General features: G+C 64.5%; 52 protein-coding genes (1 of these 52 running past the window's edge). 19 read left to right on the top strand and 33 right to left on the bottom strand.

Going from position 1 to position 57,092, the window contains the following annotated elements:
- A protein-coding gene (locus ABIB35_RS12750; RefSeq protein WP_354181930.1) for a MarR family winged helix-turn-helix transcriptional regulator crosses the window boundary here: on the top strand, positions 1–138 show its 3' end. Its footprint begins 369 nt before the window's first position; the window shows 138 of its 507 coding nt (coding positions 370–507); the start codon falls outside the window, past its left edge; its stop codon occupies positions 136–138.
- A 41-nt stretch (positions 139–179) separates the two neighbouring features.
- On the opposite strand, the gene solA is transcribed toward ABIB35_RS12750, so the two are convergent.
- Entirely contained in the window at positions 180–1,355 is a 1,176-nt protein-coding gene (gene solA, locus ABIB35_RS12745) for an N-methyl-L-tryptophan oxidase (protein ID WP_354181929.1), read from the bottom strand.
- A 524-nt stretch (positions 1,356–1,879) separates the two neighbouring features.
- On the opposite strand from solA, the gene ABIB35_RS12740 reads away from it, so the two are divergent.
- Both ABIB35_RS12740 and ABIB35_RS12735 read left to right on the top strand, forming a co-directional pair.
- Positions 1,880–2,509: a DUF3000 domain-containing protein gene (locus ABIB35_RS12740; RefSeq protein ID WP_354182049.1), complete on the top strand. Its 630-nt coding sequence runs from the start codon at positions 1,880–1,882 to the stop codon at positions 2,507–2,509.
- Positions 2,510–2,616: 107 nt separating this feature from the next.
- Positions 2,617–3,912 carry an HRDC domain-containing protein gene (locus ABIB35_RS12735; RefSeq protein ID WP_502915788.1) on the top strand — a complete coding sequence of 432 codons (1,296 nt, stop codon included), beginning with the start codon at positions 2,617–2,619 and terminating at the stop codon, positions 3,910–3,912.
- 91 nt (positions 3,913–4,003) lie between these two features.
- Here ABIB35_RS12735 and ABIB35_RS12730 read toward each other — a convergent pair whose 3' ends face one another.
- Both ABIB35_RS12730 and ABIB35_RS12725 read right to left on the bottom strand, forming a co-directional pair.
- Positions 4,004–4,462: a DUF3592 domain-containing protein gene (locus ABIB35_RS12730; protein WP_354181928.1), complete on the bottom strand. Its 459-nt coding sequence runs from the start codon at positions 4,460–4,462 to the stop codon at positions 4,004–4,006.
- A gap of 329 nt (positions 4,463–4,791) precedes the next feature.
- Complete coding sequence (locus ABIB35_RS12725) at positions 4,792–6,591, bottom strand: immune inhibitor A domain-containing protein (RefSeq protein WP_354181927.1); 1,800 nt, start codon at positions 6,589–6,591, stop codon at positions 4,792–4,794.
- A gap of 229 nt (positions 6,592–6,820) precedes the next feature.
- On the opposite strand from ABIB35_RS12725, the gene ABIB35_RS12720 reads away from it, so the two are divergent.
- The 3 genes from ABIB35_RS12720 to ABIB35_RS12710 all read left to right on the top strand — a co-directional run bounded on the left by ABIB35_RS12720 (position 6,821) and on the right by ABIB35_RS12710 (position 8,548).
- Entirely contained in the window at positions 6,821–7,252 is a 432-nt protein-coding gene (locus tag ABIB35_RS12720) for a GNAT family N-acetyltransferase (RefSeq protein WP_354181926.1), read from the top strand.
- Positions 7,249–7,779 carry a hypothetical protein gene (locus ABIB35_RS12715; protein ID WP_354181925.1) on the top strand — a complete coding sequence of 177 codons (531 nt, stop codon included), beginning with the start codon at positions 7,249–7,251 and terminating at the stop codon, positions 7,777–7,779. Before ABIB35_RS12720 ends, ABIB35_RS12715 begins: the two co-directional genes overlap by 4 nt.
- Positions 7,780–8,113: 334 nt before the next feature.
- Complete coding sequence (locus ABIB35_RS12710) at positions 8,114–8,548, top strand: SRPBCC domain-containing protein (RefSeq protein WP_354181924.1); 435 nt, start codon at positions 8,114–8,116, stop codon at positions 8,546–8,548.
- A 20-nt stretch (positions 8,549–8,568) separates the two neighbouring features.
- Here the strand turns inward: ABIB35_RS12710 and ABIB35_RS12705 are convergent, their stop codons facing one another.
- The 5 genes from ABIB35_RS12705 to ABIB35_RS12685 all read right to left on the bottom strand — a co-directional run bounded on the left by ABIB35_RS12705 (position 8,569) and on the right by ABIB35_RS12685 (position 11,782).
- Complete coding sequence (locus ABIB35_RS12705) at positions 8,569–9,615, bottom strand: 5'-nucleotidase C-terminal domain-containing protein (protein WP_354181922.1); 1,047 nt, start codon at positions 9,613–9,615, stop codon at positions 8,569–8,571.
- 48 nt (positions 9,616–9,663) lie between these two features.
- The gene (locus tag ABIB35_RS12700) at positions 9,664–9,816 is read right to left on the bottom strand and encodes a hypothetical protein (protein WP_354181920.1); all 153 of its coding nucleotides are present in this window, start codon (positions 9,814–9,816) and stop codon (positions 9,664–9,666) included.
- Positions 9,788–10,465: a metallophosphoesterase family protein gene (locus ABIB35_RS12695; RefSeq protein WP_354181918.1), complete on the bottom strand. Its 678-nt coding sequence runs from the start codon at positions 10,463–10,465 to the stop codon at positions 9,788–9,790. Before ABIB35_RS12695 ends, ABIB35_RS12700 begins: the two co-directional genes overlap by 29 nt.
- Positions 10,466–10,670: 205 nt before the next feature.
- Positions 10,671–11,219, bottom strand: coding sequence for a GNAT family N-acetyltransferase (locus ABIB35_RS12690; RefSeq protein ID WP_354181916.1), 549 nt, complete (start codon positions 11,217–11,219; stop codon positions 10,671–10,673).
- Positions 11,216–11,782 (bottom strand): GNAT family N-acetyltransferase, encoded by a 567-nt coding sequence (locus ABIB35_RS12685; protein WP_502915787.1) that lies wholly within the window; start codon positions 11,780–11,782, stop codon positions 11,216–11,218. The genes ABIB35_RS12690 and ABIB35_RS12685 overlap by 4 nt, the downstream gene beginning before the upstream one ends.
- 93 nt (positions 11,783–11,875) lie before the next feature.
- Here ABIB35_RS12685 and ABIB35_RS12680 point away from each other — a divergent pair, with 93 nt between their 5' ends.
- Positions 11,876–12,160, top strand: coding sequence for a hypothetical protein (locus ABIB35_RS12680; RefSeq protein ID WP_354181914.1), 285 nt, complete (start codon positions 11,876–11,878; stop codon positions 12,158–12,160).
- Between the two features lie 64 nt (positions 12,161–12,224).
- Here ABIB35_RS12680 and uvrA read toward each other — a convergent pair whose 3' ends face one another.
- From uvrA to ABIB35_RS12645, 7 genes are all read right to left on the bottom strand, one after another.
- Complete coding sequence (uvrA, locus tag ABIB35_RS12675; RefSeq protein WP_354181912.1) at positions 12,225–14,780, bottom strand: excinuclease ABC subunit UvrA; 2,556 nt, start codon at positions 14,778–14,780, stop codon at positions 12,225–12,227.
- A 211-nt stretch (positions 14,781–14,991) separates the two neighbouring features.
- Positions 14,992–15,609 (bottom strand): hypothetical protein, encoded by a 618-nt coding sequence (locus ABIB35_RS12670; protein ID WP_354181910.1) that lies wholly within the window; start codon positions 15,607–15,609, stop codon positions 14,992–14,994.
- Positions 15,610–15,908: 299 nt separating this feature from the next.
- The gene (locus tag ABIB35_RS12665) at positions 15,909–16,688 is read right to left on the bottom strand and encodes a class I SAM-dependent methyltransferase (protein ID WP_354181908.1); all 780 of its coding nucleotides are present in this window, start codon (positions 16,686–16,688) and stop codon (positions 15,909–15,911) included.
- Positions 16,689–17,151: 463 nt separating this feature from the next.
- Positions 17,152–18,192 carry a hemolysin family protein gene (locus ABIB35_RS12660; RefSeq protein ID WP_354181906.1) on the bottom strand — a complete coding sequence of 347 codons (1,041 nt, stop codon included), beginning with the start codon at positions 18,190–18,192 and terminating at the stop codon, positions 17,152–17,154.
- A complete protein-coding gene (locus ABIB35_RS12655; RefSeq protein WP_354181904.1) occupies positions 18,189–19,538 on the bottom strand; it encodes a hemolysin family protein in 1,350 nt (449 codons plus the stop codon). Before ABIB35_RS12655 ends, ABIB35_RS12660 begins: the two co-directional genes overlap by 4 nt.
- A 165-nt stretch (positions 19,539–19,703) precedes the next feature.
- Positions 19,704–20,822, bottom strand: a complete 1,119-nt coding sequence (locus tag ABIB35_RS12650; protein WP_354181902.1) for a magnesium and cobalt transport protein CorA — start codon at positions 20,820–20,822, stop codon at positions 19,704–19,706.
- A gap of 119 nt (positions 20,823–20,941) precedes the next feature.
- Positions 20,942–22,693, bottom strand: a complete 1,752-nt coding sequence (locus ABIB35_RS12645; protein ID WP_354181900.1) for a CocE/NonD family hydrolase — start codon at positions 22,691–22,693, stop codon at positions 20,942–20,944.
- 119 nt (positions 22,694–22,812) lie between these two features.
- On the opposite strand from ABIB35_RS12645, the gene ABIB35_RS12640 reads away from it, so the two are divergent.
- The 5 genes from ABIB35_RS12640 to ABIB35_RS12620 all read left to right on the top strand — a co-directional run bounded on the left by ABIB35_RS12640 (position 22,813) and on the right by ABIB35_RS12620 (position 28,703).
- Positions 22,813–23,445 (top strand): TetR/AcrR family transcriptional regulator, encoded by a 633-nt coding sequence (locus ABIB35_RS12640; RefSeq protein WP_354181898.1) that lies wholly within the window; start codon positions 22,813–22,815, stop codon positions 23,443–23,445.
- A gap of 237 nt (positions 23,446–23,682) precedes the next feature.
- Complete coding sequence (locus ABIB35_RS12635) at positions 23,683–24,930, top strand: thiolase family protein (RefSeq protein WP_354181896.1); 1,248 nt, start codon at positions 23,683–23,685, stop codon at positions 24,928–24,930.
- Complete coding sequence (locus ABIB35_RS12630) at positions 24,930–27,071, top strand: 3-hydroxyacyl-CoA dehydrogenase NAD-binding domain-containing protein (RefSeq protein ID WP_354181894.1); 2,142 nt, start codon at positions 24,930–24,932, stop codon at positions 27,069–27,071. The genes ABIB35_RS12635 and ABIB35_RS12630 overlap by 1 nt, the downstream gene beginning before the upstream one ends.
- Before the next feature lie 151 nt (positions 27,072–27,222).
- Entirely contained in the window at positions 27,223–28,011 is a 789-nt protein-coding gene (locus tag ABIB35_RS12625; RefSeq protein ID WP_354181892.1) for a helix-turn-helix domain-containing protein, read from the top strand.
- Positions 28,012–28,088: 77 nt separating this feature from the next.
- On the top strand, positions 28,089–28,703 hold the full coding sequence (locus tag ABIB35_RS12620; RefSeq protein ID WP_354181890.1) for a LysE family translocator: 615 nt from the start codon (positions 28,089–28,091) through the stop codon (positions 28,701–28,703).
- On the opposite strand, the gene ABIB35_RS12615 is transcribed toward ABIB35_RS12620, so the two are convergent.
- From ABIB35_RS12615 to ABIB35_RS12605, 3 genes are all read right to left on the bottom strand, one after another.
- On the bottom strand, positions 28,675–29,937 hold the full coding sequence (locus tag ABIB35_RS12615; RefSeq protein ID WP_354181888.1) for an MFS transporter: 1,263 nt from the start codon (positions 29,935–29,937) through the stop codon (positions 28,675–28,677). The genes ABIB35_RS12620 and ABIB35_RS12615 overlap by 29 nt on opposite strands.
- Before the next feature lie 292 nt (positions 29,938–30,229).
- The gene (locus ABIB35_RS12610) at positions 30,230–30,460 is read right to left on the bottom strand and encodes a hypothetical protein (RefSeq protein ID WP_354181886.1); all 231 of its coding nucleotides are present in this window, start codon (positions 30,458–30,460) and stop codon (positions 30,230–30,232) included.
- Positions 30,461–30,514: 54 nt separating this feature from the next.
- Positions 30,515–31,156, bottom strand: coding sequence for an NAD(P)-dependent oxidoreductase (locus tag ABIB35_RS12605; protein ID WP_354181884.1), 642 nt, complete (start codon positions 31,154–31,156; stop codon positions 30,515–30,517).
- 119 nt (positions 31,157–31,275) lie between these two features.
- Here ABIB35_RS12605 and ABIB35_RS12600 point away from each other — a divergent pair, with 119 nt between their 5' ends.
- Together ABIB35_RS12600 and ABIB35_RS12595 are read left to right on the top strand one after the other, a co-directional pair.
- A complete protein-coding gene (locus ABIB35_RS12600) occupies positions 31,276–31,785 on the top strand; it encodes a MarR family winged helix-turn-helix transcriptional regulator (protein WP_354181882.1) in 510 nt (169 codons plus the stop codon).
- Between the two features lie 77 nt (positions 31,786–31,862).
- Positions 31,863–32,579 carry a maleylpyruvate isomerase family mycothiol-dependent enzyme gene (locus ABIB35_RS12595; protein ID WP_354181880.1) on the top strand — a complete coding sequence of 239 codons (717 nt, stop codon included), beginning with the start codon at positions 31,863–31,865 and terminating at the stop codon, positions 32,577–32,579.
- A gap of 179 nt (positions 32,580–32,758) precedes the next feature.
- Here ABIB35_RS12595 and ABIB35_RS12590 read toward each other — a convergent pair whose 3' ends face one another.
- The 6 genes from ABIB35_RS12590 to ABIB35_RS12565 all read right to left on the bottom strand — a co-directional run bounded on the left by ABIB35_RS12590 (position 32,759) and on the right by ABIB35_RS12565 (position 41,951).
- The gene (locus ABIB35_RS12590; protein ID WP_354181878.1) at positions 32,759–33,736 is read right to left on the bottom strand and encodes an aldo/keto reductase; all 978 of its coding nucleotides are present in this window, start codon (positions 33,734–33,736) and stop codon (positions 32,759–32,761) included.
- A 307-nt stretch (positions 33,737–34,043) separates the two neighbouring features.
- Positions 34,044–34,361, bottom strand: a complete 318-nt coding sequence (locus ABIB35_RS12585; protein ID WP_354181876.1) for a hypothetical protein — start codon at positions 34,359–34,361, stop codon at positions 34,044–34,046.
- A gap of 81 nt (positions 34,362–34,442) precedes the next feature.
- On the bottom strand, positions 34,443–35,291 hold the full coding sequence (locus ABIB35_RS12580; RefSeq protein WP_354181874.1) for an SDR family oxidoreductase: 849 nt from the start codon (positions 35,289–35,291) through the stop codon (positions 34,443–34,445).
- A gap of 51 nt (positions 35,292–35,342) precedes the next feature.
- Positions 35,343–37,316 (bottom strand): 1-deoxy-D-xylulose-5-phosphate synthase, encoded by a 1,974-nt coding sequence (gene dxs, locus ABIB35_RS12575; RefSeq protein WP_354181872.1) that lies wholly within the window; start codon positions 37,314–37,316, stop codon positions 35,343–35,345.
- A gap of 184 nt (positions 37,317–37,500) precedes the next feature.
- Entirely contained in the window at positions 37,501–40,326 is a 2,826-nt protein-coding gene (locus tag ABIB35_RS12570; protein WP_354181870.1) for an aconitate hydratase, read from the bottom strand.
- Positions 40,327–40,640: 314 nt separating this feature from the next.
- A complete protein-coding gene (locus tag ABIB35_RS12565) occupies positions 40,641–41,951 on the bottom strand; it encodes a class I SAM-dependent RNA methyltransferase (protein WP_354181868.1) in 1,311 nt (436 codons plus the stop codon).
- A gap of 164 nt (positions 41,952–42,115) precedes the next feature.
- Here ABIB35_RS12565 and ABIB35_RS12560 point away from each other — a divergent pair, with 164 nt between their 5' ends.
- The gene (locus tag ABIB35_RS12560) at positions 42,116–42,790 is read left to right on the top strand and encodes a potassium channel family protein (protein ID WP_354181866.1); all 675 of its coding nucleotides are present in this window, start codon (positions 42,116–42,118) and stop codon (positions 42,788–42,790) included.
- Positions 42,787–43,452 carry a potassium channel family protein gene (locus ABIB35_RS12555; RefSeq protein ID WP_354181864.1) on the top strand — a complete coding sequence of 222 codons (666 nt, stop codon included), beginning with the start codon at positions 42,787–42,789 and terminating at the stop codon, positions 43,450–43,452. The genes ABIB35_RS12560 and ABIB35_RS12555 overlap by 4 nt, the downstream gene beginning before the upstream one ends.
- A 42-nt stretch (positions 43,453–43,494) precedes the next feature.
- Here ABIB35_RS12555 and ABIB35_RS12550 read toward each other — a convergent pair whose 3' ends face one another.
- The 4 genes from ABIB35_RS12550 to dut are packed head-to-tail and all read right to left on the bottom strand — an operon-like array spanning position 43,495 to position 45,817.
- Positions 43,495–44,217: a DUF3159 domain-containing protein gene (locus ABIB35_RS12550; RefSeq protein ID WP_354181863.1), complete on the bottom strand. Its 723-nt coding sequence runs from the start codon at positions 44,215–44,217 to the stop codon at positions 43,495–43,497.
- Positions 44,214–44,522, bottom strand: coding sequence for a hypothetical protein (locus ABIB35_RS12545; protein ID WP_354181862.1), 309 nt, complete (start codon positions 44,520–44,522; stop codon positions 44,214–44,216). The genes ABIB35_RS12550 and ABIB35_RS12545 overlap by 4 nt, the downstream gene beginning before the upstream one ends.
- 51 nt (positions 44,523–44,573) lie before the next feature.
- Entirely contained in the window at positions 44,574–45,308 is a 735-nt protein-coding gene (locus ABIB35_RS12540; protein WP_354181861.1) for a DUF3710 domain-containing protein, read from the bottom strand.
- 59 nt (positions 45,309–45,367) lie between these two features.
- Positions 45,368–45,817 (bottom strand): dUTP diphosphatase, encoded by a 450-nt coding sequence (gene dut, locus ABIB35_RS12535; RefSeq protein ID WP_354182044.1) that lies wholly within the window; start codon positions 45,815–45,817, stop codon positions 45,368–45,370.
- A 228-nt stretch (positions 45,818–46,045) separates the two neighbouring features.
- Here dut and ABIB35_RS12530 point away from each other — a divergent pair, with 228 nt between their 5' ends.
- Complete coding sequence (locus ABIB35_RS12530) at positions 46,046–46,510, top strand: DUF3093 domain-containing protein (RefSeq protein WP_354181860.1); 465 nt, start codon at positions 46,046–46,048, stop codon at positions 46,508–46,510.
- 17 nt (positions 46,511–46,527) lie between these two features.
- On the opposite strand, the gene ABIB35_RS12525 is transcribed toward ABIB35_RS12530, so the two are convergent.
- On the bottom strand, positions 46,528–46,830 hold the full coding sequence (locus ABIB35_RS12525) for a DUF4193 domain-containing protein (RefSeq protein WP_354181859.1): 303 nt from the start codon (positions 46,828–46,830) through the stop codon (positions 46,528–46,530).
- Positions 46,831–47,143: 313 nt separating this feature from the next.
- On the opposite strand from ABIB35_RS12525, the gene sepH reads away from it, so the two are divergent.
- Positions 47,144–48,592: a septation protein SepH gene (sepH, locus tag ABIB35_RS12520; RefSeq protein ID WP_354181858.1), complete on the top strand. Its 1,449-nt coding sequence runs from the start codon at positions 47,144–47,146 to the stop codon at positions 48,590–48,592.
- A 93-nt stretch (positions 48,593–48,685) separates the two neighbouring features.
- Here sepH and ABIB35_RS12515 read toward each other — a convergent pair whose 3' ends face one another.
- The 4 genes from ABIB35_RS12515 to ABIB35_RS12500 all read right to left on the bottom strand — a co-directional run bounded on the left by ABIB35_RS12515 (position 48,686) and on the right by ABIB35_RS12500 (position 54,140).
- A complete protein-coding gene (locus ABIB35_RS12515) occupies positions 48,686–49,441 on the bottom strand; it encodes a thymidine kinase (protein ID WP_354181857.1) in 756 nt (251 codons plus the stop codon).
- Between the two features lie 2 nt (positions 49,442–49,443).
- Complete coding sequence (locus ABIB35_RS12510; RefSeq protein WP_354181856.1) at positions 49,444–50,667, bottom strand: alkaline phosphatase family protein; 1,224 nt, start codon at positions 50,665–50,667, stop codon at positions 49,444–49,446.
- Positions 50,668–50,673: 6 nt separating this feature from the next.
- Complete coding sequence (locus ABIB35_RS12505) at positions 50,674–51,345, bottom strand: DUF5998 family protein (protein WP_354181855.1); 672 nt, start codon at positions 51,343–51,345, stop codon at positions 50,674–50,676.
- A gap of 98 nt (positions 51,346–51,443) precedes the next feature.
- The gene (locus ABIB35_RS12500; RefSeq protein WP_354181854.1) at positions 51,444–54,140 is read right to left on the bottom strand and encodes a bifunctional acetate--CoA ligase family protein/GNAT family N-acetyltransferase; all 2,697 of its coding nucleotides are present in this window, start codon (positions 54,138–54,140) and stop codon (positions 51,444–51,446) included.
- Between the two features lie 113 nt (positions 54,141–54,253).
- On the opposite strand from ABIB35_RS12500, the gene ABIB35_RS12495 reads away from it, so the two are divergent.
- On the top strand, positions 54,254–56,779 hold the full coding sequence (locus ABIB35_RS12495) for a DNA gyrase/topoisomerase IV subunit A (protein WP_354181852.1): 2,526 nt from the start codon (positions 54,254–54,256) through the stop codon (positions 56,777–56,779).
- Positions 56,780–57,092 lie beyond the last annotated feature (313 nt).

Below are 57,092 nucleotides of genomic sequence, written 5' to 3'. Positions count from 1 at the left end.
GCCGAAGCGGACCTGCTCTCCGGTTTCTCCGCCATCGAAGCCCAAACCCTCGGCTCCCTGATCAGCCAGCTGGCAGCGTCCGTCCATCAGGCCCAACCCGGCACTAATCCCTGTGACGCCATGGACAATGTGCCCTGATGTGCCCGGGTTATTAGACCAGAGGGGTAGGACCAGGCGGGTTAGCCCAGACGGAAAGTGCCCGCAAAACCGGGATCGGTAATGGCCGGCCGCGTGAGCTTAAAGGCATCAATACAATGCTCGGTACTGCCCTGCAGCATCAGGTCCGCCATAATCTTTCCGATCAGGCTGCTGAACTTGCCGGCATGGCCCGCACCGTTGAAGACAGCCACATGGGAGTGGCCGGGGAGCGTATCCAGAACAAAGTCGCGGTCGGCCGGCATGTCGTAAACGCACGTTTTATTGGCCAGCACCGGACCGGCGGCTTCCGGCAGGTGTGCGGTGAGGAAAGCGTGCAGAATGGCTGCTTCGCCGTCGTCGCCCGCAAAGACCCGCTCGCCGCTGGAAATGTACCGGCCGCGCATGTCACGGGCCAGCTTGGTGGCCGCTTCACCGTAGACCGGGAAGCCATAAAACGTCTGCGCATCGTGCCAGACCCAGATCGGAAACTTGTCCGGAGTGAAACGTCCCAGGTTCCGGCTGGCAAAGTAGCTCACCTGTTCCTGGGACAGGGTGAGACGGAAATTAAGGCCCAGATCGGGCATGAGTTCCCCCAGCCAGGACGCTGCGCAGACCACCAGATTGTCGGCGGTGAACGTGCCCGCGGAGGTAACGACGTCGACGTCGGACGCCCGGAGTTTGATGCCTTCCACCTTGGTGCGCGGCAGGAACTCCACGCCTGCGGCGAGAGCCAGCGAGGTATGCGCCGAAACAGCCCTGCGGATATCCAGCAGCCCGCCGTCTTCCTGGTAGATGCCGCTGACGTTTTCCTCGATGTGCCACTGCGGGTAGCGTGCCCGGATATCCGCAGCAGTCAACGTTTCATAGGGGATATTCACGGCGTCCATCGCCGCTTTGTACCCGGCGATATCCGCAGCTCCAACACTGTTGGCCGGCGCGAGATCCAATCCACCGGTCTTATAGACGAGTTTCAGTCCCGAACGTTCCTCCAGCTGATCCCAGGCCTGAAACATGGCCGGCGTCAGCGACGTGTAGTCGGTGCTGTGGTAGGCATGGCGGATGATCCGGGAGTGGTCTCCGGAAGATCCCAGCGTGTTCATCAGGTCAAACTGCTCAAGCACCAGCACCCGCTCGGCCCCATTGGCCGCCAGCCAGTAAGCAGTGGCCGAGCCGATGGCTCCGGCCCCAATCACAATGTGCGAATATCCCTTTGACACGCCTGCTCCTTCACCCATGAGACCCGGCTTCCAGACTATGTCCGGTGCCGACGCCGCCGGGAAATGTGAAGCAGCGCCGGAACGGTAAACCTGCACCGCCCGGCCCGGGTCATGAGCTACCGTGGGCTGAAACACGTCCCGCAAGTGCTCGGCGAAAGAAGGAATACGTGGCTTCTCTGCAGCTCTGGCACATAACAGTTTTTCTGATCGTTTTACTTATTGCAGCCGCCGTCATCGGGCTGGTCCACTATGTGAGAAAAAGTTCTCCGGAGCAGCGCGGCCAAGCTGGCCGCCCGCACCATAAGGACTAGCTCAGGATTTACGGCGTAACCAGCGTTCCTGCACAAAAACGGGAGAAACCGGCGTTCCCGCCGGCAGGGTACTCCGTTACAGCCGCGGCACAGGGTCACACTCTTCCCGCCTGCAGCAACCCCTCATAGGCTGGGCAGGTAACAAAAGGGACTCTTCGGCGAGCCTCATCCTTTGCCTGAGCCCTGCACCCGTAGTCTGCGAAGGTGAGTGCAATCGGTGACTTATCACAAGTACCCCCAGACTTCCTGAAAGCCCTCGGTTCCCTGCGGCGTGCGCAGTGCCGCCCTGAGCTGCACCTAAACGAGATTCCGGCACCGGCAAGGCTGGCACCCTTTGCCGTGTCCCTCGGCGCCGAGGTCCTGGCAAGCGGGCCCCTGGCACTGGACGAAGGACTTGGCCACGGCCCGTCCGGAATCGTCATTCCGGAGCAGACCGAGCTGGCGACGGGTCGCTTCATCCTGCTGCATGACCCGGAGGGGTCCGCGGTGTGGAACGGAACCTTCAGGATCGTCACGTATATACGGGCCGAGTTGGAACCGGATATGGGCAACGACGAACTCGTGGGCTCGGTCGCGTGGACCTGGCTGGTGGAGGCCCTGCAGGAACACGGCGCCGGGTACTCCTCCGCCGGCGGAACGGCCACCCGGATCCTCTCCGAAAGTTACGGAACACTCGCCGGCCGGGGGGATGCCATTGACATTGAGCTACGTGCCTCCTGGACACCGGATTCCGCCGATGTGCAGGCGCATTTGGAAGCCTGGTCGGACATGGTCTGCACGTTCGCGGGGCTGCCGCCCCTACCCGACGGCGTCACTCCCCTTCCGCGGATGCGCCGAAGCTAGCCTAAGCACATCCTTCTTCGGGCGCAACGGGCTCATTCCGGCTCCGAACCGGGCCAAGAGACCGGGTGGCACTGGGGCACCGCCGGACTCGATAGACTGGAGGTCTTATGACCGCGCAGATACCCGGCTCCCCCACGCACACCACTTCCGCTGACCCGAACGCCGAGCCGATGACGCTCCCGCTGCTGGAGGCACCAAAAGACGGGGTGCCGCTGGTCATCGACACCCACCGCGGACTGGAACGGGCGGCCAAGGCACTTGCCGCCGGTACCGGACCTGCCGGCGTTGACGCTGAACGCGCCTCCGGTTTCCGATACGGCCAGCGTGCCTTCCTGGTCCAGATCCGCCGCGAAGGTTCCGGCACCTGGCTGATCGATCCGGAACCGTTCGACAATCTGGACATCATCAACGACGCCCTGCAGGGCGTGGAGTGGATCCTGCACGCGGCCACCCAGGACCTTCCCTGCCTGTCCGAACTGGGCATGTGGCCGGACAAGCTTTTTGACACGGAGCTCGCCGCGCGCCTGGCGGGACTGCCGCGCGTGGGCCTGGCCGCCGTCATTGAGAACCTGCTGGGCTTTACCCTGGCCAAGGAACACTCCGCCGCCGACTGGTCCACCCGCCCGCTGCCCGAACCCTGGCTGCGCTACGCCGCCCTGGACGTTGAGGTGCTCGCGGAACTGCGGATTGAACTGATCAAGGTGCTCGACGACGCCGGAAAGCTCTCCTTCGCGGAACAGGAGTTCGAAGCGATCCGCACCGCCCCGCCGTCGGCCCCGCGGGTTGATCCGTGGCGCCGCACCAGCGGCATGCACCAGCTGCGTGACCGCCGCCAGCTGGCCGCCGTCCGCGAACTATGGACTGAGCGTGAGCATCTGGCGGAAAACCGCGACACCGCGCCCGGCCGGCTGATTCCGGACTCCGCCATAGTAGCCGCAGCACGGGCCATGCCCACCACGGTTCCGCAGCTGCTGGGCACCCCCGGCTTCCATGGCCGTGCCGCACAGAAGGAAGCACCGCGCTGGATGCGCTGCATCTTTGCAGCCCGTTCCACCAGCGACCTTCCGCCCCTGCACATCCCCACGCACGCTCCGCCGCCTCCGCGGGTCTGGCCCAAAAATGACCCGGAGGCAGCCGCCCGCCTGCAGACGGCAAAGCCGCGCCTGGCCGCCGTTGCCGAGCAGCTGAATCTGCCCATCGAGAATCTGCTGACCCCGGATACGCTCCGCCGGGTTGCCTGGCGTCCGCCGGCACAGATCAATCTGGAGTCCATCAGCGCCGCACTGCGGGACCTCGGCGCGCGGGAATGGCAGATTGAGCAGACGGCTGCAGTGCTCACCGTTGCCTTCCTGGATCCGGATCCGCTGGTCGAGAAGGAAAAGGACACCTCGGCCTCCCGATGACCTCGGGCTCCGACCCAGGCTCAGGCTCCGTTAACCTCAGGCTCCGTGGCCGGTGGCATGATGCCAACGGCGCGCGTGCAGGGGTTGCACCTTATTTTCTGCCTAATCCCACCACGCCTGTCCGCATAAACGAAGCCCCGAATCCAAGAGAAAGGGCTATCAGCAGATACCCTGCGGTAAATGATTCAGGGCTGCCTTCTATAACGGACTTACTCGGATCCGAGCGGTCGTAAAAAACCGTGATCTCTTTGCCCTGCAACTCATCCGACACCGCTGATTTAGAGCCTTCAGTCTTGGAGTAATAGCGTTGACGAAGACCTTTGGCATAAACACTGCTATTTTCGGCAAGAAAAGAGATCGTTAGATCTTTATATTCCGATCCCCTGCCGCCCGTGGAGAACCCGACGTTAGTGACAACGCCAACGGTCCGCACACCCCCGGAGAGTAGTTTACGGTCATTATGGGCATCAAGAACATTTCCAATACCCACAACATTTCCACCGACAAAAATCATAAGCCCTGCAACCAACCACGCCAGAGACTTGGCCATCCGGGAGTTTCCACCCTTCACTAGACGGTTATTCGTAGAACGTCTAGGCATTACGGGTCCTCCTAATGTGCTTTTATGCTTTTGCATCTTATCATCTGCTACGGCACGACTTTTTATCACCAAAGAACAGAAAGAAACGAATAGTACATCGAATCTGTGGACTCAGCGCGGCAGATGTCGGCTGGGCCGGAAGAACACGGGCAAACAGCAACAGCAGGGGCCGGAGGAGAACCTCCGGTCCCTGCCGCAGACTAAAGCAGATGCGCTGCGCGCCTGGTTGGGCTTTGCTCAGCGACCTTTGCTCGGCGACCTTTGCTCGTTGACCTTTGCTAGTTGACCTTGATGGTCATCATGCCCTTCGGGTTGCTCTGCACCACCTTGATGGTGGTCCCGGTTCCGGCCACCACTACACTGCCCTGCGGGTTGGCCGGGTCGTAGTAGGCATTCGGGTTGCCGTCATTGAAGACGGCGACACCGGGACGTGCCGGAATGTTGAGCGTGGTCATTCCGGCCGCGGTCTCGCGGTGCAGGCTGATCGGATCAGTGGCTTCCTTGCCGAATGTTGCATCAAAACTCTGGATGCGGTTGCGGGCAACAACGCCGTCGGTCCATTTCAACGCCTGCGGCCGTGCGTCTACGGGCAGGACCAGTCCGGCGCCGGGGTGCTGGCTGGTGATATTGTTGCGCTGCCCGGCATTCCAGTAGGTAACCAGCAGGCCGTTTTGGTACGGGAAGTGCTCCACCCGATCCGGTGAGCTCAGCGCCCAGCCGAAGTTGTACGGGCCGGTCTGCAGGGTGGCGTCATAGCCGGCGTATTCCCTGTTCTCGGCAAGGTAATACCGGCCGTTGCCGTTGGCATCCCTCGGCAGCGTGATAACCACCGCCTGTTGTTTCTTGGTGGCGTGGTAGGACGGGCCAAGCATATGTGTTGATTTCACGCCTGCGGATGCCACGTCGTAGTCCAGCCAACCCATCTGCAGCTTCTCCCAGGCGCCCATGTGGTTGGGCGTGGTGCCGATGGAGTCTTTGCCGCGGCCAAGCCAGGAACCGGAACTCATGAGCGTCCAGAACCCGGTTCCGTTGTCGCCGCCGGCGGTGTCATAGAGATCGGGCAGGCCCAGGTCATGGCCGTACTCGTGGGCGAAGACACCCAGCCCGCCGTTCTCGGGTTCGGTGGTGTAGTCACGGATCCAGACCTTGGAGTCGCCAATCCGGATGCCGCCAAAGAGATTGGCAGCGGGGCCCTCGGTCCCCCGGCCGGCCTGGCCTACGGACCAGCGGTGTGACCAGATGGCCGACGACGCCGCACCGGCTTCCTCGCCCTCACCGGCATGGATGGCCTGGAAGTGGTCAATGTACCCATCCGGCTCGTCAAAATTGCCGTTGTTGTTGTAGTCATAACGGTCCCACTGGTCAAAACCGGCCAGGTACGCGTCGACGTCGGCGGCCGACTTGCCGGCCGCGAGCTGGTTGTCATACCAGGCATCGGCCGCGTCCTGCACAAACCGGGTCATGTCCGTCTGGGATTCGGTTTCACCGTAGCTGGCCGTGGTGTACGGCACGGTGACCCAGTCGCTGACGTCTCCGTCCACGGTATAGCGGCCGCTCGACATCTCCTCGTAAAGGGTCTTCAGGGATTCGCCCTGCGGGTCAAAGAACATGTCCAGATAGTGCTCGCGGTCAAACTCCGGAAGCCAATAGGTGGAGTTGTCTGCGGCGCGGTTCGGCTGCGGGATCCGGTTGTGCGCCGGGCCGGGAGCTGAGGCCGGGAAACGCGGATCCACCTGATCACCAAACTCGATCAGGAAGGACAGGATCTGGTCGCTGTCCTGGAGCCCGTATTCCGCCCACTGACCCGGAGCCACCTGTACGGCCTGCGAACCGCCACGGTTCTGGACGGGAGCTTCGCCTCGCACCACCTTTTCCACCCCCTGCTGGTTCAGCGCCCGGCGTTCGTCAGCGGCGGCATCGGGACGGTCATCGGATTTTCCGGCACTGCCGTTTGCTCCGGGGGCTCCGGACACGGCAATGCGGCCCCCCGCGTCCGGCTCGGACACCGGGGCTGCAACCGCGGCCAGTGGAGAAAACAGCAAAACGCTGCTGACTGCGAGCACAGCTGCTTGCCGCACATTTCTGCGCCTATTTTTACGGGTCAAGTGATCCCCTTAGAACAAAACTTCACGAGTGGAAGTGAGATGAACCAAAAGTACTGGCGGTTTGGATTCTCAGGGAAACTACACCTGTGGTGACGAGCAATTCATTGGAAATTGCTCTGGATAGGGGCTGCGCCTCTTCATAAAAGATCCCCTGACCTGTACAAGCTCCAGTCGCACAGCCGCAGGCGGCTATTATGTCGCCATGCCTACCCTCGAATACGCCAACGGATCCGACCTGCCGCTTGACGCCGTCGTGCGCCTATACGATTCGGTGGGCTGGAGTGCCTACACCGAAGACCCGGGAAACCTGGCTGCCGCCCTCGCCGGGTCCACGCTGCTGGCAGTAGCCCGCGACGGTGCGGATCTGGTGGGCCTGGCGCGCGTCATTTCCGACGGGCATTCCATCTGCTATTTGCAGGACGTCCTTGTTGATCCGCGGTTTCAGCGGACGGGGTTGGGCAGGAGTTTGGTGGAATATGTTCTGGCACCGTATGCCCACGTGCGGCAAAAGGTTCTGCTGACGGATACCGAGCCGGGCCAGAAAGCCTTTTACCAATCCCTCGGCTATCGGCAGGCGGGAGCAAACGACGACGGCGGGCTGCCGCTGCGGGCCTTTGTCCGGTTTGATGCATGAAGCAATTGGCACTGAGGGACGCCGCCCTCATCGCGCTATGGGCGGCAGTAACGACTGTGGCCTTCATCCTGCGCAGCGATGACTTCATACCATGGGCCCTTTTTGTCAGCGGGGGTCCCCTTCTGGGGCAGTTGTACAGCCAGCGTAGGTCCAGGCGCCGTTATGCTGCACGGAATCAATGTGAGTGCCGGGTCCGGCTGCCCGCTGCTGTCGCGTCCCGCCCACGGTGGGTTCGGGGACTCGCAACCCCTTATCCGGACCGCTGGACCCTGCAGCTCCTGGCGGGAGGCGCAACGGCCGGCGATGACCCGGTGGTGGTACGGCCCTCCGACTCTACGGGCCTGCGCAAGGCCCGTCTTAACGAATTCCTGTTCCGGTTCAGCCCTACCTGGCGCATCGCCGCCTTCCCCAGCGGCGGTGACGTGGTTCTGGTGGCGGCCCCGGCTTCGTTTCTGGCAGTGCTGACCGGTCCCGCCTCGTCGCGCAGCCCGCAGGACACGCATCGAAGGCCGGAGGACAGAGCATGATCTGGGCCGTTTTCCCATGGCATGGGCAGCCGGCCTGCTGGCCATTGATAACAACTTCAGGTCCGGGCCTCGGAGCGCAGCAACAAAAGAAACATCCGGACGGGGCCTGGCGGCACGCCCATTGCCGAGCCGGTTGAGAACTTCACCGATGGCTATCTGCTGCACTAGCGGCAGCTGGTCTCGGGTAACGATCCGGCATACTGCGCTGGTGCAGCACGGAGCCCTGGCCTAGTCTCGGCGCACCAGTCCGGGCCACCGTGTTCCTGGTGCCGGTCTCCTGCTATGGATTCCTAAACTCTCCGGGGATCCTGTCCTGTTCGGAAAGGTTGCCCTCATGCCCCATGCTGCATCCACTGAAACCATATACTCCACGGCGTTGACCTGCCCGCCCGAAGATGTGTGGCGGGCGCTGACCGCCCCCAACGTTCCACGCAGCTGGATGTGGGATTCCAGCCTACGCGGCAGCATGGAGCCGGGCAGCGACTACGCCCTCTACGCCGATGGAAACAATCTCATAGTCGGAACGGTTTTGGAGGCAGACGCCCCCTACCGGTTGGTCCTGACCTTCGACGCGCGGTGGGATGACCGTGTGGCAGATGAGCCGGCAGGGGTGCTGGAGTACCTGGTCACGCCCATGGGAGAGCAGGACTGCATGTTCAGTGTCCGGCTCTCGGAGCTGACAGGTGTCACCGCGGATGCGATGGAGCAGGACACCCCTGAGCTCTACTCCCGGTTCAAGTCCTGGCTGGAAGACGCCCACGTTGGCTGAGCACAGTGCCAACGGCCGCCCTACGGCACTGACCGGCAGCGGGTCCCGCTCACCCTAACGGCGAACGGGACCCGTACACGTGCTGACGGACAAACCGCCCAGTCCAAGACCGGCGCCCCGCCGCGCACCAGGCGCCAGTTGTTCTCGGCGAAGGCCGCCGGGTCAATAGTCCCTTGGGCCACTACGTAGTCAATGAGCAGCTGGCGGATTTCCGTCTGCTGGTTGACCAGGACCGGCGCAGTGGAGATGTGCGGGAAGTTTCCGCCGCCTGACTGCCGATAATTATTCGTGGCTACGGCAAACCGCTGCGCGGGATCCACCGGGGCACCGTTGAAGCTCAGGTTGACGATGCGCTCCCCCACCGGGCGGCTGATGTCGATGTCATAATCAACGCCGGACATCATGTCGTAGTTGTAGTCCACAGTGCCGTCTGCGTTGGTCAGCGTGGCGGGATCCACCGGAGCACCCGGCGTCGTCTGGACGAAGTACTTCGCCGAGTACTCCAGGTACTCCTTGACCTGCGCACCCGTCATCTGAACGCCGAAGAGGGTGTTCGGAAAGACGTACAGCCCGGCGAGATCGCGGATGGTCACCGGACCGGCGGGAATTTCCGCGGTGCGGCTGAACGGCGCCGCCAGCGAGAGCACCGGCAAATCGGCGTTGGGGCCGCCGTCGAGTGCCCTGTCCACAGCCTGAGCCTGGACGAAATTCACGAAGTCCATAACAGCGGTGTCGCGGTAGCGGGATTCGGCGGCCGGCATGGAATCGGTGGCGTTGCCGACGGGCGTATTGACGTAGTCAATGACGCGTTGGTGCTGTTCGGCCACCAGCTGTGAGATCTTGGGATCCGCTTCAACGGTGTTGGCATTGAGCAGCGATGACGACGCCGAGGTCACGTCCCACTGGCCGCGCACCTTAGTCAGTTCAAAGTCCATGACGGACAGGCGCATCCCCCAGTTCAAGGGCTCGGTGAGCAGCACCCGGTCACCGGTGATCGTGTTGGTCACGAACCGTTCCGGGATTTCCGAATGGGCGTGCCCCACCAGGACGGCGTCGATTCCGGGCACTGTTTCGGCCAGCTGCGTGGACGCATTCTCCAGGGGCAGTTCGGGGCCTTAGGAGGAGGTTCCCGAGGTTCCGGAGTGGGCGCTGACCACCACAACGTCCGCGCCGCGGGCCTTCATTTCCGGCACGTATTTCTGTGCCTGCTCCACAATGCCCGGGAACTTGAGCTTGCCGTCAACGTTGTTTTTGTCCCAAATGGCCACCCCCGGGTTGGTGAGGCCCAGGATACCGACCTTCACGGGATTGTTTCCCTTGGTCTTCACCGTTTTTGATGATGTACGGAGTGAATGCCGGTTTGCCGGACCCGGCATCCACTGCATTTGCCCCGAGCAGCGGGAAATCCAGCTGGCTTTCAAACTTCCGCAGCATATCGAGTCCATAGTTGAATTCGTGGTTGCCCAGTGCCGCTGCGTCATAATCCATCTCGTTCATGGCCGCAGCCATGGGGTGGATTTCGCCGGTTTCTGTAATCGGTTCGGTATTGGCGAAATAATCCGTGAGCGAGGTGCCCTGGATCGTGTCGCCGGCATCAATCAGCAGCGTCGATTCCTTGCCCCGGTCCGCACGGACGGAGTCCACAAGGGTAGAGATCTTAGCCAATCCCACATCGTTGGAGCCGGCGTCGTCGTATTCGCCGTCCTTGAAATAATCCCAGTTCTCAATGTACCCGTACAAATCCGAGGTGCCCAGGACAGTGACGGTGGTTTTTTGGCCTTTGTTGCCCTGATGCCCGCCATGGTGCGGAGGCCCGGCTGCTGCCGGAGTCATTGAAACAAGTGTGAGTGTGATGGCGGCGGTGACTGCGGTGGCAGCGCCCCGTCGTCGGGCGAATGAAAACAGCAATGTAAACAACTCTTCATAGTGCGTGCATTGTCCCCCTGGGGCACCCTTGCAGGCCGACCCCCATTCCGGAAGAATCACGGCTAAAACGGCGTCACAATTACTGAAATAACTCCTAGAAAAGGACATTGCGCGTTCCCCGACAGCGATTGGCGGCTCTTCAGCCTCCTCATCGTCCAGCCGTTTCAGGGGATTCAGCGGACCCCCGCACGTTTACTCAAATTCCGTCAGCTACCAGATCGATGCCGTTGTCCCAGCGTTCCTCGCCGTCCCCGTTCAATTGACCGCTGGCCACCAACCCGATCTTCCGGGCAACGGCGGCCGAGGCATGGTTATCCGGATGAATGAAGGCGGCGATCGGGCCGTCTAAGCGTGGCCTCAGCCAGCCGAGCAGCCCACTGGCGGCTTCGGTGGCAAGGCCGCGGCCCTGGAAGGATTCGCCGACCACCCAGGCCACATACGCCGTCGGTTCCTGTCCCTGCCCCGGAACATGCAGGGCTACGGAGGCCTGCACAAACCCGACGGCCGCACCGTTTTCCCGGATGATCCAGTTCAGCCAGGCCTCCCGACCGTCCGGCGAGACACCAACGGCCTGCACGGCATATCGGCCGGTGAGCTCTTCCTCTGTTGGTGCCGCACCTCCGGTGTACCGGTACACCACTGTCCCGGACCGCACCCTGACCATTTCAGCTGCATGGCTCACGCTGAGTGGCTCGAGGATAAGCCGGGCAGTGGTGATCAGCGCTGCCCTCATCGCCCGGCTCACAAAGGATCCTCGAGGATGCGCTGGAAGAGGAGGTGGTCCTGCCATCGGCCTGCAATTTTCAGGTACTGCGGAGCGAGACCGATCTGTGCGAACCCGGATGTGTTCAGAATCCGCTGTGAAGCGGGATTGTGCAGCAGGGTCGCTGCCTGGATCCGGTGCAGGCCCAGCCGAGTGCGGGCTAGGTCGACGACGGCGTTCACGGCGGCGGTGCCAATGCCGCGACCGGCGTAGTCCCCGTCGATCCAGTAGCCGAGATTCGCGGAGAGGAACGGTCCGCGGACAATGCCGGTCAGCGTGATAGTTCCGATGATCCGTTTGCCGTCGAAGAGGACCCAGGGCATTTCGCTGCTTGCCTGATGCAGCGCCAGCTTCGCCTCGATCACTGCGCGCTGGCCTTCAACGGTGAAAAAGGTGTCCGGACGCAGCGGCTCCCAGGGAGCCAGATAGTTGCGGTTCCGCTGGTACGCGGCTGCGAGAGCGGGGACGTCGACGGGAGACACCAGGGCCAGTTGGATGCCGTGGAGCAGGGTGGTGGCAGGGAGCTCCTGCGGGTCGGTAAGCACGTCACAGCCTAACCCGGAGCACCTCAACAGCGTTCAGGTGGACAGAGCGCGGTGGACGGCTCCTGATCGAACAGTTGCTGGTAGTTTTGCCGCATGACCGACAAGAAACGGCCTCGCTGGTGGTGGCGTATGACGGACAAAATGGGACTCACCGACCCGGGCCGGCCGGCTCCGCGGATGACAGCTCGAACTGCGGCGTTCTTTGCAGTTCTGTTTTCTGCTCTGGCGATCAACTGGCTGGTGCAGGCAGGCCTGTCCGGTTCCGGCGAGAACCGGTACTTCTACCTGGGCTGCGCCGTCTTCTTCCTGGCCGTAGGCACGGGATATCTCCTGGTCTGGAAACGCGCCAGGAGGCGCCCGCCTCCGAGCGAGTCCTGACGAGCACCGCATCCCGGTGGTGCTTTCACTCGGGCACGGTGCCGCTGTTTCCTTCGACCGTGAATTACCTCAGCGTCTTCAGCGCCGCGGTCAGGTACGGCGCGGTCCGGCTGGCCTCACACGCCGCCACCTCCGCCGGTGAACCCGCGCAGATGATCCGTCCGCCGTCGTCGCCGCCGGAAGGGCCCATGTCAATGACCCAGTCCGCGGCTGCCACCACGTTCATCGAGTGCTCCACCACCACCACGGTGTTACCGGTATCCACCAGCCGGTTCAGCTGGCCCAGCAGCAGGCGCACGTCCTGCGGATGCAGGCCGGTGGTTGGCTCATCGAGCAGGTACAGGGTGTGGCCGCGGCGGGCACGCTGCAGTTCGGTGGCCAGCTTGATGCGCTGGGCCTCCCCGCCGGACAGCTCGGTGGCCGGCTGGCCCAGGCGCAGGTAGCCCAGGCCGACGTCGAGCAGGGTCTGCAGGCTCCGCGACGCTGCCGGGACATCGGCAAGGAACTCCGCGGCGGTTTCCACCCGCATGTCCAGCACATCGGCGATGTTCTTGCCGCGGTAGGTGACTTCGAGGGTCTCCTCGTTGTAGCGGGCGCCGTGGCACTGCGGGCAGGGGCCGTAGGTGCCGGGCAGGAACAGCAGCTCGACGGCGAGGAAGCCTTCGCCCTGGCAGGTGGGGCAGCGTCCGCTGGCGACGTTGAAGGAGAACCGGCCAGCGGTGTAGCCGCGGGCCCTGGCCTCGTCGGTGCCGGCGTAGAGCTTGCGGACGGCGTCGAACAGCCCGGTGTAGGTGGCCAGGTTGGAGCGGGGGGTGCGGCCGATGGGCCGCTGGTCCACCTTGACCAAGCGGTCCAGGTGCTCCAGCCCGGCAATGTCGCGCACCGTGGCGCCCGGATCGACGTCATCGTCCTCTTCGGTGTCCGGATCCTCCGCCCGGGCTGCTGCCGTCGCGGCGGACCCGTTGACGTGCACACCAACGGTCTCGGCCAGCACCTGACTGACCAGGGTCGATTTGCCTGAACCGGAGACACCTGTGACGGCAGTGAGCACGCCCAGGGGAATTTCGGCGTCGAGTCCGCGCAGGTTGTGCCGGCTGATGCCCTTGAGGTTCAGCCACCGCTCCGGTGTCCGGCCCGCCGACGCGGGTTCCTCGGCCTCGCGGAACAGGAACGGGCGGGTGGCGCTTTCGGGAATATCAGCCAGACCCGCCACGGGACCGCTGTAGAGAACGGTGCCGCCGCCGTCGCCGGCCTGCGGTCCCACGTCCACAATCCACTCGGCGCTGCGAACCACGTCCATGTTGTGCTCGACGACGAACACCGAGTTCCCGGCATCCTTCAGCTCCTGCAGCACAGCCAGCAGCGGCTCGGCGTCCGCCGGATGCAGGCCCGCGGAGGGCTCGTCCAGCACGTAAATGACTCCGAAGAGGCCCGAGCGCAGCTGGGTGGCGATACGCAGCCGCTGCATCTCGCCGGGTGAGAGGGTGGGCGTGGAGCGGGACAGGCTCAGGTAGCCCAGGCCCAGGTCGATGAGGATCTGAAGCCGGGAAAGCAGGTCGCGGGTGATGGTGACTGCAACTTCGGTGTCCTCGTTGGAGGCCGCTGCCCTGGACGCGGTGCCCGCGGCCTTGAGCTCCGCCGTCGGCCGGATGATCTCCGCGAGCTCACCCAGCGTGGCACCGTTCAGTTCAGCGATGTTCCGGCCGGCGAACGTGACGGCGAGCGCTTCGGGCCGCAGGCCGGCGCCGCCGCAGACCGGGCACGGTCCGGAGACCATGTATTCGAGGACGCGCTTGCGCATCTGCTCGCTGCCGGAGTCGGCCAGGGTGTGCATGACGTACGACTTGGCGCTCCAGAACCGCCCCTTGTAGGGCTTGGCCACGCGGTCCCGCTGCGGCGTAATCATGACCACCGGCTGTTCCTCGGTGAACAGGATCCAGTCGCGGTCCTTTTTGGGGAGCTTCTTCCACGGCACGTCGACGTCGTAGCCCAGCTGGATGAGGATGTCGCGCAGGTTCTTGCCCTGCCAGGCGCCGGGCCAGGCGGCAATGGCGCCGTCGCGGATGGTCAGGCTGGGGTCCGGAACCAGCGAGTCCTCGGTGACGGTGTGGGCGATGCCCAGACCCGAACACTCCCGGCACGCACCCGCGGCGGTGTTGGGCGAAAACGCATCCGAGTCCAGGCTGCCCGGCTCAGCATCCTCCGGATAGGTGCCCCCGCGGGAGAAGAGCATGCGCATGGAGTTGGACAGCGTAGTCAGCGTCCCCACGGTGGAGCGGGAACTGGGAGTGCCGCGGCGCTGCTGGAGCGCGACGGCGGGAGGCAGCCCCGTGATCTCCTCCACCTTGGGCGTGTGTCCCTGTGCCAGCAGGCGCCGCGCATAGGGTGCCACGGATTCAAAGTAACGGCGCTGGGCCTCGGCGTAGATGGTGCCGAAAGCGAGCGAGGACTTGCCGGATCCGGACACTCCTGTGAAAGCGACAATTGCGTCGCGCGGAATGTCGACGTCGACGTTGCGCAGGTTGTTCTCCTGCGCCCCTCGCACACGGACCAAACCGTTGGAGCTTAAGTCTGTGCTGGCAGGTCGGGTAGTTTTCGGGGAGGACTCAGCAATACTCATCATTTTCAGGTTACCGAGGAGCGCGGCGCGGGGCTAAATGGTAAGCATGCTTTCCGCCAAGAGCGTGACCGGGATGCGGGCGGGATCGCCGCTGCCGGCATGCCGGGTAACCGCAACACGGCAAAAGGGAGCTCTGCGCCTTTGGGTATCCCGGCCTCTCGGGGCAGATCCTTCGGACCAAGCAACTGGTACCAAGTACTTTTGAGTTCCGCTAAAGCGTGAGAGTGTCCGGCAGCTGAACGCCGTCAGGCAGGTCCGGGGCCTCGAACTTCTGCCGCACGCACTCATCGCGCAGCAGCGGGTACGTATCCGCGATGAGGTCCAGGATGCGGTTGCGGACCACAAGGTAGGCCTCCCCCACACCCACAACGCCCTTGAACTCCTTGAGCTCCTCCTCATAGGAGGTCTGCTTGTGCCGCAGGTAGTTTACGGTCAGCCGGTCCAGCCGTGCCTTGGACGTGTTTCGGCTGGCTGGAGACTGGCTGCGCCGGAGCCTGCTGTTGAAGTGGGAAATGGCTTTGTCCTGCATCTCCTGCCACGGTTCCGGCACAATGCTCAGCTCCAGCGCCTGAGCTGCCGCAACGGCTTCCTTCTTCTTCGCCAGAGCTCGGGTACGGGCGGCAATCTGCCGGGTCCGAGATGCCTCACGTGCCTTCTGATACTCAGGAGTTGCTTCGATGGCCTCCACCCGCTCCAGCGAGTACAGCTTCATGGGAGCGGCCTTGCGGGAAAACGGGTTACGCGCGGTCTGGTCCGGTTCCGGCAGGAAGGTTTTGATCTGCGTATCCGTCCAACCGCGGTCCTTCTTCAGGTCATTGGCGATCAGCATGCCTTCACTGTTGGCCGGTTTGGGCCGCGGCGGATGGTGTTTTCCTCGGGACAATGCAGACTCCACAATTCTTTTGGTGCGGTGCGGGGAACCCATCCATTCTAGGGAGCTGCGGTTCTCCGGCCGAAAACGGCCGACGGCGGTGGCCAGCCTCAGGGGACGAGACCCATGGCAGCCGGGCGAGGCCGGAAAACCCTCCGTTTCGGGATTTCGCTGCCGTTTTGGGCAATTACTGCCGGTACGCCATGGCAGCGATTTCCCAAAACGGTTGCGGAATCCCAAAGTGGCAGCAGAATCGTTCAGTGGAGTCGGAAGGCTGCGGTTCCCGTGCCGGCCGTTGGGTCCCGAGGCAACTTCCGGGCCACGATGATCCGCTCGGGGCTGTCCGGCGTGACCGGGGACCCGTCCCAGTTGCCCCAGGAGCGTTCAACCTCCAGGCCGGCGGCGTCGAGTCCGCCGGCGATGGTCGCGTCATCCGGAAAGCGGAGGGTTTCCCGCGTGGTGAACGTGCGAGCGCCGATGGTCCATTCGTCGATGTGAGTGGCGAGGTCACCGGTCATCGTTGTGCTCCGGCGGAGCGAACCGCCGGGAACGGGGCGGGGCTCGTCGTCGTTCCATCCTCGCCAGCCCTCGGCAGCGGCGTTGCGGATCTCGAAGACCAGCCTGCCTCCGGGCACCAAAGACTGCGCAATGTCCTGCAGAACCGCAGCCCAGGCAGCATCGTCCAGGAAATACTGGGCCACGTGTCCGGTCATGAAAATAAGGTCCAAGGCTGCGGCGGGCAAGTCGGCCGCCGTGCCGTGGATCCACTCAACCCGGTCGGCAAGCGGCTGCCGGCGGGCGACGTCGAGCATGGTTTGCTGCGGCTCCACGCCGGCGACCTTCATCCCGGCGCTGTCAGCCCGAACCAGCAGGCTGCACAACAGCCCCGTGCCGGAACCAACGTCGGCCACCGAGGAAGGGGCAAGCTCCCGAACCAGAGCCAGATAAAACGGAATATCTCTGCGGCCGTCCGCATCGGCGTCGTACCGGGCGGCGAGTTCGGGCTGTGCGTAGTAGTTTTCCTGCACCGTAACCATCCTTCTCCCAGATCCCCAGCGGGCCTTGGCGCCAGGCTGTGGGTGGAGCCTATAACGGTATCCGCCGCGGTGTTCCGCCCGTAGTCTGTGGGTCTGCGACACTCTGTTCTCCTCGGTGTGGTGCCCGGACTGCCCGGGATTGAACCGGGAACCAGCAACCGGCCGGCCAAGCAGGCACCGTGGGGCGCCAACCCGCCGGCCGTGGATCCCTGCGAGCCTCGCTGTGCCTGCTGGGGCTTCTCGTCCTCGCTGCTTACAACTGCGCCAGCTACGCAATATCCATCCACTTCGGGCCCAAGGCCATCCACCGGGGTGGGCCACCATGGTCCCGATGGGGATCATCGCCGCGGCGGTGGCTGGGGCAGTCCTGTGGCGGTGGCTGCGTCCTGTATAAACAGCGCCGCCGGCTGCCCCAGGGGCAGCCGGCGACGATCACGGGTCAGTGGGTGCAGAACCTGGGCCGCTACACCGTGGTGGCGTCCTGCACCTCACCGACCAGTTCTTCGATGATGTCCTCCAGGAACAATACGCCGGTGGTGTTGCCCTCGGCGTCGAACACCCGGGCCACATGGGCGCCGGTGCGGCGCATGGTGGCCAGGGCGTCCTCGAGTTCGCTGCCGACAAAGGCCGAAGCCAGCCGGCGGATGCGCTTGGCCGGAACGGGCGCCGTAAACTTCGCAGGCTCGGTCAGGTCCATGACGTCCTTGAGGTGCAGGTAGCCGCTGGGCACACCGTCGTCGTCCGTGAGGATATAACGGGAGTAGCCGTGGCGGCCCACCGCTTCCTGGATGTCCGCTGGGGTGGCGGTTTGCGGCAGGAGCACCATCTTGCTGATCGGGACCTCCACATCTGCAACAGTCTTGTTGGTGAATTCGAAGGCGGCGCTGAGGGTGCCGCTGGCGTCGGCCAGCATGCCCTCACGGGTGGACTGCTCCACAATGTTGGCCACTTCGTCCATGGTGTAGGCGCTGGTCGCCTCGTCCTTGGGCTCCACTTTGAATAGGCGCAGCACCCCGTTGGCGATGCCGTTTAGGGACCAGATCACCGGCTTGAAAATGCGGGCCACCATCACCAGCGGCGGGGCGAGGATCAGGGCCGCACGGGTGGGCACCGAGAACGAGATGTTCTTGGGCACCATCTCGCCGATCACCACGTGCAGGAAGGTCACCAGCAGCAGCGCCACCACAAACGCGATGATGCCAATGGCTTCGCCGGAGAGCGAGGTCAGGCCCAGCGGGATCTCCAGCAGGTGGTGGATGGCCGGTTCGGAGACGTTCAGGATCACCAGGGAACAGACGGTGATGCCCAGCTGGCTCGTGGCGAGCATCAACGTGGCATGTTCCATTGCCCAGAGGGTGGTCTTGGCGGCCTTGGATCCGGCCTCAGCTTTGGGTTCGATCTGGGAGCGGCGGGCCGAGATGACGGCAAATTCCGCTCCCACGAAGAAGGCATTGACGATCAGGAGGACAAAAAGCCAGATGATGCCGGGAAGATATTCACTCATGCCAGGTCCTTCGTGAGCTCGTCAATGATGCGGTCGTGGGCACTCTGCGGCGCATCCGTGCTGGGGGTGTACCGCAGCCGTTCCACATGCGTGCCCACCACGCGTTCCACGCGCAGGACACCGTTGTTGACGGGCACCTCATCGCCCAGTTCCGGAATCCGGTCCAGGCGGTCGGTGACGAAACCGGCGAGCGTGTCGTACTCCTCGCCGTCGGGCACGACGACGCCGGTGCGGTCGCGCAGCTCATCCGGGCGCAGCGCGGCGTCAAAGGTGAGCGAGCGGCCGGAGCGGACGACGCCGACGCGGGCGCGGTCGTGTTCGTCCTCCAGTTCGCCAACGATTTCCTCGACGAGGTCTTCCAGCGTCACAATTCCGGCGGTTCCGCCGTGCTCGTCGGAGACAACCGCCACCTGCAGGCCCTGCTGGCGCAGCAGCCCCAGGAGCGAGTCGACACCCATGGATTCGGGCACCCGGAGGGCTTCGACCATGAGTTCCCCGGCACTTATGCCGCTGCGCTCCGGGAGGGCGACGGCGAACGCCTGCTTCACGTGCAGCACGCCCAGGATGTCATCCGAGTCCCGGCCGATCACCGGAAACCGGGAGTATCCGGTGGAGATGGCCAGCTCAATGACCTGCTCCGCCGAGTCCGTCGCGGCCACCGACCGCATCCGGACCCGGGGGGTCATGACGTCCGCGGCCGTGTGGTCAGAGAACCGCAGGGTGCGGCTGAGCAGCTGCGCGTGATCCAGGTCCAGGACGCCTTCCAGCGCGGACCGGCGGACCAGCGAGCTGAGTTCCTCTGCGCTGCGGGCACCGGAGAGTTCTTCCTTGGGCTCAATGCCGAAGGACCGGATGATCGCATTGGCGGTGTTGTTGAACAGCAAGATGACAGGCTTGAAGACCGTGGTGAACAGGGTCTGGAAAGGGATGACCACTTTGGCGGTGGCCAGCGGAAGAGCCAGAGCGAAGTTCTTCGGCACCAGTTCTCCGATGATCATCGAGAACACCGTGGCCAGGAAGATACCGATCACGGCGCCTGCCCCGCCAACAAAAGCTTCGGGGATTCCCAGCGCCAGCATTGGCTCACGCAGCAGGGAGCTGATGGCCGGTTCAAAGGTGTAGCCCGTCAGCAGCGTGGTGAGCGTAATGCCCAGCTGCGCACTCGAAAGGTGAGTGGACGTAATCTTCAGGGCTTTGATGGTGGGGCCCAGGCGTTTTTCGCCTTGGGCCTGCCGTGCCTCAAGGTCATTGCGGTCTAGGTTGACCAGTGCAAATTCCGAGGCAACGAACAAGCCGGTGCCGACCGTTAGAACGAGGCCGACCGCGAGCATTATCAGTTCATACATTTGGGCGCCCCTCTCTGGTTGTGGCCGGAAGTCCGGTCAGAGCGTGGAGGGGCAAGGGTTTATGTGAGGGAGGGTCATCCATAGTCCGACTATTGTACGGGATCCGACTGCCAGCTGCAGCCAGGAACACCCTCTCGGAGGATCGGCTAATGGCGGGGCGGCCCGCTACATCCACTTTTTGAATTTGAAGACACCGTAAAGCACGACGGCAAAAGCCACCATCGAGCCCACGGCCAGCGGGTAACCGAACGCCCAGTGCAGCTCGGGCATGTGGTCAAAGTTCATGCCGTAAATCGCTCCGATCAGGGTGGGTGCAAAAAGGATAGCTGCCCAACCGGAGATCTTTTTCATGTCCTCGTTTTGCCGCTGGGCAACCAGGGTCGAGTTAACCCCCAGGATCTGCGACAACGCATCCCGCAGTTCAGTGACCCGGATGCCAGCCTGCGTGAGATGGTCAGCCACGTCCTGAAGGTAGGCCTGGAGCGGTTCGGGAACCTCATGGCGGTCGAATCCCTGCCGCAGCGACACCAGGACGTCCGCCATGGAGGACGTTGTGTGCTGCAGATCGATGACCTCCTGACTCAGACGATAGATGCGTTCGGCAACGGCAGCGTCCCCGCTGAAGACCTGGCGCTCAATCTGCTCCTTATCAATGGCCAGGCCTCGCAGCACCGGCGTGTATCCGTCCACGATGGCGTCGAGGAGCCGGTAGGCGACGGCTTCGGGCCCGAGACCCAGGAGATACTCGTCGTCGAGCAGTGTCCGCCCGTCGGGATCAGCGATGTCGGAGGGATCGCCGGCCATAGTGGCTTCATCGGTTCCGTCGATCCACCGTTTGTCCTGGCAAAGGACGGCAATCGCCTGCGGACGGACCAGGACATGGAACTCGGAAAAGTCAACGCCCTCGGCAGCGTCGTCATACCGCGCGGACCGTACGACCATAAAGAGGACATCCCCGTAGCGTTCCAGCTTTGGGCGCTGGCCGCCGTGTCGAAGATCTTCGATCAGCAGCGGGTGGAGGTCCCAGGCCGCGGCGAGTTCGTCGACGTCCTGTGGTGTTGGTGCCGGAAAGAGGCACAGCGCCATCCGTCGGGGCGCGCTTTCTGCGAAGTGAAGCGCATCGGCCACGGATACGTGCTCAGGGGCCGGACTGAGGTGACCGTCAATGACGTATCGGGTCCGCTGGGAAGAGCCTGCGGGGTCATGCGGTTGCTCGTGGCTCGATTTCCGGTGGAAGAGTGCGCTTCGCCGCCGTGAGGACTCGTCGCTGTAACGCTGGGGCATATGGTGCTCCTCTTGTGGTTGCCCGGGCGGGCTCGTGCCGGCGAAGGGAAAAGACCGGCGCGCACCCCGCCGCATCACGGCCGGGTGCGCATCCGCGCTTTCCTGGTGGTAGAACCAACCTAACCCGCTGCTTGGCCGGCCTGGATCGGGAGCTGCACATAAGAGGCATGGTTGCCGCCGGTATGGATAACGTGCTGCCCGCTGTTGGCGGGTACATACGGTGCTGCTCCGGGCATCATCGGCCCCAGAAGGCTGCGGCCGCTGACGATAAAGCGGATCTGCTCCCCCGGATGAAAGACCAGCCCGATTGGGAGCAGGTCCATTTCAATGTCAACAACTTGCCCGGGTGCAAGCTTCTCGATCCGATCGAAACTATGGGCGGGAATGTCGGGAGTCGACGCTGCTTCATCCACGTTCCGGAGCGAGACACGCAGCCGGCCGTCGGAACCCTTGTAGCGAAGGATCGAAGCGCCGCGTTCGGTGACATCGTGGATCATTCCGCTCTGGTTGGGAACAGTGAACTGCTGCAGCGGCGTGCCGAACGCGTCCAGTTTCTGCACCAGGACAAACAGGTCCAGGTCGTCGGATCCCCTGGCTTCGACCCACAAGTGGGCCTTGGGGTAACCGACCATCACTGTCTCGTGATCAAAACGAGCCACGAAGGAGACAGTGTCCGGGTTGGCTCCGACGGTGTAGACGGCCATGGCACCGTCCGCGGGCACCTTCGTGGCCATGGTCCGCGCTCGGCCATCCAGGTAGAACTTGGTGGCGGCAACATCCGACGGCGGGAATGACCCCGCGCCGATATTGACGTGGTCGCCGCCCTGAAGATCAAGCAGGGCGTAGCGTACGGGCGGAGTCCGCTCCCATCCGTTGTCCTCATTCCTGAGGAAGTGATCAAAGAAGCGGCGCAAGTCCTCGACGTTGCTCTGGTCGTAGTAGTCCGGCCATTCCTGGCTGTTGTGGATTCGAAGCCATTTCTGTTCAGAGGCCATCCGGCGCCAGGCACGGAACGTCCCTGCGGTGTGAAGGGTGTTCGAATAGCTGGCCACCACATAGGCCGGCACGGTAATCCGGTCAAAGGCGGGAATCTTGTCCTCCCACAGTTCTGCCATCAGCGGGTACTGCTCAGCTTCGGCCAGGATGTCTTCCTTCCGGTTCCTGCCCCAAAAGCTGTTGTTCTGCAGGGTGGCTGCGAATCCGCTGTCGGGTATTCCACCGCGCAGCACCAGGTCGCGATAGACATCGCTGACGCCCTCCCAGGGGTTAATCGCGGCGAGATGGGGAGGTTGCTCGGCCGCAGTAAACCACTGCGAGACCGCGAGGTAGGAAGTCCCGCTCATGCCCACCTTCCCGGAACACCATTCCTGCTCAGCCAGCCACTCGATCAGGTCGTAGCAATCCCTGCCTTCCTGCCGGTCCCACAGGACACTGTCGCCGTCGGAATCGACAACGCCCCGGATATCCGGATTGCAGATGGCATATCCCTGCCCGCACCAGTACGCCGGGTCGGGGCCTTCGAACTTTTCCAGTCCGGAGACAATGCCGTTGTCCAGCCCGACCAGCCCGAAGACGCCCATAACGCTGGCCGAGGTGCCCTGGCCCTTGCCGTACGGGCTCCAGGCAACGATCACCGGGACCGGATCCGTCCCCACAGGGCGGAAGATATCGACGTGGATCGTCACGCCGTCCCGCAGGACCACGGGAACGTCCTTCTCCAACACGATGTCAACCGGTAGGGCGCGGAACTGCGGAGCGGCTTGGAAGCCAGCCGCCAGGGTGCGGGTGCCCGGCTGGAAAGCAGTCAGTATTCCGGTGCGGTCAGCCGGCAGCGGATGGGACGGTACGTACATTTTCTGGTCAATGCTCATAACGAGCTCCTCGGGTCTCTCGAGCGGGACGCGGAGTGGTGCGCCAGAGCCAGCGTACGGCGGACTCCACTTAAACTCAACACGCGTTTATATTCGTTCCGCGCAGGTAGGCTGGTCTCATGAATGCGCAGGAAACGACGTCGTCCGGCCGGCCCCGCGGGCGTCGCCCGGGGACCCAGAGCACCCGGAAAGCTGTCCTCGATGCGGCCCGAAAACGGTTTGCCGCCGATGGTTTTACTGCCACCACCATCCGGAGAATCGCCTCCGATGCCAACGTTGACGCCTCCCAGGTGATGCAGTTCTTCCGCTCAAAGGACGAACTTTTCGCGGCGGTTATGTCCATTCCGCCTTCAGTGCTGGGCCTCTTTGACACTGCTTTTGACGGACCGGACAACGGCCTCGGAGAACGTGTTGTCCGCGCCTACCTGCAGGCATGGGAAGGAGCCCCGGAGGATTCGGAACCACTCATGGCCATGCTGCGCGGAGCAATCGTGAACAACAACGCCAGCACGCAGCTGGCAGACTTTATCCAATCCAGGCTGCTCGACGGGACAAGGGGCCGCGCAGCCGATGATTCCGACACCGCTCTCCGGGCAGGCCTTGCCTCGTCCATGCTGGTAGGCCTCGTGATCAGCCGGCGCGTCATCGGGGTCCCCCTGCTCAGCAGAGCCGACACCGCGGCGATAGTCCGCATTGCGGCGCCGGCGATTCAGGAAATCCTCGCCCCTCCCGCCAACAACCGGACTTCATAGCGCAACCCCGCGCTTCCCCCCGCCCCGCACGTCCATCAATGCTCACGTATCCGGTCCCCGCACCGGACGTTGGCTAGACTGGGCGTCCCGCCGGGATTTCGCCCGCCAGGCACCCGCACAGCCAGACAAACACCGGGCGCGTCCAACAATTACCCGACTGCTTGCAGCCTATGTTACTCACGGGTAACATCGGTGTCCGGACAGTGTTCCGTTTCATATCTCAAAGAGGAGTTGCACGTGAGCCCACAAAGCCGAGCACGGCAGATCAGGGACGTAGTTTTCGTCGACGGAGTGCGGACTCCCTTCGGAAAAGCCGGCGAAAAAGGCATGTACGCCGGCGTGCGTGCCGATGACCTGGTGGTCAAGTGCATCCGCGAGCTGATGCGCCGCAACCCCTCGCTTCCGCCGGAACGGATCGACGAAGTGGCCATCGCCGCCACCACCCAGACCGGTGACCAGGGACTGACCATCGGCCGTACCGCAGCGCTGCTGGCCGGACTGCCGCAGTCCGTTCCCGGGTTCGCCATTGACCGCATGTGCGCCGGCGCCCTGACTGCTGTGACCACCACGGCCTCGGGCATCGGCTTCGGCGCGTACGACGTCGTCATCGCCGGCGGCGTGGAACACATGGGCAACCACCCAATGGGCCAGGACGCCGACCCCAACCCGCGCTTCGTCACCGAACGGATTGTGGACCCGGCCGCCCTGAATATGGGCAACACGGCCGAAAACCTGCACGACCGCTTCCCGGACATCACCAAGGAACGCACCGACGCGTACGCCGCAGCCAGCCAGGAAAAGCTCGCCAAGGCCTACGCCAATAACTCCATCCAGCCGGACCTGGTGCCGGTTGCCTCCAAGAAGCCCGGCACAGGCTGGACACTGAACACCGTTGACGAGGGACCGCGTCCCGGCACCACGGTTCAGGACCTCGCCGAGCTGCGCACCCCCTTCCGCGCCCACGGCCGCGTCACCGCCGGCAACGCCTCGGGCCTGAACGACGGCGCCACCACCGCGCTGCTCGCGTCCGCCGACGCTGCGCAGGAGCTTGGCCTGCCCGTTCGGATGCGCCTGGTCGGCTACGCCTTTGCCGGCGTGGAACCGGAGGTCATGGGCTACGGCCCCGTGCCGGCCACCGAGAAGGCCCTTAAGCAGACCGGCCTGTCCATCGAGGACATCGGGCTCTTCGAGATCAACGAGGCCTTCGCGGTGCAGGTGCTGTCCTTCCTGGACTTCTACGGCATCGCGGACGACGACCCCCGCGTCAACCGCTACGGCGGGGCAATCGCCGTCGGGCATCCGCTGGCCTCCTCGGGCGTACGCCTGATGAACCAGCTGGCCCGGCAGTTCGAAGAAGATCCCACCGTGCGCTACGGCATGACCACCATGTGCATCGGCCTGGGAATGGGCGGCACCATCATCTGGGAGAACCCGTTCCACCCCGACTACAACACCGACACCGAGTCCACGGAGGCCACAAAGTAATGACTGCAAGCGATTACCAGCGGCTGGCCGGCCTCTTCCCCACCGAGGTCATCACCCACTCCTACGTTTCGGACATCGCGCTGCCCGGCGGCGTCGGCACCTTTGCGCTGATCACCCTGGACAACGACGTCGACCACACCCGCCCCACCACGCTGGGACCGAACACCCTGCTGGAGCTGGACAGCGTCCTGGATACCCTGAAGGCGCGCGCGGAAGCCGGCGAGATCGTCGGCGTTGGCGTCACCGGCAAGCCGCACTACCTGGTGGCCGGCGCTGATCTGTCCGCCACGCAGAAGCTGGCCTCCTACGACGACGGGCTGGCCATGGCCCGCCTGGGCCACGAGGTCTACGCCAAGCTGCACACCCTGGGCGTGCCCAGCTTCGCGTTCATCAACGGCGTGGCGCTGGGCGGCGGGCTGGAAATCGCCCTGCAGTCCCAGTACCGCACCGTCTCCACCGGCGCCGGCGCACTGGCCCTGCCGGAAGCCTTCATCGGCCTGGTGCCGGGCTGGGGCGGCGTCTACATCCTGCCGCGCCTGATCGGCCCCGAGAACGCCGTCAAGGTCATGATCGAAAACCCGCTGAGCAACAACCGCACCCTCTCCGGCCCGGCAGCGTTCAAGCTTGGCATCGCCGATGCCCTGTTTGAACCGGCCGACTTCGTGGAGCAGTCCCTCGCCTGGGCCGCCCGCGTCATCACCGGCGAGGAAACCGTCTCCCGGCCGAACGCCGCCGATCCTGCCGTCTCCCCCGAAGCCTGGGACGCCGCCGTCGCGCACGGCCGTGCCGTGGTGGAGGCCCGCACCTCCAACGCTGCCCCGGCACCCGCGAAGGTGCTGGACCTGCTGGAGGCCGGCAGGAACTGGACGGCCGAGCAGTCCCGCGACGCCGAGTGCGAGGCGCTGGCTGAGCTGATGCAGACCCCGCAGTTCCACTCCACCGTGTATGCGTTCCTGGACCTGGTCCAGAAGCGCGGCAAGCGCCCCGCCGGCGCGCCGGATAAGAAGCTGGCCCGCCCGGTGTCCAAGGTGGGCGTGGTGGGTGCCGGCCTGATGGCCAGCCAGCTCGCGCTGCTGTTCGCACGCCAGCTGAAGGTACCCGTGGTGATGACGGACATTGACCAGGCGCGGGTGGACAAGGGCGTGGGCTACGTGCACGCCGAGGTGGACAAACTGCTGGCCAAGAAGCGGATCTCCCCCGACGCCGCCAACCGCACCAAGGCACTGGTCTCCGGCTCGGTCTCCAAGGAAGCCTTCTCCGACGCCGACTTCGTGATCGAGGCCGTGTTCGAGGAACTATCGGTCAAGAAGCAGGTGTTCGCCGAGGTGGAGGCCGTGGTCTCCCCCGAGTGCATCCTGGCCACCAACACCTCCTCGCTGTCCGTCACGGAGATGGCCGCGGACCTGCAGCACCCCGAGCGTGTGGTGGGCTTCCACTTCTTCAACCCGGTGGCCGTCATGCCGCTGCTGGAAATTGTGCGCGCACCGAAGACCGACGACGCCGTGCTGGCCACCGCGTTTGTCCTCGCCAAGACGCTCAAGAAGACCGCGGTGCTGGTCAAGGATGACGCCGCGTTTGTGGTCAACCGCATCCTGGGCCGCATGTTCGGTGAAATCACCGCCGTCTTCGACGAGGGCACCGACGCCGCAACAGCGGACAACGCGCTGCGCCCCATGGGCCTGCCGATGTCTCCGTTCACCCTGCTGGCCCTGGTGGGCCTGCCGGTGGGCCAGCATGTGCAGGAATCACTGCACGCTGCCTTCGGAGAGCGGTTCTGGCTGTCGAAGAACTCGCAGAAGATCATCGACGCCGGCATCACGTCGCTGTGGCAGAAGGACGAGGACGGGAAGCCCTACATCCCGGCCGAAACCCTGGCGCTGCTGGACTTCGGCAACACACCGTCCACCTCCGAGGACGTGCTGCGCCGCACGCAGGATGCCCTGGCCGATGAGATTGGCCGAATGCTGGACGAAGGCGTGGTTGCCGGTCCCGAGGACATTGACCTGTGCATGATCCTGGGCGCCGGCTGGCCGATGCATCTGGGCGGCATCACGCCGTACCTGGACCGTGTCGGCGCCTCGGAACGGGTTCTCGGCAAGACGTTCCACGAGGCGAAGGAACCGGCACAGGCCGCTTCCTAGCTCATTACCACGGAAGGCTCCCGCCCTTGGGCGGGAGCCTTCCGGCTTGCTTCGCTCCGGCTGCACCTGGCCCGGCGGGACGCAAGCATTGAACGAGCCGTGTGCTGATCCCGGACCACGGCGGAAAACTTTGGAGTGAGGCGCTACCGCGATGACGGAATTCTGGCACAGCAGGCACCTGCCGCATGTGGAATCGCGCCGCTCCTGCCAGGAGATCGCCTGCTACCGTCCGCACGCACACGACCGGTTCTCGATCGGTGTGATCGACTCAGGAACCACAGTGTTCACCGGCGCTGCGAAGAACCCCGTCCAGTTGGCGGCCGGCGACGTTATTCTCATTCCGGCAGGGCACGTCCACGCCTGCAATCCGGACGCAGGCCGCTGGGAGTACCAGATGATCCAAGCGGACCAGAGCTGGATCACCAACCTCCTGCCGCAGAAGGCGGCACCTCTTTTATCCGGCGTCAGCGTATACCGGCATCCCGACGTCTATCGCGGGTTCACCGCCCTGAACGACATTTTGTTCAGGGGTGCCGGACCGAGCCAGATTGAAACCGCGTTCCGGGCCGGGCTGGAGAGCTGCGCGGAGCTGGAACCGGCCTACAAAGGGACTGCCAACCCCGCCGATGCACAACTCCTCCGCCGCCTGGACCCGGTACTCGTCCGGCTGCGACAGGATGAAAAAAACCCTTCGCTCGAGGATTTGGCAGCCCTGGCGGGCATGGATAAATATCAACTCATCCGGGCCGTGAAACGCCTGACCGGGTTGGCGCCGCTGGCGTGGCGACAAAACGAACGCGTCATTGCGTCGCGGAGGATGCTGCGCGCAGGACAGCCCCTGGCCGAGACCGCCTATGCGCTGGGGTTTGTCGATCAAAGCCATTTCCACAGGGTTTTCCGTGCGCATGTGGCAACGTCCCCGGGGACTTACCGCGGCTGAGCGCAATTTCGTACAAGACTGCCCCACGGCCCTTCCCGCATCCTGAACGAGGTTAGTCGTCGAGGTAGTGGAGTCAGATGGAGCAGTTCTTTGCTGTGGCAGCAGCACATTTTTTGGCCCTGCTGATCCCTGGAGTGGACTTTTTCCTGATCGCCCGCAGTACGGTGTCCAGCGGATGGAGGACGGCCAGCGGCGCCTGTCTTGGCATCGCCCTTGCCAACGGTATCTTTATCGCTGCAGCGTTCTCCGGGTTATCACTCATTTCCCATCCAACGCTGCTGGGGCTGATTCAGGCCGCCGGCGGCTTGTTTCTGACCTATATTGGCGCGGTGTTTCTCCGTTCCAGCGCCCGGATCAGTGTTATTAATCAACCCGCACCGCCCGGCAATAACTGGGGAAAGAACCTGGGACTTGGATTTGCTTCGGGCCTGCTCAACCCGAAAAACGCCCTGTTCTACGTTGCCCTCGCCACCGGGCTTTCGAGCGCGGATACGGGGGCGTTGGTCCTCTACGGCGCCTGGATGTTCGCTGTTGTCCTGGTGTGGGATCTGTTCGTTGCCGTCGCGTTGGGATCTGACCGGGCTCTCGCCAAACTGTCCCGTTTCCTGCCATGGATCACCAAGGCGGCCGGCGGTTTTCTCGTGCTGTTGGGGGTGGGAATGATCATGACCCTCGCCCACGACCTGCTCTAGGCGCCGCCTCCTGCAGCAAGAGATTGGCTAGGACCGGCTCTGTCGCACGGAACAGGACGACGGCGGCGACAGCGCACACCATGAATAACAGACCGCCGGCCACCACGGGCAGGGCCATGTGCACCTGGGCCAGCACGCCGCCAAGGGCGGACCCGAGCGCGAGCCCGAGGAGCCCCAGCACCCGCGACGCCGCGTTCACCCTTCCCCGAAGTTCATCCGGCACCAGACGCTGGCGGAGCGATGTTGCGCAGATTCCCCACACAACGGCATGGTGGATGTAGACCGCCAGCAGGAGTGCGGCCACCACACTGTTCTCAGTGGCCGCCAGTGCAAGAAGGGACGCAGCACCCGTGAGGAGGCTTGCGGCGATGGTCCACCGGTATCCGATTCTCGAGCGGATCCGGGGTGCGGTAAAGGATCCAACCAGCCCGCCCAGTGCAGAGACTGCGAGGATCAGACCGTATCCGGCGGCGTCGACGGCGAGCCGCTGCTGCGCGAAGAGCACAAGAATCGAGAAGGGCAGCATGTAGCCGACGCTAGCCAGTGCGCCAATGAGCGCGAGACTGCCGACCACACGGTTTCCGCGCAGCCAGCGGGCACCGACGCCCGCATCCGCCCACACACTAGCGCGCCGCTGCCCCGGTCCCGCGGTGGATGAGGCTGTGGCTGTGAACCGCTTCGGCAGTGCCAGCACCAGGAAGCCGGCTCCTGCCCAAAGCCCGCCCATGGCGAAGATCGGGACCGCAGCAGCACCTGCGAAGAGCAGTCCCCCCAGCGGCGGGCCGGCGAATTCGTCGGCAATGATCTGGGTTGCCGAGATGCGGCTGTTGGCACGGTCCAGGTCCCGGTCAGGGACGAGGCCGGGAATCAGCGAGACGGAGGCGTTGTCGGCGGCGCTTTCCAGCGTTCCGATGAGGGCAAACGCAATATAGAGCAGAAGCAGGCTGCCAACCCCGAGCTGGATGCACAGTGCGAGGGCCAGGACCGCGCCGCCGCGCAGAACATTGGCGACCGCGAGCAGCGTGCGGCGATCCGCTCGATCAATCCACACTCCAACGGGCAGCGCCACCAGCAAGCGCACCAACGCGTATACCGACGCGAGTCCGGCCACCCACCGCGGGTCATCGGTCAGCGATGCCGCCAGCAGCGGCATGGAAACAAACGCCAGCCCGTCGGCGAGGTTCGATGCGGCGTTAGCACCCCAGAGAAGAGTGAATCCACGGCCCAGAGACATCCGTTGAGCGTACACGCCAGCCGGAATCATTGCCGCTCTCAAGCTGCAGCCAGCGGCCAGCATTGGCCCGTGAATGAAAACCCAACGCGAATAACCGGCGGTCCATGCGCCAAACTGGTAGCTCTCGGGGCGGCAAGGGCTGCAGGCGCAACTGAACTCACGCACATTGTTGCCGTGGGCAACACGCACTCTTCACCCCGGGCGGGGCCGGCATGTATTGCTGCCCGCGAACTGCTGCCTCTGGGCTTCGACACCCAGGCCGAGCAAGGCTGAGCACGATGTGCGGCCCGGCTCAGCGGGGTGTCTCGTCATTTGCCGCCGCTTCAATCCAGTCAATCGCCGCATCGGGCATAAATGATCCGAATGTTCCTTCTTCTGATCTCCACCACACGCTCCCGGACGCAGGCCCGCCTGCTTGCTCAATCCGATCACGGATGCGCTCCGGTATGGCGCTGCCGTTGTTGGCGATCAGCCAGTCCCGGGTTTCCTGCGCCAGCCTGGCCCACCACGTTTGAATTGACATGCCTGCCAGTTTTGCACGGAAGGATGAGCAGTAAAACGTCTTGGGTTGCGGAGGTCAGTAGGCGACGGTGAAACGCTGACGCCGATGCACGTTATTCTCAACCTCATCAATGACTGCCGCACCGAAGTCTGCGCCGGAAATATCAGAGATCCCGTGCTCGTCCTTGACGAGGACGTCACCGCCAATGCGGTATGAACCGTGCCGCCGGCCGGGGTTGTACGCTCCAAAGTTCTCTGCCGGGCTGATGTAGAACCAGTCGACATCTTCTGTGGTCCGTCGGAGCCCGTCAAGGACTCCGGTGAGAATCACGGAGTAGGACTTGAACAGCTCGGGCATCGCCTCAGATTCGTCCAGCCTCATCCCGCCCGGCGAATCCATGAGGGATCCGGCTCCACCAATGACACCAACCCGAACTCCGGCGGTACCCGCCTCGCGGGCGAACGAAAGGACCGCATCTTCCATGGTTTCCGCCATGTCGCCCACCGGAGACAGTGCAATGACAACCACGTCAGCGCCACTCAATACCGACTGGCGGTCAGCCGGAATGCGGACATCCGCCGCAACATAGGACACGCCTTCCAGCGGATGTTCCGGAGCATTGCGACTGATGGATGTGACGGCATGGCCCCGGGCGACAGCCTCGGCAACGATATTCGAGCCGGCGTAACCGGTTCCTCCAAAGACGGTGATGCGCATTATTTCTCCTGATGACGGCGCGCCTGCGCCGAGCTAAATTAGTTTATGCGTGAACTGTTGTTGCGTAAACCTATCACTCAATATGGTTGTCGCGAAAAGCATTGGAGTAGAGTCGACGTATGGAAGAGCCGAACTGCCACGTTCCAGGACTGAACGCAGAGGAGAGCCAGGCGTGGCGCGGATTAATCCGCACCATGCAGCTGCTGCCGCCGGTGCTTGACGCCCAGTTACAGCGCGACGACGGCCTGACCCACTTTGAGTTCATGGTTCTGATCATGCTGGAGCTGGAGCCGGGCACCACCATGCGCATGACGGTATTGGCCACACGCACGAACGCGACTCTCCCCCGGCTGTCCAATGTGTGTGCGCGGATGGAGGACCGAGGTTTGATCATTCGGTCCGTCTGTCCAAATGATCGCCGTGCCACCAACGTTGCGCTAACCGGGGCAGGGGAAGCTGTGCTCTCCTCCGCAAAGGGGCGCCACATCGAACTGGTACGCAAGGTGGTCATCGATGCCCTCACGCCGCAACAGATCACGGCCCTGGCAGAAATCTCTGATTCCATTGACGCCGCCCTCGACCGGCATGCCGCGAATGGGCCGATGGTTGGGACTGCCGGAAAGAAGTAGGGCCCTTTTGCGACAAGATTCTCCGGACTGCAGCCCCTGCCGCGGAAACGGAGCGATTTCGGGTTAGAGTCCTGGGCATGAACCTTCCTGAGTTCCGTGGTGCCCGGTCAGTGCCCATTCGCCGCAGACCTGTGAACCCTCATCCGCCCAGGACGTCACGGTCGGGTTCCGTCATCTGGCCGGTGGTGCAGGAGGAGCGCCGCGCTCTCATTCAAGACCTGGAGCCGTTGCAGCCCCAACAGTGGCAGACGCCCTCACTTTGTTCAGGCTGGAGCATTCACGACGTACTTGCCCACCTTGTTGACACAGCCAAGGCAACCAGATCGAGCTTTGTGCATCGCATGATCACTGCCCGGTTCGACTTCGACCATGTCAACGCTTTGGGTCTCACTCGTGAACGCACAGATGATCCGCGTGCCACGCTTGCAGAGTTTAGGGCAGTCCTCAGGAGAAGAACCGGGCCGCCCGTAGCGCTTCCCACCCGATTGGTTGAATCGTTCGTCCATGGTGAGGATATCCGGCGGCCGTTGAAAATCGCCCGCACGTATCCAGGTACCCACATCGTCACTGCGCTGAACTATCAGCTAAAAACGTCCGTCAAAATCGGCGGCGGTAAGGAAATTGCCGAGGGCTGGCGATTGGTGTCCACGGACGAAGAATTCGCGCACGGTGCCGGTTCCGAGGTCAGGGGGCCGGCCATCGCGTTGCTGCTTGCGGTGTCCGGACGCCAGGTTTACCCCGAGGAACTGTCCGGCCCCGGAGCCGCAGCCTTCCTTTCCGCCACTGCGAAGTAACCTGGCCGCGGACCGGGATCAACCGGGTCTGGGTTAGGCGAGGGACCGATTGCAGCCGGAAGGTCCGGGTTAGGCGGCTTTAATAATTTCTGCGAGCTCTGCGAGCAGGAATTTTCGTTGCCGCCGTTCCGGACCCTCCAGCGCACTCAAGGCGACCAACAGTCACCTGAAAAGACACCCTAGAAGAGCGCGACCTTCGGCGTCTGCGGGAAGATCCGGTCGAGTTCGTCCAGATCCTTCACTGAAGGCTCCCAGGAAGCGGCTTCGGCGTTCTGCTGCACCTGCTCCACCTTGGTTGCCCCGGCGATCACCGAAGCCACGGACGGCTGTGCGGCCAGCCAGGAGAAGGCCACCTGAACCTCCGTGAGTCCGCGCTCCTTGGCAAATTCACCGAACTCGGCCAGCTGGCCCAGGTCCGCCTTTTCCAACAGGTTCTGCCGTGAGTGGGTCAGCCGGCTGCCCTCGGGTGCCTTGCCGCTGCTGTACTTGCCGGTGAGCAGACCGTTCGCCAGCGGGAAGTATGGCAGCACGCCCAAACCGTAGGCTTCCGCAGCCGGAGTCACTTCAAGTTCGGCTCGGCGGTCCAGCAGGTTGTAGTGGTTTTGCGCCGAGATGAACGGTGCGTAGCCGCCCATCCGTGCGGTGAATTCGGCTTCCGCGATCTGCCAGCCGGTGCGGTTGGAATGGCCGATGTAGCGCACCTTGCCGCTGGTGACCAGATCGTCCAGGGCCGCGAGGGTTTCCTCGATCGGAGTCAGCGGATCCGGAACATGGAACTGGTAAAGATCAATCCAGTCGGTTCCGAGGCGGCGCAACGAAGCCTCCGCGGCCTTGACGATGTATCGGCGGGAACCGCGGGCATCGAAGTCGCGTCCGTTGGTGCCCTTCATGTCCATCCCAAACTTGGTAGCCAGCACAATGTCCTCGCGCCGGCCCCCCAGGGCCTTACCCAGCATTTCCTCGCTGAGGCCCGGCACCGCGCCGTAGGTGTCAGCGACGTCGAACAGGGTGATCCCGGCATCGATAGCCGCGTTAACGACGGCGTCGGTCCCCTCCTGCACTTCGGTGGGGGTTCCGGGGCGTCCCAGGTTGTTGCAGCCCAGTCCTACCGTGGAAACGGTAAGGCCGGAGTTTCCGAGTCTGTTGTAAGAAGTCATGGTGCCCACGCTACCGAATTCCGGGACTGGATGTGACCCGCAGCACGCCGTCCGCCTCAGCATGATGTGCTGGGAACGATGACTGCGCCCAGGAAACCGGCTCCACCGCGCATGTCGGCCGACAGTCAGGGGGCAAGTGTCGCGGTCAGGCGGCTTGACCGCATCGAAAGTAGGCGACATGTTGCTTTCCCCGGCGCTGAGCGTCATCGCTGCGACAGTAGACGCAGGAACGGTGGACACGGGGAACAGTCGACACCGGGGAACAGTCGACACCGGGGAACGCCGGACGCTCAGCGAGGGCGGGTCCCTATCGGCTGAAGGGAAACGGGTTGGTGTTGGGTCCGGGCGCCTTATCCGTCTCCATGATGTATTGGATGGGAATGGGACCGGTTGGCTGCACACCCTCGTAGACGCGTTCGGACCGGCGGATCACCTCGGGAACACCTGAATCCCGGACGGCTCCATAGAAGTGCTGCACGGAGGCGGGCTCCCTGCCCGCGTTCTCGCACCAGATCATATACATGCCGTACAGGTCGGCGGCAGCGACGGATTCGGTCTCGTCAAGCCCGGCGAGGGTACATTCGTCGAGGAACAGGAGGACGTGGTCAAGGTTCTGTTCAGGCATATTTTGAGCCTAAGCAAAACTGCCCCGCACCGGAAGCCGCAGCGCTCCAAATGCTGATGATCCGCAGCCGCGGTTCGGCACTTAGCCCTGCATCAGGTACTCTTCCAGACCGATCGGGGCAACGCCGGTCAGCTCCTGCACATCGGTGCTGACCCGGCTCATCTGGCCGGCGGAGATGGCGGTGTAGGTGCTGACCCACGCCTCGATCTGCCACGGTTCCACGCCGCTGACCCGGCGAGATTCCAGCGCTTCCTCCATGGTCTCGTTGTGGTAGCTGATCCTGGAACCGGTCACCCGGGTGAGGACCTCGGTGATCTCCTCGAAGGACAGCGCCTGCGGCCCGGTCAGAGTGTAAACCGCACCGGCATGGGGCTGCGGATCCGCGAGGATGAGGGCCGCCGTCCGGGCTACATCCGCCCGTGCCACTGCCGCCACCCGACCGCTGCCCGCCGGACCCCGCAGCACGCCGTCGCGCCCCACAAAGGACGGCAGGCTGTCCTGATACATGCAGTCCCGCAGGAAGGTGTAGTCCATCCCCTTGGACTTGATGTACTCCTCAGTGTCCCAGTGGTCCCGGGCGAGCGTGAACACTGCATCCGGTGCCGCCCCCATGAAGGAGGTGTAGACAACGTGCTGCACACCCGCGTCGACGGCGGCATCCACGAAGGTTCGCTGGTCCCGGCGTCGATACGGGCTTTCCGCCGCGGAGACCATGAAGAGGGTATGCACCCCTTCCAGTGCGCGGGCGGCGTGCTCCCGGTCCGAGTAGGTGAAGGCATACGACGGCGTTCCAGGCAGCTCCGGGAGCCGCGCCGTGTGCCGGGCCAGCAGGCGCTGACGAATCCCGGCTTCGGCCAGCAGCCGGGCGACGGCACCGCCCAGGGCTCCCGTGGCTCCGGTGACAGCCACATCCGGTTGTTCCTCTGCCATGGTGTTCGCTCCTTGCGGTTGCCGGCGCAGCCACCCGTTTGTCTGCGGCGCCTACTGGATTTTCGGAATTTGCCCGGTGGGCATTTCCTGTCCGGGAAGGGGGCGGGCAAACGGCACCTTAGTCCCTAAGACCTGCGCGACGACGTCGTTGGCCACCTGCCGTGCTGTCAGGCCCACCCGCTCAAGAACCTCGGCACGGGTGCCGTGGTCCAGGAACTCCACCGGCAGTCCAACTTCGTTCAGCGCGGTGTCCACACCGGCCGCACGCATTTCCTGCCGGATCCGGGAACCCACGCCGCCTGCGCGCACACCGTCTTCGATGACGATCACAATGCGGTGCTCGGCGGCCATGCGGATAATCGAGCGCGGCACGGGCAACACCCAGCGCGGATCCACCACCGTGGAACTGATGCCCTGGGCGCCCAGGCGGTTGGCCACCTGCAGTGCCATCTCGGCCATGGCTCCCACGCTGACGATCAGCACGTCATTGGACTTTTCCCCGGTGGGACGCCGGGCCAGAATGTCCACGCCGTCGGAGGTGCGTTCCAGGGCTTCGATGTCGGGGCCAACGGTGCCCTTGGAGAACCGGACCACGCTGGGCGCGTCGGAAATGGCGACTGCCTCGCGCAGTTCCTCCTTCAGACGCGTGGCATCGCGCGGAGCGGACAGGTGCAGTCCCGGCACGATCTGCAGCATCGACATGTCCCACATGCCGTGGTGGCTGGCGCCGTCGGGCCCGGTAACGCCGGCGCGGTCCAGCACAATGGTGACACCGGCTTTGTGCAGGGCAACGTCCATGAGCAACTGGTCAAAGGCCCGGTTCAGGAACGTAGCGTAAAGCGCGACGACGGGGTGCAGCCCGCCGAAGGCCATCCCCGCAGCTGAGGTCAGGGCGTGCTGTTCGGCGATGCCGACGTCGAACACCCGGTCGGGGTGCTTTTCGGCGAACCGGTGCAGGCCAACGGGAATCAGCATGGCGCCAGTGATGCCAACAACGTCCTCGCGTTCATCAGCTATGTTCGCAATTTCCGTGGCGAAGACCGAAGTCCAGGACTCCTTGCTGCCCGGCTCAACGGCCTTGCCGGTCTCCGGATCGATGATGCCCACGGCGTGGAACTGGTCCGCTTCGTTGGCGCGGGCCGGCGCGTAGCCGCGGCCCTTCTCGGTCATGGCGTGGACCAGCACCGGGCCGTTGTAGTTCCGTGCCTTGGTAAGTGCCCGCTCCACGGCAGCCATGTCGTGCCCGTCGATGGGGCCGATGTACTTCATGCCGAGGTCCTCAAACAGGCCCTGCGGAGCCCACCAGTCCTTGATGCCGCGCTTGGCCGCGTGCAGGCTGTGATAGGTGAATTTTCCAAGAGGGCCGCCGTGCTGCAGCCGGTCCTTCCACCAGCCCAAGGTGTTTTCGTAGACCCGGTGCGTGCGCACGGCATCGAGTGTGGGGCGCAGCGACGCGAGATAATCGGCCACGCCGCCGATGGTGGGCGCGTAGGAGCGTCCGTTGTCATTGACCACAATCACGACCCGGCGCCGCTGGTCCGCCGCAATGTTGTTCAATGCTTCCCAGGCCATGCCGCCGGTCAGGGCGCCGTCGCCCACCATCACCACGGTATAGCGGTCACCTTCGCCGGTGAGCTGCCGGGCACGGGAGATCCCGTCCGCCCAGGACAGGGAGGAGGAGGCATGGGAGGATTCCACGATGTCATGCACGGACTCGGCGCGGGAGGGGTAGCCGGACAACCCGCCCTGCTGTCGAAGAGTGGAGAAATCCTGCCGGCCGGTGAGCATCTTATGCACATAGGACTGGTGCCCGGTGTCAAAGACAATGCTGTCCCTGGGCGAGTCGAAGACCCGGTGGATTCCCACCGTCAACTCCACCACACCCAGGTTGGGGCCCAGATGACCGCCCGTTTGGGCAACGTTGCTGATCAGGAATGACCGAATTTCCGCGGACAGCCGTTCCAGCTGCTCCGTGGAGAGTCTGCTCAGGTCCCGAGGATCACGGATGGTTTCCAGAAGTCCCAACGGGCATCTCCCTTGCTTTCAGGCAACGGCACTGCACACCGTCACAACCGTTTAACTCTAACGCTTGACGAAGCACCACCGGTTCCACGGCAGGCAAAGAGCCCCGCCTGCTGAGTTCAAAAACTCGGCAGGCGGGGCTCCGTGGTCTTCCAAACCGCGTTAGCGGCTTGGAAGCCGCTGCGTGTTACTTAGCGGTGATCTGGCGCAGTACGTACTGCAGGATTCCGCCGTTGCGGTAGTAATCCGCTTCACCGGGAGTATCAATGCGCAGGACCGCGTCAAAGGTGATGGCCTCGCCGTTTTCAGGCGTTGCGGTGACCTTGACGGTCTTGGGCGTGGTGCCGTTGTTCAGTTCGGTCACGCCGGAGACTGCAAAGGTTTCCGTGCCGGTCAGGCCCAGGGACTCGGCGTTGACGCCGGCCGGGTACTGCAGCGGCAGCACGCCCATGCCAATGAGGTTGGAGCGGTGGATACGCTCGTAGCTCTCGGCAACAACCGCCTTGACGCCCAGCAGTGCGGTGCCCTTGGCGGCCCAGTCACGCGAGGAACCGGAACCGTATTCCTTGCCCGCCAGGACAACCAGCGGAATGCCGGCGGCCTGGTAGTTGACCGAAGCATCGTAGACAGCTGCCTGCGGTGCATCGGCCTGGCTGAAGTCGCGGGTGAAACCGCCTTCAACGCCGTCCAGCAGCTGGTTCTTGATGCGGATGTTCGCGAAGGTACCGCGGATCATCACTTCGTGGTTGCCTCGGCGGGAGCCGTAGGAGTTGAAGTCCTTGCGCTCTACACCGTGCTCCAGCAGGTAACGGCCTGCCGGGGTGTCGGACTTGAAGGAACCGGCCGGGGAGATGTGGTCGGTGGTGACCGAGTCGCCGAGCTTCAGCAGGACGCGGGCGCCCTCGATGTCGGTGACGGGCTCCGGCTGGGCTTTCATGCCCTCGAAGTACGGGGGCTTCCGGACGTATGTGGACTCCGCATCCCACTCAAAGGTTGCACCTTCGGGGGTGGGCAGCGACTTCCAGCGGTCGTCGCCTTCGAAGATGGTGTTGTAGCTGTTGCTGAACATCTCCTTGTTGATGGAGGCGTCGATGATTTCCTGGACCTCAACCGGGTTCGGCCAGATGTCCTTCAGGAAAATGTCATTGCCGGCTTCGTCCTGGCCCAGCGGGTCATTTTCGAAGTCGAAGTCCATGGTGCCGGCCAGTGCGTAGGCGACTACCAGCGGCGGGGAGGCCAGGTAGTTCATCTTCACGTCCGGGTTGATCCGGCCTTCGAAGTTGCGGTTACCGGAGAGGACCGCGGTGACGGCGAGGTCGGCTTCCTGGATGGCCGTGGAGATTTCCTCTTCCAGGGGGCCGGAGTTGCCGATGCAGGTGGCGCAGCCGTAGCCAACCACGAAGAAGCCGAGCTTCTCCAGGTACGGGATGAGGCCGGACTTCTCGTAGTAGTCGGTGACTACCTTGGAGCCCGGGGCCACGGAGGTTTTGACCCACGGCTTGGACATAAGGCCCTTTTCGACGGCGTTGCGGGCCAGCACTGCTGCTGCCATCATCACCGACGGGTTGGACGTGTTGGTGCAGGAGGTGATCGAGGCGATCGACACTGCGCCGTGGTCCAGCTCGAAGCTGCGGCCGTCGGCCATGGTGACCGGTACGGCGTTGGAGGCGCGCTCCGCCGGTGCATCCTGGGTGGAGACAAGGTCGTGTTCCGTGTCCTTGATCGTGGTGCTGCCAGCGGCGAAGGAGGGAGAATCCGAAGCCGGGAAGGACTCTTCCAGGGCCTCGTCAACGGTGCCGTCTTCAGCCGCAACGCTCTCGTGGACGTAGTTCTTCAGGTCCTTGCGGAACTGTTCCTTGGCGTTGGTCAGTTCCACGCGGTCCTGCGGGCGCTTCGGTCCGGCGATGGAGGAAACGACGGTGGACAGGTCCAGCTCGAGGTACTCGGAGTACTGGATCTCGATGGACGGGTCGTGCCAGAGGCCCTGTTCCTTCGCGTAGGCCTCGACGAGGGCAACGCTCTCGTCGGAGCGGCCGGTCAGGCGCAGGTAATCCAGGGTCACGTCATCGATCGGGAAGATCGCGGCAGTGGAGCCGAATTCCGGGCTCATGTTACCGATTGTGGCGCGGTTGGCCAGCGGAACGGCTCCGACGCCTTCTCCGTAGAACTCCACGAACTTGCCGACCACACCGTGCTTGCGCAGCATTTCGGTGATGGTCAGCACGACGTCGGTGGCGGTGGCGCCGGCCGGGATCTCGCCGGTGAGCTTGAAGCCGACGACGCGCGGGATCAGCATGGAGACGGGCTGGCCCAGCATGGCGGCTTCGGCTTCGATGCCGCCGACGCCCCAGCCGAGTACGCCCAGGCCGTTGACCATGGTGGTGTGGGAGTCGGTGCCGACGCAGGTGTCGGGGTAGGCGCGCAGAACGCCGTCAACCTCGCGGGTCATGACGGTGCGGGCCAAGTACTCAATGTTGACCTGGTGGACAATGCCCATTCCCGGGGGAACAACCTTGAAGTCGTCAAAGGCCGTCTGACCCCAGCGAAGGAACTGGTACCGCTCACCGTTGCGCTGGTATTCGATTTCCATGTTGCGCTCAAGGGCGCCGGCGTTACCGAAGGCATCAATCTGCACGGAGTGGTCAATAACCATTTCCGCCGGAGCCAGCGGGTTGACCCGCTTGGGGTCTCCGCCCAGCTCAGCCACTGCTTCACGCATGGTCGCCAGGTCCACAATGCAGGGAACACCGGTGAAGTCCTGCATGATCACGCGGGCCGGAGTGAACTGGATTTCGGTGCTGGGCTCCGCGTTTGCATCCCACTGTGCGAGTGCACGTACGTGATCCGCGGTGATATTGGCACCATCTTCGGTGCGCAGCAGGTTCTCCAGCAGGACCTTGAGGCTGAACGGAAGGCTCTTTGCACCTTCGACGGAATTCAACCGGAAAATTTCATATTCGTTTCCGCTGACGTTTAGTACGCCTTTGGATCCGAAGCTGTCCACATTAGTCATAATAGGACTCCTCTCGCCACCGTTTTATCTTTGTCCAGCGGTCCGCGGCATGCCAGTTAGGACTCCCTAACCGGCAGCCACGAGGGACAGCAGGGAAAATGGTGGACTATTTCACTGCCGGAAAGCCCCCTGCCGGAGGAAAAACCTTCCCCGCATAAGCAGGCGAAGCTCCCCAACACGGCGCGGATCTGCACAACTGCTCTTATACTATCCGTTACACGCCCCTGTGACCCGGACGATAGTCACGAGGCGTCCGACACGTTGCGCCCGCCGCCCCGCGACCGGTGCCGCTCCCCTGCAGCAGGTTGACCCCGCTACGGGCGGGTCAGTACCGCGAAGGACTCCATGTGGTGCGTGTGCGGATACAGGTCGAAGACCCGCAGCGAGTTCAGCTGCCAGCCCAGGTCCTTGAAGTAGCCCAGGTCGCGGGCAAACGACGCCGGGTCGCAGGAAACATAGCCGACGGCGCGGGGGGCTGCGGCGTCGATCCGGGCTGCTACGTCTTTACCGGCACCCACGCGCGGCGGATCCAGGAGCACGACGTCGAGCCGGCCCTCGTAGGCGGCCAGCGACTTATCCACGCGCCCCTGCAGGATTTCCACCTGCGGTGCGGCGAAGAGGTTTTTGCGCGCGTCGCGGCTGGCCCCGGGGGAACCCTCCACGGACAGCACGCGCCCTGTTTCGCCGACGGCGTCGGCCAGCGGCGCGGTGAACAGGCCGGCTCCGGCGTACAGGTCGGCAACCTGTTCCCCCGGCTGGAGCCGGAGTCCGTCCAGAACCGCTCCGGCCAGGGTCTGCGGTGCACTGCGGTGGATCTGCCAGAAACCGGCGCCGGTGACGCGGTAGTCGTGTCCCAGGACGCTCTCGGAGACCCAGGTGCGTCCGCGGAGCCGGTTCAGGGTGGCGGTTTCGGGCTCCCAGGAGGCAATGGAGGTTCCCTCGGGAAGGGCGGAGGCGATCCGGCCCAGGGCCTTGGGATGCGCACCGTCGGCCGGGATCAGCAGCACCAGAGGTGCATCGGAGGAGGGAACGGCAACTTCAACCCGGGAGACGCCGCTGAAGTCAACGTCCCACAGCTGCAGGGCATTAACGGCGTCCACGGCCAGCGGCATGCGCTGGACCGGAATCAGCTCGTCGGAGCGGTGCGCGTGCATTGCCAGTCTGCCGCCCGGAGCTACCGAGAAGCTGGCCCGGGTACGCCAGTGCAGGCCGTCCTCACGCTCATCCAGGGCCGGTTCCACCGTCACGGTTCGGTCTTCCTTAGCCAGCCGGCTCAGCTGCTCGGCAAAAATCTGGGCCTTGAGCTCGCGCTGGACGGAGAGCTCAATGTGGCCAAACTCGGCTCCGCCCACCGGCAGCCGGCCGCGGGAGGCCGCACGCAGCGCATCTGCTTCGGGCCAGAAGTGTTCCACCCGCCCCGGAGCCGCTTCCAGCACTTCGGTGACGTCGGCACGCCAGAACTTGGCGCCGTCGCCCGCTTCCGTCAGGCGGGCACGGACACGTTCGCCCGGCAGGGCATGCCGGACAAAGACCACGCGCCCTTCGTGGCGGGCCACAAAGTGGCCGCCGTGCGCGGGTGCGCCGATGGTCAGTTCAATCTCGGATGTGGTGGTGTCGGTCGTCATAGTGCCGGATACTTCCTGATGGAGCCTAAAAGACCATCACATCATGCCCCGGCCCTGGTGCATATTCGCCGGTCCCGCACGCCTGGCCCGCGGGCCCGCGCTGGCGGGTCTATGCTGGCGGTTTGGGTTTTTTCGAAGTCGATCATCAGGAACCGAGGTAGCAGGTGGCCCATTACGTCATCATGGGGTGCGGACGCGTTGGTGTGTCCCTCGCCCACACTCTGGACAATGCCGGGCACACAGTGGCCGTCATCGACCAGGATGAGAGGGCCTTTCGACGTCTGCGGCACACCTTCACGGGCCGGAAAGTTACCGGTGTCGGCTTTGACCGCGTGACCCTGAAAGAGGCCGGGATTGAAGAGGCCTACGCTTTCGCGGCCGTTTCCTCAGGTGATAATTCCAACATCCTTGCCACCCGTGTAGCCCGCGAGACGTTCCACGTTCCGCACGTGGTGGCACGGATCTATGACCCCGGGCGCGCGGAAATCTATCAGCGTCTGGGCATCCCCACTGTGGCGGCCGTCCGGTGGAGCGCTGACCAGGTGCTCCGGCGCATCCTGCCGGAACAGAGCATCAACGGAGATTTCCGTGAGTCCTCCGGCCGGCTGATCCTGGGCGAGCTGTCCCTGCATGAGGGCTGGCTGGGTACGACGCTGAGCGGGGTTGAGCAGGCTGCGGCAGTGCGCATCGCCTATGTCACCCGCTTTGGCGAGGGAGTGCTCCCCCGCTCCGACACCAGCTACCAGCAGGGCGACGTTCTGCACGCCATGATGAATGTGGACCGCACCAGTGAAATCAGCCGAATCCTCTCGGTTGCCCCCGTCAAGGAGACCCCGTGAAAGTTGTTATTGCCGGTGCCGGGAGTGTGGGGTCTTCGATAGCCAAGGAACTGCTGTCCCACGGCCATGAGGTGCTTCTCATCGATGAGAAGCCGGAGGTGGTGGGACGAAGCGGCCTGCTGGGCGCGCACTGGCTGATCGGCGACGCGTGCGAGCTGACCACCCTCAAGGACGCCCGGCTGGAGGAAGCCGATGTCATGGTCTCCGCCACCGGCGATGACAAGGTCAACCTGGTGGTCTCGCTGCTGGCCAAAAGCGAGTTCGGCGTGGCGCGGACCGTGGGCCGGGTGAACAACCCCAAGAACGACTGGATGTTCGATGATTCCTGGGGCGTGGATGTGGCGGTGAATACGCCGCGCCTGATGACCGCCCTCGTGGAAGAGGCCGTGGAGGTGGGCGACCTGGTTCGGCTGCTCACCCTGCAGACCGGCGTCGCATCGATGGTGGAGTTCACCGTTCCGTCCGATTCGCCGCTGACCGGCAAGACACTCGGATCCATTGACTGGCCCATGGATGCCACCGTCACGGCCATCCTGCGCGACGACGCACCCATCACCCCCAGCAACGACGACGTCATTGAGCCCGGTGACGAGCTGTTCTTTATCTGCACCATTGCAGCCGAAGACCAGCTGCGGGCGGTTCTGCTTCCCGAGCGGACCTGATCTTCTCTTCGGGTCGGCCCCGTTCTTTTTTTCCTGTTTTTCCTAGGCGGATTGCTGCGGCAGCGGACGGGAAACCATCCATGCCAGCCACAGTCCCAGTGCGTAGAGGGGCACACCCATGGCCAGGCGCATGGTGCCCAGCGCCCCCACATTGTCCGCCAGGTAGAGCGGAAGCTGAACTCCCAGGCGCAGGGCAAAAACGGCAATGATGATCCAGGTGGCCAGGGCGTAGGCCCTGGTCCGCTTCCGGTTGGCGCGCCATTCCAGGTTCTCGCCCCGGATGAAACCGAACAGCAGCCCGGCCACCGGCCAACGGACCGCAATGGACACGGCAAACACCAGGATGTAAGCGGCGTTGAGGTAGAAGCCGGGCAGGAAGAACTCGGTGCCGCTTCCGCTGCGCAACGCAACGAAGGCGCAGATAGCGACGCCGATGACCCCGGTCAGGGACTGCATCAGGGGCCGCTTCTGGACCAGGTTGGCCACGGAAAAGGCCGCTGCCGACACCACGGCGGCACCCAGGGACAGATAGAGCTCGGACGTCAGAGTGAAGATCAGGGTAAAGAGCAAGCCGGGAACAATGGCTTCGGCCAGTCCGCGCACTCCGCCCACGGACTTCAGGACATCAATCTGACCGTCATCCCCGCGCTCCACGCCTGCCCGCGCCGCGTAGGCTCCGGCCACGTCGCCGAAGGTGGGCTGCTCTGCGCTGGCGCCGTTGCCCCGTTCGGGGTCAGGCAGCTCGCTGCCGGTTCGCTCACTCATGTCTCGTTCTCCGGACGTCCGATGATTTCATAACGGGGGTTGTAAATAGTGGAGTAGCCGTCAACCGTGCTGACCATACCCTCGAACACCAGACGGGTTCCGGCGTCGACGCCCGGCACGCGCCGCTGTCCCAGCCAGATCAGGCGCACGCGGGCGCGGGGCCGCCGGGAGGAGGGGTCACGATACGTCGCATCAAGGTCCTCCACCATGGCGGTAAACCGGGGTGGCTCGGTAGCCGGGACCACCGTGATGGACTCGACGTAGCCGCCGCTGTAGACCCGGCCGCGCATCGGAAGGGCGCTCACAGGCACCGGAGATCCGTTTCCCTGCGGAACAGCTTGCTTCGAGGCCACCAATTAGCCGATGGTGGTGATTTCGGGACCGCGCTCAGGGGGAGTAAGCGGGGCGCCGGCAGGCTTGGGCAACGGTGACGCGTCACGCGGCAGCCGCAGCTGCAGCAGGTCCCGCGGCGGCAACGGCTGTTCGCCCCGGACCACGACGACGCTCCGGAAGACTTCTTCCAGCGGCTTCGCAGCCTCCGGGTCCAGCGCTGCGGGGCCGCCGAACACGCCGCGCAGGAACCAGCGCGGTCCATCCACGCCCACAAACCGGGCCACGCGGAAACCCTTGGAGCCGTCCTGCGCCTGGGCCGGGACCTTGGCCAGCAGCTCGGTGCCAAAAACGCCAGCAAGTTCATCCACGGTGCCGCCCTGGGACCCCACGGACTTGCCGATCTGGTTGCGGATGTCGTCCCAGAGGGTTTCCGAGCGCGGTGCCGCAAAAGCCTGCAGCTGCAGGCTGGACCCGTCCAGGTCCAGGGTTACGGCAACTACGCGCTGAGTCTTCTCTTCGACTTCGAGGCGCAGCTGAAGTCCCTGGGCTGCGGCGATACGCAGCGCACCCAGATCCACATAGCCGTCCTCGGACGGCTTGTCGCTCACGTCCCACGGCCCGGCGGCCTGCGGGCCCCTCTCACGGGCACCGGCTCCGGACGCTGAAGAGTCAACGCCGTCGGTGTTCTCCTGTACGTCCTCGCCAAGTTCCTGCTTGTCTTGGTCCTGCTTGTTCTTCTTCAGTCGCCCAAATGCCATGGCCGGGTTCCTCTCTCTTGTAGGGAGGCCGCACGCTGCTGGCCCCCCGGACAGCCGCTCTAGGCAGGCAGTGCAGTAAAGCCGCCGGTGGAACCGAACCCGCCGGTGCCTCGGACGGAATCGGACAATTCATCAACCAGGTCAAACGCAGCCGTCTCCACCCGCTGGATCACCATCTGGGCAATCCGGTCACCCCGGTTCAGGGTGATGGACCGGGAGGAATCGGTGTTGAGCAGCGTGACGCTGATCTCACCCCGGTAACCGGCGTCAACGGTGCCGGGAGCATTAACCACAGTGAGGCCGTGTTTGGTGGCCAGGCCGGAGCGGGGATGGATAAAAGCCGCGTAGCCGAAGGGAAGGGCCAGGGCCACCCCGGTGGGAATGAGCTTCCGCTCCCCCGGTTCCAGCACAAAGTCAATGCGGGTGCGAAGGTCAGCGCCGGCATCGCCCGGATGGGCGTACGACGGCGGTTCCAACCCGTCGTCGAGCATTTTCAGCTGCACGGTCATGGTGGGGCCTGCTTCAAGCACCGGTGTCTCCGACTTCCCTCGTGTGATTCCTGCGCACGTCCCGTTCAGGTCCGCGTACGCGCTTCTCCAGCTACCCCGGAAGCTTCCCGGGAATACCGCACCTCACTTTAGCGCGTTTTCCTGACGCTTCTCCGTACGCCGCGGGACGGCATTCTGGTGCGGTGGCGCCAAGATGAAATGCTGGCCCAAAGATGCCAAGCTAAAGGTATGTCATCCCCCTCTGCGCAGACTCCCGCCAGCACCGTTCTGTATTCGGAGCGGCTTCTCCCCTCATTCTGGATTTGGGTGATGGCCCTCGGCGTCTCCGCCTCGAGCATCCTCGTGTTCGTGCCCATCAGCATGGCAACGGGAATAATTGCCGCCGTCGTCGTGGCCGTAGTCCTGACTGTCCTGCTGCTCCTGAGCACCCCGACCATCCGGGTCACCGCGGACACCCTGCAGGTGGGCAAGGCGGAAATCGAGCGGACCTATGTTGGAAGCGTTCAGGGTTACCGCGGAGATGACGCAACGTTCCAGCGCGGCCGGGGCCTGAATGCCACGTCCTACATGTGCATCCGCGGGTGGATTTCACCGGTGGTCAAGATCGAAATCACTGATCCTGCCGACCGCACGCCGTACTGGCTCACGTCCACCCGCCATCCCGAGGAACTGGTCGCCGCCCTGAACAGCTAGCCGATGAGGTCCAGCACTCAGCCCTCGCAGTCCGTGCAGTAGGCCAGCCCGTCCTTTTCCAGTGCTATCTGTGACCTGTGTCGAACCAGGAAACAGGAGGCACAGGTGAATTCGTCCGCCTGCGGAGGAAGCACCCGCACCAGGAGTTCCTCGCCGGAGAGATCCGCGCCGGGCAGCTCAAAACTGTCTGCGGCTTCGGTCTCGTCTTCATCCACGACCGCCGACTGCGTGGTGGCAGTGCGCCGTGTCTTCAGTTCCTCCAGGGATTCCTCGCTGATGTCCTCTTCTGTCTTGCGCGGCGCATCATAGTCAGTCGCCATAATTAGTACTCTCACCATCCGGTCGAGTTGTTGTGAAGGTTCATCCGGGCCGCACCTGCCGGTCCGGGATCGGCAGGCTTCTAAGGCTCTGAGGTATCAACGCAACGGGTTTCCGTTTTGTGCCCGTAAACCGGAGATTTTTGTCTTCTTGAAAGCAAAAATCCACCCTTGAGCCGCCGCACGGCCTCCGGAAGGCAACAAACTTGCTTCCGAAAGCCGCCGATCCGCGCCACGCCCCTGCAAACAGTAGGCTTTCGCCGCTGCGGGTGGCATTGTTTCCAGAAGGAATTGCTATCGGGTGGAGGATTGGTTCATGCAGGATCTACGTCTCGTGGGTGTCCATGAGGGTGGCGAGCATCTGCTGCTCAGCGGCAAGGGCGGGGAGACATTCCGGCTTCGCATGGATGAAGCGCTTCGAGTGGCGGTATCCCGCTCGGTGCACCGTTCCACTGCCGCTCCGGAACGGCCGGAAGGCCCTGCCATGACCCCCCGTGACATCCAGGCACGGATCCGCTCCGGTGCCAGCGCCGAGGACGTCGCTGAGATCTCCGGTCTGGACCTCGCCCACATCCGCCGCTATGAGGGGCCGGTCCGCGCAGAGCGCGACTACGTGGCCCGCCAGGCGCAGGCCGTGGAGGTTGCCGCGCCGCTCGCCGCCACACATGACGGCTACCGCAGCACTTTCGGAGATAGCCCCGTCAATCTCGGTGACATGGTCAGTCACCGCCTTAAGGCCTTCGGTGTTGATCCGGACAGCGTCGAGTGGGATGCCTGGCGGCGTCCCGACTCCACCTGGGACGTAGTGGCGCGCTTTGATCTGGGCAATGACGCCCAGGTGTCCGTGGGAGAAGAACCGCCTGCCCGCTGGACCTTCAGCCCGCTGCGCAAGAGCGTCTCCAATTCCAACCGCTGGGCGCAGCTGCTCAGCGAACTGGAACCCCTTGACTCCCCCGTCCCCTCACGCCGGCTCACGGCTGTTGCGGATCGGGTCTTTGACTTTGAAGCCGTGGCCGCTCCGGATGCGGACGGTGCAGCTGATGACGGCGATGAGGATACCGCTAACCTGCTGGAGGTCCTGCGGTCCCGCCGCGGGCAGCGCCTCGGTGCCGATGAAGACGGCGACGACGCCCTGGCAGCACTGCTGGCCAAGGGCAGCATCCCGGCGGCGCATCCACGGGACGGCCACACCGAGCTGGACGACGCCGGTTCCTCCCGCCCACGCACCGGGCACCTGACCCTGGCGCCGGCAAGCACTCCGGCCTCCGGCTCCGCCGACGCTCCCGACTCGCTCCGCCTGCCCAACGGCGTAAACCCGGATACCCGGGAAATCAGTGTCCTGGCCCGCCCGTTCCGCCGCCGCGGAGACGCACTTGACGGTTCCGGCACCACACCCTCCGCGGACAAACCCGCCGGGCCGGCAACCGGTTCAACGGCTGCGGTGCCAGAACACAAAGACGGAGCCAGTGCAGCATCCGGTAGCGCTGCGGGTTCCGCCCCGGCGCAGGACGATGCCGCTCCTGCTGCTACTGAGACCGGATCCGGAAACGCATCCCGGAGCAAGGCCAAATCCGGCGGCCGCAAGGGTGGCAGGACTGATTTCCCCTGGGACCGCATGGGCTCGGGCGCCAGCCGCACTGACGCCGCAGGGTCCGCGGACAACGCCTCCAAGGACGAGGACGGCGCGGACCGCCGTCCGATCAAGCCCAAGCGTTCCTCCGTGCCCAGCTGGGATGAAATCGTCTTCGGCACCAAGGGCGACTAGCGGGATACACCCGGCTCAAATCGGTTCAACCCGGTTCCCTGGCTGCTTCTGCATCCGTCCGCGGGCAGGCAAGGCCCCCGAAGCCTGAGCTGCCTAAGGAAGATGCGGATGTACGGCGCAGACGTTCAAATCCGCCGGAGAGTCAGCGGCTACGGCGGAAATTGACTCCGCCTTGTGGGCTGTCACCCGACGCATATAGTGCCGGCGGCAGAGGGTTTCATACCCCACCACGGGGGCGGTTTTCACTGCTTCAGCGGCAAAGAGCGGTTCCTCCGTGACATCGGCCGCAGCCCCGGCCGGCCCAGCTGCTGGAGCATGTTTGCCCACATCGCCCACCACCACCTGGTCACCTTCCACCACCATGACACCGTCCACGGTCCGGGCGTTGTGGGTGGCACGGCGGCCGCACCAGCACAGGGCACGGACCTGAAGCACTTCGGTCCGGTCAGCCAGTTCAATCAGGCGCTGGGAACCGGGGAAGAGACGCGTCCGGAAGTCCGAGGTGATGCCGAAGGCAAAGACATCCACGCACAGCTCATCCACCACGCGGGCCAGCTGCTCCACCTGTTCGGCCGCGTAAAACTGAGCTTCGTCGCAGATGAGGTAGTCCACGGGGAAACCCGCCCGCCGCCGGTCAGTCACTTCGTCCCAGAAATCCGTGCTGTCAGTGACTTCAACTGCGGGGGTGCGCAGTCCCAGCCGGGAGGAAATCATGGACTCCCCCGCCCGGTCGTTGCGGCTGAAGAGGATTCCGCCCCTGCCGCGGGCACTGTGGTTGTAGTCCATCTGCAGGGCCAGCGTGGATTTGCCGCAGTCCATGGTTCCGGAAAAGAAAACGAGCTCGGCCACGGTTACTTCTTTCTCCCGCCGGCCTGTGCCCCGGGATTTCGCTTGGCCGCCGGTGCAGCAAGCTGCAGCAGCGGAACTTCCCGCTCCGCGCGGGTCATGGAGCCGTGCTGGCCCACCACTTCCAGGGAGGAGGATTTCATGCGCCGGAGGTCGTACAGTGCGATGGGCTCGCGGGCCAGCACCAGCACGTCGCCGATGCGGGGCAACACTGCTCCGGTCACGACGTCGCCGAAATACCCGGCGTCAATGGCTTCCTGGCGCGTGGTGATCCAGATCTTGTTGCCGTAGGCGGTGCGCCAGGCAGCCATCAATCCGTCCCGGTCCGACTCATCCGCTCCCGGCTCCAGATAGAGGTGGACCATGCGCGGCTCGCCCGCCGTGTGCCGCACGCCGGCCACCAGGGACGGGTCTGCCGAAAAGTCGTAGCGGTGCTCCGGTGCAACATCCACCATGCCGTGATCGGCGGTGAGCAGCAGCAGCGTGTCCGCCGGCAACCGTGCAGCCAGCAGCTTGAGCGCGCTATCCAGCTCCTCGAGCTGGAAGCCCCACTGGGGAGACTGGGCGCCGTGTTTGTGTCCGGCCTTGTCCAGCTCGTTCCAGTACAGGTACATCAGCATCCGCGGCGAACCGGCCAAGGCCTGGGCTGCGGCAGCCACCCGTGCATGCGCACCGGTGGCGCCGATGAACTCGCCGCCGCGCAGGGCCGCACGGGTCATTGCGGAATCCGCGAAGCGGGGCAGACTGACCGAGGCGACCGGAACATGCTCGGCCGCACGCTCCAGCACCGTGGGGCAGGGCTGCCAGCGCTCCGGGTCCACGCCCGGATCCCAGTTGCCGAGCAGGTTGACGACCTTGTCCTGGTCCGGGTCCAGCACGTCATAGCCCACCATGCCGTGTTCGCCGGGCGGGCGCCCGGTGCCCAGGGAGGCGAGGGAGGCCGCCGTCGTCGTTGGAAATGCCGCGGTCAAAACGCGCGCCGAGGGCAGGAAGCCGCGCAGGAAGGGGGCGTGGCCACCGCGCTGCTTGAGCAGGGACCAGCCAAGACCGTCCACCATGACCACGCACACGCGTTTGGCTGCCGGCAGATTCAGGGTGTTCTCGAAGCCGGGCACGCCAAGCACGGCGGCGGAGCTGGTCAGGACATCGGCAACGCTGCTGCGTCCGTAACCGGGGGCGGGAGGCAGTGATTCACCGGAGGCGGAGCCTGTTCCGGATTCAGACTTCATGGCCCCTTACCGCTGGTGGTGGCTGCGGTTGAACCGGCTGCCGATGCCGGCTGCACGCTGGCGGGAGTCCCCGCCATCCAGGGCACGCACATTAACGGTGTCCGTGTTGACCTTGCGCAGTGCCCGGGCAAAGTCCTTGGCGTTCTGCACGGCCTGGGCTCCGTCGGCCTCGGCGCTGACCCGGAGCACAATGTCCTCCTGGGCGATGTTGCCGGTGTAGCCGTGGTCGGCGTCGCACTGCGGGTCCGCGCAGCCCGCCGGGCCCATGTCCAGCCGCTGGCCGCCGGACCAGGCGATGGCCAAGGTGAGCTCGCGGGCCTGGTCCGAGGGCTTGTAGTCCTGCGGCTGGGCGTACATGTAGCCCAGGACCACGGAACGGATCTGCGTCACCGGCACGGACTCGGTGGAAACCTGCGCCATCATCTGCTCACCGGCGTCGTCCAGCTGCTGGTCATCCACGTGGGTAATCACCAGCATGTCCTCGGTCAACACCAGGACGGTGATGTGGCGGTGCACCTCGGTGCGCTCAAAATGCGTTTCCAAATGGATGATGTGGGACAGCGGTTCACGGCCGTCCAGGGCATCGTGGACCACGTCGGCCAGAAGAGTGGGATAAAAACCGGCCCGCTCCATGGAAGCGTCCAGGCTGCGGCGTTCAGAAGAAAGTAACGGCGACATGCTTCCAGTTTCCCCCAGAGAGCGCCTCAGCACCTAAATGGCGCGCGGGCGCACATGAAGTTCGTGACGCAACTCCCTGGCCGTCCCGTATCTCCCTGTTAGTCCCGCATGGCCCGGCGTGCACTGTCGGTGCGCTGCTGCGGGTTGCCCAGGCGCACATCGGCACTCAGGACCGTCACCCCGGTGGTGGAAACCAGCACCGGGTTGATTTCCAGCAGGGCAATTTCGGGATGCTCGTCCTTGAGCAGCGCCAGCCGGGAAATCAGGTCCTCCAGGGCGGCGACATTGGCCCTGGGCAGCCCCTGGTAGCCGAAGAGCTTTCCGGAGGCGCGGGGCGCCCGCACCAGGTCCGCAACGTCCGTATCAGTCAGCGGCGGAATGCCGTGCGCCCAGTCATCCAGGAGGTTCACTGCGTCTCCGGCCAGGCCGAAGGACAGCACGGGTCCCAGCAGCGGATCTTCGATGGCCCGCACGGTGCAGCCCTGCCCGGAGGGAGCCATTCTCTGCACTTCCAGCTCAAAGCTGCCGTAGGGCTCCAGCGCCTGCTTCATCTGATCGATGTTGGACAGGAGCTCCTCGGGAGTGGAAATGTTCAGCCGCACTCCGCCCAGGTCCAGACGGTGGCGCAGATGCTCATCCATGGTCTTAATGACCACCGGCCAGCCAAGGGCGTCCGCAGCCTCCACCGCTTCCTCCCCGGTGGAGAACGGCACGGACGGCAACAGCGCCACACCGTAGAACCCCAGCAGCTGCGCGGTTTCCGCCGAGGACAGCCGCATCAGCCCGTCCCCTGTCACCCCGGACAGCAGCTTGTCCACATAGGCCTGCGCACCGTCCGGATCCACCCCGGACGGTTCCACAAAGTGGCCGTGGTCGCGGGCGGCCCATTCGGTGTACCGGACCAGGGAGGCGAGCGCCGAGACGGCTGCGCCCGGACTGGAGAAACACGGCAGGCCTGACTGCCGCCCGTCCTCCTCCCTGCCTCCGGGAATCAGCAGTCCCTCCACGTGCGCACCTGGGTCCATGATGCCGGTGAACGCGGCCACAACGGGCTTGCCGGTCTCCGCCACGCAGTCCTGCAGGCACTGCGCAATCTTCTCGATCGTCAGCCCCGGCGAAGGCAGCAGCGTCACCACGCCGGCATGCACGGCGTCGTCGGCGAGGGCCTTGGTGACGGTGGCCTTCAGCAGCGGCAGGGCCACGCTCATTCCGGCATCCAGGGCCAGATCGGTCTGCAGGCTTCCCACTTCAAGGTCCAGGCCGAGGGCGGCGTCCGCCACCACGCGACCCAGAGCCGCAGAGTTACTGAAGACCGCGAGGGAACGTCCGGCCGGCAGCGGCTGGCTGACGGCAATCTGGGCCACATCCATCAGCTGTTCGTTGGTGTTCACCCGGATGACCCCGGACTGCCGCAGCATGGCATCCAGCGCGCCGGCCGGTGCCTGCGTGGTCCGCACGGCGTGGCCCGGGGGCAGCTGGAGACCGGTGACATCGGACTTGGCCACGATCACCGGCTTGGACGTGGCCAGCCGGCGGGCGATGCGGGAGAACTTACGGGGATTGCCCACCGATTCCAGGTACATGCCTACCACGCGGGTGTCCGTGTCATCTTCCCAGTACTGCATGGCGTCGTTGCCGGAGACATCGGCCCGGTTTCCGGCCGAGATGGTGGAGGACAGGCCGAGGCTGCGCCGTTGAGCCGCAGCGTAGAGCAGCACGCCGATGGCGGCGGACTGGCTGAACAGCCCCAGTCCCCCGGGCACCGGCATCGCCGGGGCCATGGAGGCATTCAGGCGAACGTCCGGGCGGGTGTTGATCAGGCCCAGCGACGCCGGGCCCACCACGCGCATTCCGTTGGCCCTGGCGTGCCGCACCAGCCGCCGCTGCCGCGCCAGGCCGCGTTCGCCGTCGTCCGCGAATCCTGCGGTGGCCACCAGCAGGCCCTTGACGCCCGCGCGGGCACATTCCTCCGCGACGGACAGCACCTGGTCATAGGGGACGGCGATGATGGCCAGCTGGACGGGTTCGGGCACATCCCCGATCCGGGCGTAGGAGACCAATCCGGCCAATTCAAACGCCTCCGGGTTCACCGCGTAGACGGAGCCGGTGAAACCGCCCTCAATGATGTGTTCCAGCAGCTGATAGCCCACGGTGCCCCACTCACGGCTGGCTCCGATCACAGCGACCGACGACGTCGAGAGCAGGCCCGCCACGCTGCGGGCCTCGGCGCGGTGCTCGCGGGCTTCCATGACCGCCCGGGATTTGTCCGTCGGGTCAATGTTGAAGTCCAGGGCAATCACGCCGTCGTCGAAGTGCCGGCGCACCTCATATCCGGCATCAGCGAAGACGCCGATCATCTTGCGGTTTTCGGGAAGCACCTCGGCGGAGAAGCGGCGGATGCCGTTTTCCCGGGCGGCGGCCGCGAGGTGTTCCAGCAGGATCGAGCCGAGCCCGCGGCCCTGGTGCCCGTCCGCGATGTTGAAGGCGACTTCGGCCTCGGTGGGATCATCGAGACGGTCATAGCGGCCGATGCCGATAATTTCCGAGCCGATGGTGATAACGAAAGCCACCCGGTCCCGGTAATCCACATTGGTGAACCGTGCCAGCTCCTTGTTGCTGAGCTTGGCCTTGTAGGTGAAGAAGCGCAGGTAAATGGAGGTTTGGGACTGGCGCATATGGAACTCCTGCAGGGCCTGCGCGTCCCCCGGTGTCACAGGTCTCAAATGCCCGGTGCCACCGTCCCGCAACACCACGTCAGCTTCCCAATATTCGGGGTAATGTCCCTGCTCCGCCATAGACTCAGAGTAGTGGGAAATTTTCTCCGCTGTCTGCAGGACGCTTCGGCCGCCGCGCCGGATCCCCCTGCATCCCCGTTTACCCCCTACCAATGCAAGGACCCGACAACAGCATGGCCCGGCGCCAAACCGTCTCCAAGACCGCACCCGGCGAGAAAATCGCCGAGAACATCATCGACATTGATGTCACCACCGAGATGGAAGGTTCCTTCCTCGAGTACGCGTACTCGGTGATCTATTCCCGCGCCCTCCCCGACGCCCGCGACGGCCTCAAGCCCGTGCAGCGGCGCATTCTGTACATGATGGCTGACATGGGTCTGCGGCCGGACCGCGGCCATGTGAAGTCCGCCCGCGTGGTGGGCGAGGTCATGGGCAAGCTCCATCCGCACGGCGACTCCGCCATCTACGATGCGATGGTCCGCATGGCCCAGGACTGGGCGCTGCGCCTGCCGCTGATCGACGGGCACGGCAACTTTGGCTCGCTCGACGACGGCCCCGCCGCCGCCCGGTACACGGAGGCCCGCCTGGCCGCTCCGGCGCTGACTCTGACGGATCATCTGGATGAAGACGTGGTGGACTTTGTCCCCAACTACGACAACCAGCTGATGCAGCCCGAGGTGCTTCCGGCGGCCTTCCCCAACCTGCTGGTCAACGGCGCCACGGGCATTGCCGTGGGCATGGCCACCAACATGGCTCCGCACAACCTCGGCGAGGTCATTGCCGCCACCCAGCATTTGATTGCCCACCCGGAGGCCTCGCTGGATGAGCTGATGCGTTTCATTCCCGGCCCGGACCTGCCCAGCGGCGGCCGGATTGTGGGGCTGGACGGCATCCGCGACGCCTACGCGTCCGGCCGAGGTTCCTTCAAGACCCGCGCCAAGGTGGAGGTGGAGCAGCTGACCGCCCGCCGCACCGGGCTGGTCATCACCGAGCTGCCGTACATGGTGGGTCCGGAAAAGGTCATCGAGAAGATCAAGGACGCTGTCACCTCCAAGAAGCTCCAGGGCATCTCGGACGTGGTGGATCTGACGGACCGCAGCCACGGACTGCGGCTGGTGATCGAGCTGAAGAACGGTTTCAATCCCAACGCCGTACTTTCCCAGCTCTACCGGTACACACCCATGGAAGATTCCTTCGGGATCAACAACGTCACCCTGGTGGACGGGCAGCCGCGGACCCTGGGCCTGGTGGAGCTGCTGCAGGTCTATGTGGCGCACCGTCTCGGCGTCGTCCGCCGGCGCACCGCCTACCGGCTGCGGAAGAAGCAGGACCGGCTGCACCTGGTCGAGGGTCTGCTCATAGCGATTGTGGACATTGACGAGGTCATCCAGGTCATCCGCACCTCCGATGAGACGGCCCAGGCCCGCGAACGGCTGATGGCCATCTATGACCTGACGGAGATTCAGGCCAACCACATCCTGGAACTGCGGCTGCGTCAGCTCACCAAGTACTCGCGCATTGAGCTGGAAAAGGAAAAGGAGGAGCTGCTCCTGGCCATTGCGGAGCTGCAGGCCATCCTGGATTCGGAGCCGCGGCTGCGTGCCCTGGTCTGTGAGGAACTCGGCGAAGTGGCCGCGAAGTACGCCACCCCGCGGCGCACGGTGCTGCTGGAATCCGAGGCCGCGTCGCCGCTGAAGGGTGTTGCCGCCGCCCCCGCCGTGACCGGCAAGGGCGCCAAGGCGGCCCTGCCGCTGGAGATCGCCGATGATCCGTGCTGGGTCATCCTCACCAGCTCCGGCCAGCTGGCCCGGACGTCCAATCAGGAGCCGCTCACTGAGGCCGGTCAACGGGTGCGCCACGATGTGTTCCGTTCAGTGGTGAAAACCACGGCGCGCGGCGAGATCGGGGCGGTAACGTCGTCGGGCCGGATGCTCCGCGTCCAGGTGCTGGACATGCCGGCCCTGCCGCCCACCTCCGGACTGCCCAACATGGCGGGCGGGGTTCCGGTCAGGGACTTCATGACCCTGGCCAAGGGCGAGGAGCTGATCGGCTTGGTGCCCCTAAACGAGATCATTGCGCTGGGTACCCGGAACGGCATTGTGAAGCGGGTCAACCCGGAGTATCCACTGAACCGGGACGACTGGGAAGCGATCACGCTCAAGCCCAAGGACGAAGTGGTGGGTGTGGGTGTTGCCCGGCAGGACACCGATGAGCTGGTGTTCGTGACCGAGCAGGCGCAGCTGCTGCGCTTCAGCGCCTCGGCGGTCCGTCCGCAGGGACGCACCGCCGGCGGTGTTGCCGGCATCAAGCTCGGCGCCGAGGACCACGTGCTGTTCTTCGGCGTGGTGGCGCAGAACGATCCGGCCGCCGTCGTCGTCACCGTGTCCACCGGCAGCGAGACCCTGCCCGGAACCCCCGGCGGATCGGTGAAGGTCACCGAATTCTCCGAATATCCGGTCAAGGGCCGAGCCACCGGCGGCGTGCGCGCACACCGCTTCCTGAAGGGCGAGGACGCGCTGGCGGTGGCCTGGGCCGGGCACGGTCCGGCGAAGGCCGCGGCCGCCAACGGCGTAGCCCGGGCGCTGCCCACCGAGCATGGGCGGCGGGACGGCTCCGGCATTCCGCTGACCAGCCAGGTGGACGTAGTGGGGCCAAGCAATACACCGGTTGAGCCGGGCGAGGATCCCGCCGCCGGCTAGCCCGCCTGGCGCCGCGATGGCCCGCGATGCACCGCGATCGCCGCGACAGGAGAAAGGCCGGGCGGTCTGCGGATGCCCGGCCTTCCTCCTGTCTCTTCCTGCACCGTCTTTCGCCGGGATGGCACCCCCTCGCACCTGCAGCACATCGGGTGTGCAGGTCTGGCGGGTCCCCTCCACCCGCAGCACATCGAGTGTGCAGGTCTGGCGACCTAGCCCGTGGCTACGTCAACCGGTTAGTGCAACACGGGGTTCAGGCTGCTGCGGGTTGCAGCAGCTCAGCAAGTTTCTGAGCCGGGGTCGCCATGCCCAGGGT

Origin of the sequence: Arthrobacter sp. UYP6 (genome assembly GCF_040547315.1) — a bacterium.
In the GTDB taxonomy this organism is placed as follows: Bacteria; Actinomycetota; Actinomycetes; order Actinomycetales; family Micrococcaceae; genus Arthrobacter_B.
The sequence above is the reverse complement of the archived record's forward strand: the minus strand, read 5'-3'. Positions and strand labels throughout refer to the sequence as shown.

Bases quoted from the DNA above. Each gene is read 5' to 3' on its own strand.
- ABIB35_RS12735 (WP_502915788.1), top strand. From the start codon at position 2,617: ATGACCGCGCAGATACCCGGCTCCCCCACGCACACCACTTCCGCTGAC.
- ABIB35_RS12730 (WP_354181928.1), bottom strand. From the start codon at position 4,462: ATGGCCAAGTCTCTGGCGTGGTTGGTTGCAGGGCTTATGATTTTTGTC.
- ABIB35_RS12720 (WP_354181926.1), top strand. From the start codon at position 6,821: ATGCCTACCCTCGAATACGCCAACGGATCCGACCTGCCGCTTGACGCC.
- ABIB35_RS12715 (WP_354181925.1), top strand. From the start codon at position 7,249: ATGAAGCAATTGGCACTGAGGGACGCCGCCCTCATCGCGCTATGGGCG.
- ABIB35_RS12710 (WP_354181924.1), top strand. From the start codon at position 8,114: ATGCCCCATGCTGCATCCACTGAAACCATATACTCCACGGCGTTGACC.
- ABIB35_RS12680 (WP_354181914.1), top strand. From the start codon at position 11,876: ATGACCGACAAGAAACGGCCTCGCTGGTGGTGGCGTATGACGGACAAA.
- uvrA (WP_354181912.1), bottom strand. From the start codon at position 14,780: ATGAGTATTGCTGAGTCCTCCCCGAAAACTACCCGACCTGCCAGCACA.
- ABIB35_RS12670 (WP_354181910.1), bottom strand. From the start codon at position 15,609: ATGCTGATCGCCAATGACCTGAAGAAGGACCGCGGTTGGACGGATACG.
- ABIB35_RS12665 (WP_354181908.1), bottom strand. From the start codon at position 16,688: ATGGTTACGGTGCAGGAAAACTACTACGCACAGCCCGAACTCGCCGCC.
- ABIB35_RS12660 (WP_354181906.1), bottom strand. From the start codon at position 18,192: ATGAGTGAATATCTTCCCGGCATCATCTGGCTTTTTGTCCTCCTGATC.
- ABIB35_RS12655 (WP_354181904.1), bottom strand. From the start codon at position 19,538: ATGTATGAACTGATAATGCTCGCGGTCGGCCTCGTTCTAACGGTCGGC.
- ABIB35_RS12650 (WP_354181902.1), bottom strand. From the start codon at position 20,822: ATGCCCCAGCGTTACAGCGACGAGTCCTCACGGCGGCGAAGCGCACTC.
- ABIB35_RS12645 (WP_354181900.1), bottom strand. From the start codon at position 22,693: ATGAGCATTGACCAGAAAATGTACGTACCGTCCCATCCGCTGCCGGCT.
- ABIB35_RS12640 (WP_354181898.1), top strand. From the start codon at position 22,813: ATGAATGCGCAGGAAACGACGTCGTCCGGCCGGCCCCGCGGGCGTCGC.
- ABIB35_RS12630 (WP_354181894.1), top strand. From the start codon at position 24,930: ATGACTGCAAGCGATTACCAGCGGCTGGCCGGCCTCTTCCCCACCGAG.
- ABIB35_RS12625 (WP_354181892.1), top strand. From the start codon at position 27,223: ATGACGGAATTCTGGCACAGCAGGCACCTGCCGCATGTGGAATCGCGC.
- ABIB35_RS12620 (WP_354181890.1), top strand. From the start codon at position 28,089: ATGGAGCAGTTCTTTGCTGTGGCAGCAGCACATTTTTTGGCCCTGCTG.
- ABIB35_RS12615 (WP_354181888.1), bottom strand. From the start codon at position 29,937: ATGTCTCTGGGCCGTGGATTCACTCTTCTCTGGGGTGCTAACGCCGCA.
- ABIB35_RS12610 (WP_354181886.1), bottom strand. From the start codon at position 30,460: ATGTCAATTCAAACGTGGTGGGCCAGGCTGGCGCAGGAAACCCGGGAC.
- ABIB35_RS12605 (WP_354181884.1), bottom strand. From the start codon at position 31,156: ATGCGCATCACCGTCTTTGGAGGAACCGGTTACGCCGGCTCGAATATC.
- ABIB35_RS12600 (WP_354181882.1), top strand. From the start codon at position 31,276: ATGGAAGAGCCGAACTGCCACGTTCCAGGACTGAACGCAGAGGAGAGC.
- ABIB35_RS12595 (WP_354181880.1), top strand. From the start codon at position 31,863: ATGAACCTTCCTGAGTTCCGTGGTGCCCGGTCAGTGCCCATTCGCCGC.
- ABIB35_RS12590 (WP_354181878.1), bottom strand. From the start codon at position 33,736: ATGACTTCTTACAACAGACTCGGAAACTCCGGCCTTACCGTTTCCACG.
- ABIB35_RS12585 (WP_354181876.1), bottom strand. From the start codon at position 34,361: ATGCCTGAACAGAACCTTGACCACGTCCTCCTGTTCCTCGACGAATGT.
- ABIB35_RS12580 (WP_354181874.1), bottom strand. From the start codon at position 35,291: ATGGCAGAGGAACAACCGGATGTGGCTGTCACCGGAGCCACGGGAGCC.
- ABIB35_RS12570 (WP_354181870.1), bottom strand. From the start codon at position 40,326: ATGACTAATGTGGACAGCTTCGGATCCAAAGGCGTACTAAACGTCAGC.
- ABIB35_RS12565 (WP_354181868.1), bottom strand. From the start codon at position 41,951: ATGACGACCGACACCACCACATCCGAGATTGAACTGACCATCGGCGCA.
- ABIB35_RS12550 (WP_354181863.1), bottom strand. From the start codon at position 44,217: ATGAGTGAGCGAACCGGCAGCGAGCTGCCTGACCCCGAACGGGGCAAC.
- ABIB35_RS12540 (WP_354181861.1), bottom strand. From the start codon at position 45,308: ATGGCATTTGGGCGACTGAAGAAGAACAAGCAGGACCAAGACAAGCAG.
- dut (WP_354182044.1), bottom strand. From the start codon at position 45,817: ATGACCGTGCAGCTGAAAATGCTCGACGACGGGTTGGAACCGCCGTCG.
- ABIB35_RS12530 (WP_354181860.1), top strand. From the start codon at position 46,046: ATGTCATCCCCCTCTGCGCAGACTCCCGCCAGCACCGTTCTGTATTCG.
- ABIB35_RS12525 (WP_354181859.1), bottom strand. From the start codon at position 46,830: ATGGCGACTGACTATGATGCGCCGCGCAAGACAGAAGAGGACATCAGC.
- sepH (WP_354181858.1), top strand. From the start codon at position 47,144: ATGCAGGATCTACGTCTCGTGGGTGTCCATGAGGGTGGCGAGCATCTG.
- ABIB35_RS12510 (WP_354181856.1), bottom strand. From the start codon at position 50,667: ATGAAGTCTGAATCCGGAACAGGCTCCGCCTCCGGTGAATCACTGCCT.
- ABIB35_RS12505 (WP_354181855.1), bottom strand. From the start codon at position 51,345: ATGTCGCCGTTACTTTCTTCTGAACGCCGCAGCCTGGACGCTTCCATG.
- ABIB35_RS12500 (WP_354181854.1), bottom strand. From the start codon at position 54,140: ATGGCGGAGCAGGGACATTACCCCGAATATTGGGAAGCTGACGTGGTG.
- ABIB35_RS12495 (WP_354181852.1), top strand. From the start codon at position 54,254: ATGGCCCGGCGCCAAACCGTCTCCAAGACCGCACCCGGCGAGAAAATC.